The organism is Proteus sp. CD3, assembly GCF_008808075.1.
Taxonomy (GTDB): Bacteria; Pseudomonadota; Gammaproteobacteria; order Enterobacterales; family Enterobacteriaceae; genus Proteus; species Proteus appendicitidis.
The window spans coordinates 2,133,846-2,191,516 of record NZ_CP019686.1; the positions used below are offsets into that span (position 1 = coordinate 2,133,846).

At 40.1% G+C, this 57,671-nt stretch carries 59 protein-coding genes (2 of these 59 cut by a window edge); 22 read left to right on the forward strand and 37 right to left on the reverse strand.

Translation table 11 applies throughout. The features are described from left to right. Positions 1 to 2,902 carry the 3' portion of a trifunctional transcriptional regulator/proline dehydrogenase/L-glutamate gamma-semialdehyde dehydrogenase gene (gene putA / locus BTA34_RS09690; RefSeq protein WP_151435462.1) on the forward strand. Its footprint begins 1,067 nt before the window's first position, so only the last 2,902 of its 3,969 coding nucleotides appear in the window; its start codon lies off the left edge, out of view; the stop codon is at positions 2,900 to 2,902. A 439-nt stretch (positions 2,903 to 3,341) separates the two neighbouring features. Here the strand turns inward: putA and fliZ are convergent, their stop codons facing one another. The 5 genes from fliZ to BTA34_RS09715 form a co-directional block, all read right to left on the reverse strand. Beyond that, complete coding sequence (gene fliZ / locus BTA34_RS09695; RefSeq protein ID WP_099075683.1) at positions 3,342 to 3,872, reverse strand: flagella biosynthesis regulatory protein FliZ; 531 nt, start codon at positions 3,870 to 3,872, stop codon at positions 3,342 to 3,344. Positions 3,873 to 3,930: 58 nt separating this feature from the next. Beyond that, a complete protein-coding gene (locus BTA34_RS09700) occupies positions 3,931 to 4,653 on the reverse strand; it encodes an RNA polymerase sigma factor FliA (RefSeq protein WP_036912728.1) in 723 nt (240 codons plus the stop codon). Positions 4,654 to 5,092: 439 nt separating this feature from the next. Then, positions 5,093 to 6,208: a FliC/FljB family flagellin gene (locus tag BTA34_RS09705; RefSeq protein ID WP_151435463.1), complete on the reverse strand. Its 1,116-nt coding sequence runs from the start codon at positions 6,206 to 6,208 to the stop codon at positions 5,093 to 5,095. A gap of 163 nt (positions 6,209 to 6,371) precedes the next feature. After that, a complete protein-coding gene (locus BTA34_RS09710; protein WP_151435464.1) occupies positions 6,372 to 7,490 on the reverse strand; it encodes a FliC/FljB family flagellin in 1,119 nt (372 codons plus the stop codon). Between the two features lie 447 nt (positions 7,491 to 7,937). Then, entirely contained in the window at positions 7,938 to 9,047 is a 1,110-nt protein-coding gene (locus BTA34_RS09715; protein ID WP_151435465.1) for a FliC/FljB family flagellin, read from the reverse strand. Positions 9,048 to 9,433: 386 nt separating this feature from the next. On the opposite strand from BTA34_RS09715, the gene fliD reads away from it, so the two are divergent. Genes fliD through fliT form a run of 3 tightly spaced genes read left to right on the forward strand, consistent with a single transcriptional unit; the run spans position 9,434 to position 11,643 of the window. After that, complete coding sequence (gene fliD / locus BTA34_RS09720) at positions 9,434 to 10,852, forward strand: flagellar filament capping protein FliD (protein ID WP_151435466.1); 1,419 nt, start codon at positions 9,434 to 9,436, stop codon at positions 10,850 to 10,852. A 20-nt stretch (positions 10,853 to 10,872) separates the two neighbouring features. Continuing rightward, positions 10,873 to 11,271: a flagellar export chaperone FliS gene (fliS, locus tag BTA34_RS09725; protein ID WP_023581844.1), complete on the forward strand. Its 399-nt coding sequence runs from the start codon at positions 10,873 to 10,875 to the stop codon at positions 11,269 to 11,271. An 18-nt stretch (positions 11,272 to 11,289) separates the two neighbouring features. Then, positions 11,290 to 11,643, forward strand: coding sequence for a flagellar protein FliT (fliT, locus tag BTA34_RS09730; protein ID WP_023581843.1), 354 nt, complete (start codon positions 11,290 to 11,292; stop codon positions 11,641 to 11,643). 146 nt (positions 11,644 to 11,789) lie between these two features. Here fliT and BTA34_RS09735 read toward each other — a convergent pair whose 3' ends face one another. The 7 genes from BTA34_RS09735 to fliE form a co-directional block, all read right to left on the reverse strand. Further along, positions 11,790 to 12,254, reverse strand: coding sequence for a GNAT family N-acetyltransferase (locus BTA34_RS09735; RefSeq protein ID WP_151435467.1), 465 nt, complete (start codon positions 12,252 to 12,254; stop codon positions 11,790 to 11,792). Between the two features lie 134 nt (positions 12,255 to 12,388). After that, positions 12,389 to 13,522: a hypothetical protein gene (locus BTA34_RS09740; protein ID WP_151435468.1), complete on the reverse strand. Its 1,134-nt coding sequence runs from the start codon at positions 13,520 to 13,522 to the stop codon at positions 12,389 to 12,391. Between the two features lie 351 nt (positions 13,523 to 13,873). Then, positions 13,874 to 14,089, reverse strand: coding sequence for a hypothetical protein (locus BTA34_RS09745; protein WP_023581839.1), 216 nt, complete (start codon positions 14,087 to 14,089; stop codon positions 13,874 to 13,876). A 104-nt stretch (positions 14,090 to 14,193) separates the two neighbouring features. Next, on the reverse strand, positions 14,194 to 14,424 hold the full coding sequence (locus BTA34_RS09750) for a DUF6500 family protein (protein WP_151435469.1): 231 nt from the start codon (positions 14,422 to 14,424) through the stop codon (positions 14,194 to 14,196). Positions 14,425 to 14,477: 53 nt separating this feature from the next. Further along, entirely contained in the window at positions 14,478 to 14,816 is a 339-nt protein-coding gene (locus BTA34_RS09755) for a GlpM family protein (RefSeq protein WP_151435470.1), read from the reverse strand. 169 nt (positions 14,817 to 14,985) lie between these two features. Beyond that, entirely contained in the window at positions 14,986 to 15,861 is an 876-nt protein-coding gene (locus BTA34_RS09760; protein WP_151435471.1) for a hypothetical protein, read from the reverse strand. 559 nt (positions 15,862 to 16,420) lie between these two features. Beyond that, a complete protein-coding gene (gene fliE / locus BTA34_RS09765) occupies positions 16,421 to 16,732 on the reverse strand; it encodes a flagellar hook-basal body complex protein FliE (RefSeq protein WP_004248328.1) in 312 nt (103 codons plus the stop codon). Between the two features lie 276 nt (positions 16,733 to 17,008). Between fliE and fliF the strand changes: the two genes are divergently transcribed. From fliF to BTA34_RS09840, 15 genes are all read left to right on the forward strand, one after another. After that, entirely contained in the window at positions 17,009 to 18,736 is a 1,728-nt protein-coding gene (gene fliF / locus BTA34_RS09770; RefSeq protein ID WP_151435472.1) for a flagellar basal-body MS-ring/collar protein FliF, read from the forward strand. Further along, entirely contained in the window at positions 18,733 to 19,731 is a 999-nt protein-coding gene (fliG, locus tag BTA34_RS09775; protein WP_109396462.1) for a flagellar motor switch protein FliG, read from the forward strand. Before fliF ends, fliG begins: the two co-directional genes overlap by 4 nt. Then, complete coding sequence (fliH, locus tag BTA34_RS09780; protein WP_023581834.1) at positions 19,724 to 20,443, forward strand: flagellar assembly protein FliH; 720 nt, start codon at positions 19,724 to 19,726, stop codon at positions 20,441 to 20,443. Before fliG ends, fliH begins: the two co-directional genes overlap by 8 nt. Next, positions 20,443 to 21,810: a flagellar protein export ATPase FliI gene (fliI, locus tag BTA34_RS09785; RefSeq protein WP_109396464.1), complete on the forward strand. Its 1,368-nt coding sequence runs from the start codon at positions 20,443 to 20,445 to the stop codon at positions 21,808 to 21,810. Before fliH ends, fliI begins: the two co-directional genes overlap by 1 nt. A 36-nt stretch (positions 21,811 to 21,846) precedes the next feature. After that, positions 21,847 to 22,293, forward strand: a complete 447-nt coding sequence (gene fliJ, locus BTA34_RS09790; RefSeq protein ID WP_006533149.1) for a flagellar export protein FliJ — start codon at positions 21,847 to 21,849, stop codon at positions 22,291 to 22,293. Continuing rightward, positions 22,293 to 23,696 carry a flagellar hook-length control protein FliK gene (locus BTA34_RS09795; RefSeq protein WP_151435473.1) on the forward strand — a complete coding sequence of 468 codons (1,404 nt, stop codon included), beginning with the start codon at positions 22,293 to 22,295 and terminating at the stop codon, positions 23,694 to 23,696. The genes fliJ and BTA34_RS09795 overlap by 1 nt, the downstream gene beginning before the upstream one ends. Before the next feature lie 177 nt (positions 23,697 to 23,873). Beyond that, complete coding sequence (gene fliL, locus BTA34_RS09800; protein ID WP_006533151.1) at positions 23,874 to 24,356, forward strand: flagellar basal body-associated protein FliL; 483 nt, start codon at positions 23,874 to 23,876, stop codon at positions 24,354 to 24,356. Between the two features lie 5 nt (positions 24,357 to 24,361). Further along, positions 24,362 to 25,393, forward strand: a complete 1,032-nt coding sequence (gene fliM, locus BTA34_RS09805; RefSeq protein ID WP_151435474.1) for a flagellar motor switch protein FliM — start codon at positions 24,362 to 24,364, stop codon at positions 25,391 to 25,393. Continuing rightward, entirely contained in the window at positions 25,386 to 25,796 is a 411-nt protein-coding gene (gene fliN, locus BTA34_RS09810; protein ID WP_023581830.1) for a flagellar motor switch protein FliN, read from the forward strand. The genes fliM and fliN overlap by 8 nt, the downstream gene beginning before the upstream one ends. 3 nt (positions 25,797 to 25,799) lie before the next feature. Then, positions 25,800 to 26,246, forward strand: a complete 447-nt coding sequence (gene fliO, locus BTA34_RS09815; protein WP_151435475.1) for a flagellar biosynthetic protein FliO — start codon at positions 25,800 to 25,802, stop codon at positions 26,244 to 26,246. After that, positions 26,246 to 27,016 carry a flagellar type III secretion system pore protein FliP gene (gene fliP / locus BTA34_RS09820; protein ID WP_151435476.1) on the forward strand — a complete coding sequence of 257 codons (771 nt, stop codon included), beginning with the start codon at positions 26,246 to 26,248 and terminating at the stop codon, positions 27,014 to 27,016. Before fliO ends, fliP begins: the two co-directional genes overlap by 1 nt. Before the next feature lie 15 nt (positions 27,017 to 27,031). Then, complete coding sequence (gene fliQ, locus BTA34_RS09825) at positions 27,032 to 27,301, forward strand: flagellar biosynthesis protein FliQ (protein ID WP_151435477.1); 270 nt, start codon at positions 27,032 to 27,034, stop codon at positions 27,299 to 27,301. Positions 27,302 to 27,306: 5 nt separating this feature from the next. Further along, positions 27,307 to 28,089 carry a flagellar biosynthetic protein FliR gene (gene fliR / locus BTA34_RS09830; RefSeq protein WP_151435478.1) on the forward strand — a complete coding sequence of 261 codons (783 nt, stop codon included), beginning with the start codon at positions 27,307 to 27,309 and terminating at the stop codon, positions 28,087 to 28,089. Between the two features lie 133 nt (positions 28,090 to 28,222). After that, complete coding sequence (locus BTA34_RS09835; RefSeq protein WP_151435479.1) at positions 28,223 to 28,489, forward strand: DUF1778 domain-containing protein; 267 nt, start codon at positions 28,223 to 28,225, stop codon at positions 28,487 to 28,489. Beyond that, a complete protein-coding gene (locus BTA34_RS09840) occupies positions 28,477 to 28,962 on the forward strand; it encodes a GNAT family N-acetyltransferase (RefSeq protein WP_151435480.1) in 486 nt (161 codons plus the stop codon). Before BTA34_RS09835 ends, BTA34_RS09840 begins: the two co-directional genes overlap by 13 nt. An 88-nt stretch (positions 28,963 to 29,050) precedes the next feature. Here the strand turns inward: BTA34_RS09840 and flgL are convergent, their stop codons facing one another. From flgL to flgB, 11 genes are all read right to left on the reverse strand, one after another. After that, positions 29,051 to 29,995: a flagellar hook-associated protein FlgL gene (gene flgL / locus BTA34_RS09845; protein WP_151435481.1), complete on the reverse strand. Its 945-nt coding sequence runs from the start codon at positions 29,993 to 29,995 to the stop codon at positions 29,051 to 29,053. A gap of 27 nt (positions 29,996 to 30,022) precedes the next feature. Continuing rightward, entirely contained in the window at positions 30,023 to 31,663 is a 1,641-nt protein-coding gene (flgK, locus tag BTA34_RS09850; RefSeq protein ID WP_151435482.1) for a flagellar hook-associated protein FlgK, read from the reverse strand. A 117-nt stretch (positions 31,664 to 31,780) separates the two neighbouring features. Continuing rightward, on the reverse strand, positions 31,781 to 32,767 hold the full coding sequence (gene flgJ / locus BTA34_RS09855) for a flagellar assembly peptidoglycan hydrolase FlgJ (RefSeq protein ID WP_151435483.1): 987 nt from the start codon (positions 32,765 to 32,767) through the stop codon (positions 31,781 to 31,783). Beyond that, a complete protein-coding gene (locus BTA34_RS09860) occupies positions 32,767 to 33,873 on the reverse strand; it encodes a flagellar basal body P-ring protein FlgI (RefSeq protein WP_151435484.1) in 1,107 nt (368 codons plus the stop codon). The genes flgJ and BTA34_RS09860 overlap by 1 nt, the downstream gene beginning before the upstream one ends. Positions 33,874 to 33,887: 14 nt before the next feature. After that, entirely contained in the window at positions 33,888 to 34,631 is a 744-nt protein-coding gene (locus BTA34_RS09865; RefSeq protein ID WP_023581820.1) for a flagellar basal body L-ring protein FlgH, read from the reverse strand. Between the two features lie 63 nt (positions 34,632 to 34,694). Beyond that, on the reverse strand, positions 34,695 to 35,477 hold the full coding sequence (flgG, locus tag BTA34_RS09870; RefSeq protein ID WP_151435485.1) for a flagellar basal-body rod protein FlgG: 783 nt from the start codon (positions 35,475 to 35,477) through the stop codon (positions 34,695 to 34,697). Positions 35,478 to 35,496: 19 nt separating this feature from the next. Continuing rightward, positions 35,497 to 36,252 (reverse strand): flagellar basal body rod protein FlgF, encoded by a 756-nt coding sequence (locus BTA34_RS09875; protein WP_151435486.1) that lies wholly within the window; start codon positions 36,250 to 36,252, stop codon positions 35,497 to 35,499. A 21-nt stretch (positions 36,253 to 36,273) separates the two neighbouring features. Next, entirely contained in the window at positions 36,274 to 37,524 is a 1,251-nt protein-coding gene (gene flgE, locus BTA34_RS09880; protein WP_151435487.1) for a flagellar hook protein FlgE, read from the reverse strand. A gap of 27 nt (positions 37,525 to 37,551) precedes the next feature. Next, on the reverse strand, positions 37,552 to 38,382 hold the full coding sequence (locus tag BTA34_RS09885; RefSeq protein WP_151435488.1) for a flagellar hook assembly protein FlgD: 831 nt from the start codon (positions 38,380 to 38,382) through the stop codon (positions 37,552 to 37,554). Positions 38,383 to 38,394: 12 nt separating this feature from the next. After that, positions 38,395 to 38,799 (reverse strand): flagellar basal body rod protein FlgC, encoded by a 405-nt coding sequence (flgC, locus tag BTA34_RS09890; protein WP_069367469.1) that lies wholly within the window; start codon positions 38,797 to 38,799, stop codon positions 38,395 to 38,397. Positions 38,800 to 38,809: 10 nt separating this feature from the next. Then, positions 38,810 to 39,220: a flagellar basal body rod protein FlgB gene (gene flgB / locus BTA34_RS09895; RefSeq protein WP_151435489.1), complete on the reverse strand. Its 411-nt coding sequence runs from the start codon at positions 39,218 to 39,220 to the stop codon at positions 38,810 to 38,812. 209 nt (positions 39,221 to 39,429) lie between these two features. Between flgB and flgA the strand changes: the two genes are divergently transcribed. The 3 genes from flgA to BTA34_RS09910 all read left to right on the forward strand — a co-directional run bounded on the left by flgA (position 39,430) and on the right by BTA34_RS09910 (position 41,313). After that, on the forward strand, positions 39,430 to 40,086 hold the full coding sequence (gene flgA, locus BTA34_RS09900) for a flagellar basal body P-ring formation chaperone FlgA (protein ID WP_151435490.1): 657 nt from the start codon (positions 39,430 to 39,432) through the stop codon (positions 40,084 to 40,086). Positions 40,087 to 40,559: 473 nt separating this feature from the next. Next, complete coding sequence (flgM, locus tag BTA34_RS09905) at positions 40,560 to 40,859, forward strand: flagellar biosynthesis anti-sigma factor FlgM (RefSeq protein WP_151435491.1); 300 nt, start codon at positions 40,560 to 40,562, stop codon at positions 40,857 to 40,859. Between the two features lie 13 nt (positions 40,860 to 40,872). Next, positions 40,873 to 41,313, forward strand: coding sequence for a flagella synthesis protein FlgN (locus BTA34_RS09910; protein WP_151435492.1), 441 nt, complete (start codon positions 40,873 to 40,875; stop codon positions 41,311 to 41,313). A gap of 332 nt (positions 41,314 to 41,645) precedes the next feature. Here the strand turns inward: BTA34_RS09910 and flhA are convergent, their stop codons facing one another. From flhA to flhD, 14 genes are all read right to left on the reverse strand, one after another. Beyond that, complete coding sequence (flhA, locus tag BTA34_RS09915; RefSeq protein ID WP_151435493.1) at positions 41,646 to 43,736, reverse strand: flagellar biosynthesis protein FlhA; 2,091 nt, start codon at positions 43,734 to 43,736, stop codon at positions 41,646 to 41,648. Beyond that, positions 43,729 to 44,877, reverse strand: a complete 1,149-nt coding sequence (gene flhB, locus BTA34_RS09920; RefSeq protein WP_151435494.1) for a flagellar biosynthesis protein FlhB — start codon at positions 44,875 to 44,877, stop codon at positions 43,729 to 43,731. The genes flhA and flhB overlap by 8 nt, the downstream gene beginning before the upstream one ends. A gap of 422 nt (positions 44,878 to 45,299) precedes the next feature. After that, positions 45,300 to 45,956 (reverse strand): protein phosphatase CheZ, encoded by a 657-nt coding sequence (gene cheZ / locus BTA34_RS09925; RefSeq protein ID WP_151435495.1) that lies wholly within the window; start codon positions 45,954 to 45,956, stop codon positions 45,300 to 45,302. 9 nt (positions 45,957 to 45,965) lie between these two features. Then, on the reverse strand, positions 45,966 to 46,355 hold the full coding sequence (cheY, locus tag BTA34_RS09930; protein ID WP_023581807.1) for a chemotaxis response regulator CheY: 390 nt from the start codon (positions 46,353 to 46,355) through the stop codon (positions 45,966 to 45,968). Between the two features lie 59 nt (positions 46,356 to 46,414). Beyond that, entirely contained in the window at positions 46,415 to 47,467 is a 1,053-nt protein-coding gene (locus BTA34_RS09935; RefSeq protein ID WP_109373805.1) for a protein-glutamate methylesterase/protein-glutamine glutaminase, read from the reverse strand. Further along, positions 47,460 to 48,350, reverse strand: a complete 891-nt coding sequence (cheR, locus tag BTA34_RS09940) for a protein-glutamate O-methyltransferase CheR (protein ID WP_023581805.1) — start codon at positions 48,348 to 48,350, stop codon at positions 47,460 to 47,462. Before cheR ends, BTA34_RS09935 begins: the two co-directional genes overlap by 8 nt. A gap of 6 nt (positions 48,351 to 48,356) precedes the next feature. Next, complete coding sequence (locus BTA34_RS09945; protein ID WP_151435496.1) at positions 48,357 to 50,003, reverse strand: methyl-accepting chemotaxis protein; 1,647 nt, start codon at positions 50,001 to 50,003, stop codon at positions 48,357 to 48,359. A 59-nt stretch (positions 50,004 to 50,062) separates the two neighbouring features. Next, entirely contained in the window at positions 50,063 to 51,769 is a 1,707-nt protein-coding gene (locus BTA34_RS09950) for a methyl-accepting chemotaxis protein (RefSeq protein WP_151435497.1), read from the reverse strand. Positions 51,770 to 52,153: 384 nt separating this feature from the next. Continuing rightward, positions 52,154 to 52,654 (reverse strand): chemotaxis protein CheW, encoded by a 501-nt coding sequence (cheW, locus tag BTA34_RS09955; protein WP_023581802.1) that lies wholly within the window; start codon positions 52,652 to 52,654, stop codon positions 52,154 to 52,156. Positions 52,655 to 52,675: 21 nt separating this feature from the next. Then, positions 52,676 to 54,841 (reverse strand): chemotaxis protein CheA, encoded by a 2,166-nt coding sequence (cheA, locus tag BTA34_RS09960; protein WP_151435498.1) that lies wholly within the window; start codon positions 54,839 to 54,841, stop codon positions 52,676 to 52,678. Positions 54,842 to 54,876: 35 nt separating this feature from the next. Next, entirely contained in the window at positions 54,877 to 55,923 is a 1,047-nt protein-coding gene (motB, locus tag BTA34_RS09965; protein WP_151435499.1) for a flagellar motor protein MotB, read from the reverse strand. A 2-nt stretch (positions 55,924 to 55,925) separates the two neighbouring features. Further along, positions 55,926 to 56,819: a flagellar motor stator protein MotA gene (gene motA / locus BTA34_RS09970; protein WP_151435500.1), complete on the reverse strand. Its 894-nt coding sequence runs from the start codon at positions 56,817 to 56,819 to the stop codon at positions 55,926 to 55,928. Positions 56,820 to 56,953: 134 nt separating this feature from the next. Then, positions 56,954 to 57,535 carry a flagellar transcriptional regulator FlhC gene (gene flhC / locus BTA34_RS09975; protein ID WP_006533207.1) on the reverse strand — a complete coding sequence of 194 codons (582 nt, stop codon included), beginning with the start codon at positions 57,533 to 57,535 and terminating at the stop codon, positions 56,954 to 56,956. A 2-nt stretch (positions 57,536 to 57,537) separates the two neighbouring features. Continuing rightward, positions 57,538 to 57,671 carry the end of a flagellar transcriptional regulator FlhD gene (gene flhD, locus BTA34_RS09980; RefSeq protein ID WP_151435501.1) on the reverse strand. It continues 217 nt past the right edge of the window, so 134 of the gene's 351 nt are visible here — the last part of the coding sequence; the start codon falls outside the window, past its right edge; the stop codon is at positions 57,538 to 57,540.

A 57,671-nucleotide genomic window follows, 5' to 3' on the forward strand; every position in this document is an offset into this window, starting at 1 on the left:
AGCAAAACAATACGATATTGGTATTAATATTGATGCAGAAGAAGCGGATAGACTTGAGATTTCACTCGATTTACTTGAAAAACTCTGTTTTGAACCTGAATTAGCTGGTTGGAATGGCATTGGCTTTGTTATTCAGGCTTACCAAAAGCGTTGTCCATTAGTTATTGATTATGTGATTGATTTAGCACGCCGTAGCCGTCGTCGCTTAATGATCCGTTTAGTAAAAGGTGCTTATTGGGATAGCGAAGTAAAACGCGCTCAAATTGATGGGTTTGAAGACTACCCTGTCTATACTCGTAAAGTGTATACCGATGTCTCTTATCTTGCCTGTGCAAAAAAACTACTCGCATCACCTAATTTTATTTATCCACAATTCGCTACGCATAATGCTCACACACTGTCAGCAATTTATCATTTAGCCGGCCAAAACTATTACCCTGGGCAATATGAATTCCAGTGTTTACATGGCATGGGTGAACCTCTTTATGCTCAAGTTGTTGGTAAAATAGCAGACGGAAAATTAGGTCGCCCTTGTCGTATTTATGCGCCAGTAGGAACTCATGAAACATTACTTGCTTATCTAGTCCGTCGCTTACTTGAAAATGGGGCTAACACATCATTTGTGAACCGAATTGCAGATACCACCATTTCTCTTGATGAATTAGTGGCAGATCCAGTTAAAGAAGTGAATAAAATGGCTCAAGCCGAAGGCCAAGTGGGGCTTTCTCATCCTAAAATTCCACTGCCGAATAAACTGTATGGTGATGAGCGTAAAAACTCACCGGGCATTGATATGTCAAACGAACATCGCTTGGCTTCACTTTCTAGTGCCTTATTAACATCAGCAACTGAAAATATACATTGCGAACCTTTATTAGGTGATACGTTTAATTCTTCAGAAAAAACACCAGAACCTCAATCTGTATTAAACCCAGCCAATCATGCGGATATTGTAGGTACAGTAAGAGAAGCCACAGAAGCCGAGGCAGATTTTGCCTTAACCATTGCTCAAGAAAATGGTGAGATCTGGTTTGCAACACCACCAGCGCAAAGAGCTTCATTCTTGATCCGTGCTGCGGAATTAATGGAGCAGCAAATGGGACCGCTTATGGGAATATTAGTGCGTGAAGCGGGTAAAACTTATAGCAATGCGATTGCTGAAGTTCGTGAAGCGATTGATTTTCTCTATTATTATGCGGCGCAAGTGGCGCAAGACTTTGATAACAATACGCACCGACCTTTAGGGCCAGTGGTTTGTATCAGCCCTTGGAACTTCCCATTAGCGATATTCAGCGGGCAAATTGCAGCAGCTTTGGCAGCTGGTAATACCGTTCTTGCAAAACCTGCAGAGCAGACACCTTTAATTGCATCAAAAGCGATTGAACTCTTCCATCAAGCGGGTATTCCTTCTTTTGCACTGCAACTGCTACCGGGACAAGGAGAAACCATTGGCGCACGATTAGTGGCTGATGAGCGCGTTCGTGGCGTGATGTTTACAGGTTCAACAGATGTGGCTCATATTTTACAAAAGACCTTAGCGGGTCGATTAGACAGTGAAGGTCACCCTGTACCTTTAATTGCAGAAACTGGCGGCTTAAATGCCATGATTGTTGATTCATCAGCATTAACAGAACAAGTGGTGACTGATGTTATGGCGTCTGCTTATGATAGCGCGGGTCAGCGTTGCTCTGCTTTACGCCTATTATGTATTCAAGAAGAAGTGGCTGATCATACTATCGAGATGCTTAAAGGTGCGATGGCACAAGCCACAATAGGTGATCCAAGTTTGCTCTCCACTGATATTGGCCCTGTTATCGATAAAGAAGCAAAATCAGGCATAGAGAAACATATCCAATCGATGCGCACAACAGGTTTCGATATTTATCAAGCATCACACAATAGCCTGTCAAAACACCTTGAGAATAACAGTACCTTTGTTCAACCGACTTTAATTGAGTTAGATAAAGTCAGTTCATTGAAAAAAGAAATCTTTGGCCCTGTGTTACATGTTGTACGTTATGCAAGCCAAGATTTACCTGCTTTACTCGAAGAGATTAATGCCACAGGATATGGATTAACAATGGGTGTTCATACGCGTATTGATGAAACCATTGCTTATGTTGCCTCAAATGCCAAAGTGGGAAATTTATACGTAAACCGCAATATGGTTGGTGCCGTTGTGGGTGTTCAACCTTTTGGTGGTGAAGGGTTATCTGGTACCGGTCCAAAAGCAGGCGGCCCTGTTTATCTGTATCGCTTGTTATCTAAACGCCCTGAAAATGCTGCAACGCAAACACTCGCACGCCAAGATGAAACACTGCCTCTTGATACTTCTATGCGTAATACATTATTACAGACTTATCATAAGTATATGGAATGGCTATCAAACAAAGCAGATAAATCACACTATGAAGCATTAGAAAACTATGCCCTTGCATCCCAAGCAGGAACATTACGCGTATTGCCGGGTCCTACGGGTGAGCGTAATACTTATCAATTAGTTCCTTGTGGTAACGTGCTATGTATTTCTGATAACGAGCAGGATGCATTCACTCAAATTGCCGCTGTTCTCGCTTCTGGTTGTCATGCTGTTGTCGTTAATAGCCTATTCTCACAAAAAACATATCGTGAATTACCTGATATTGTCAGAAAAGCCATTACACTGACTGAAAATTGGAATGATGAGTCACTGAAAATAAATGCGGTGATTTATCATGGTGATGGTGATCAATTACGTGAAACTTGCCAGAAAATTGCGCAGCGCAAAGGCGCAATAATTTCTGTTCAGGGATTTTCTCGCGGTGAGACAGCTCTATTGTTAGAGCGTTTATTACATGAAAGAGCATTAAGCATTAACACAGCAGCCGCGGGAGGCAATGCAAGCTTGATGACGATTAGTTAATTCTCCCCTCTCTTTCTCTCCTTGTCTTTGAGACCACCTTTAAAGTTTGTTTTCTTAAAGGTGGTTTTTTCTTTTGTTACTCTCTTATTTTTAAAGAGGTAGGCAAACGTATTATTTTTTTCAATGCTGTGACTATTCTCACTCTTTTTATATTAATTATTCGCGACGCGTTAGTTTAGTAAATATACTTAATCTCAAGTCAACCTAGAAGTTGATTTAATTATATCTTTATGATTACCTGAAATTTGCGCCCCACTGTGGGCGCTTTTTTTATCTATCACTATGTTATTAATGTAAATATTCTTATTAAAGGATAAATAAAAAACTTTTTTAAGATAAGAGGAAAAACAGAAAGGTAAATAAATAAGGTGTGATTATTCGCGACAAAAGAAAAAGGAGTAGGCTAGGCTACTCCTTTTAAGGTCTCTCTTGAGCGCAATTAGTGACTGCTACTCATCGATGATGGTTCTTGGCACCAATCGAGATATTGCTCATACTTACGTAGTGCAATGTTGTAGTTACTAAATGCAGAGGGAGTGAGCTTTTTACTCAAGTCTGACTGAATTTTCTCTGTCGTAAACTCTTGACGAGGAAAATTAGTTGAAGTCAGTAATTCATCGAGCCGACGTAAACGAACCACATACTCACGAACAGTACTGTGGCTCATCTCCGTTTGTTCAAACAAATACTGCTTAAAAGACATAATGTCAAAGTAGTCAGTTTCACTATTACAGTAAATCTCACTACAAAAACGGCATAGCGCAGAAAACTTCTCTTGTAACGTTTCCCACGTTTCATCATCAACTAAATCCGTCATTTCAGAAATGGCTTCTTTATTGATAACTTGGCGATTGAATACGAGAGAGATCCGATCAAGCGCCTTGTGGCAATGTAGACAATGAGTCTGGCTGTGTTTATAGTCTTTAATGTAACGGCTTAGCGGCCGTTTCTTTTGTGTTGAAACAGACATAAGAGATAAAGCCCTGTGTTGTAGTCTTAATAAACAAAAACAAAAATAAGCAAAACTTCTATTTCTCTGGGTTTAAGCGCGCTCGCAGCCTTTTTATAGCTTGGCTGTGTAGCTGGCTCACGCGGGATTCCCCGACATTAAGCACTGCGCCTATTTCTTTCAAATTAAGTTCTTCCTGATAATACAGAGTAAGAACCATTTTTTCCCTTTCGGGAAGCAATTCTATCGCGTCTATGACTCTTTGGCGAATATCACTTTCTAATAACATCTGTAATGGATTGTCATCATGATCTTCGTCTTGAGACGGTTCACAGCTTTCACCGTAAATTTCATGCCATTCGTCATAAGAGAACAATTGGCTGTTATTCGTATCCAATAGGATCTGCCGGTATTCTGCTAACTCAATCTGCAAATGATCAGCAACTTCCTGTTCTAATGGGGGTCGTCCTAGATCCTGCTCTAATTGATGAATAGAATGGGTTACTTCTCTTGCATTGCGACGCACACTGCGTGGCGCCCAATCTCGACTGCGTAGCTCATCCAACATGGAGCCACGGATACGTTGAACAGCATAAGTGGTAAAGGCAGCGCCTTGCATTGAGTCATAACGCTCAACGGCGTTTAATAACCCAATTCCACCTGCTTGCAAAAGATCATCCAATTCAACACTCGCAGGTAACTTGACCTGTAATCGTAATGCTTCATGGCGAACCAACGGGACATATCGCTCCCAGAGGCTATTTTTGTCCATCACGCCTTCGGCGGTATACAAATCACTCACAACAAAAGACACCTTTGGATAAAAGACCGGAAACCATTATCTGGCTAAATAAATTTAGCAATCGACTGAACAGTGAAGCAAAAGCGCCTCTTTTTCACCTATGCCAAATTTTCAGTAAAAATTGGGTTTTCATTGATAATAATTTGTCATTGCATTACGAGAACTACTTTACCTTAAATGATCGCCGACTAATCCTTAGAAAAACCGTTAATTAAATTGATAATTTAGCTCATTAAAAGAAATCGACGTATTGAATATGCATTCTGTTCATAAAAAAATAACATATAAATCATAGTATTTTATTTTGTGAGATTTTAGCTTCTTGGGCGTAAGTTAAAATACTCATAAATGATTAATTAAAAAAACGATTGTTTTGATGATAAAACACCCACTGCAAAAATTGCAGTGGGTGTGATTTGAGGATTATTTAAGATTGAAATTAACGAAGTAGTGATAATACGTTTTGAGGAATTTGATTTGCTTGGGCAAGGACAGAAGTACCCGCTTGTTGCAGGATTTGACCTTTACTCATATTAGAGACTTCTGTTGCATAATCAGCGTCTTCAATACGGCTACGTGATGCAGTTAGATTATTAATGGTATTGCCTAAGTTGGTAATAGTAGAATCTAAACGATTTTGTACCGCACCCATTGCACTGCGCAAGCTATCGACTTGAGATAACGCTTTATCTAATGTTTCTAATGGTTTTTCCACAACCGGATCGACGGTCATCGCTGTACCTGTTGTGGCCACTTTGACTGTTGCACCTGCTGTAGCACCAGTGGTTGCAGCGATACTAAAATAGTCATCCTTACCATTTTTATCAACGGAGTGAACAACCAATGTAGATTTATCATCTTTACCATTAGCATCTAGAGCATAAGAAATATCGTAGCTTTTCCAATCTTTACTGGTAATTTTTGCATCCAAATCGGTTGTATCTAGTTTTTGCATCTCTTTTGTTGCGGGAGTACCCGTTAAAGTGACTTCAACTTCAGTAGCTTTAGAACCAATTTTGCTTTTTGCTGATAAATCCAATTTATCAATGCCTAATGTAGTCGCATCAGTTTTTTTCAAATCAACACTGATTTGTTCTTTATCATGCGCACCGACTTGTAAATTTAATGTGCTGTCTTCGCTTAACACTTTTACGCCATTAAATTGAGTCTGTTCTGAAATACGATTAATTTCCGCAGTACGTTGATTCACTTCTTCCTGAATAGATTTAATATCAGACTCTGAATTAGAACCGTTTTTAGCTTGTACAGTTAACTCACGAATACGTTGTAAGTTATTATTAATTTCATTTAATGCCCCTTCTGTAGTTTGGGCAATTGAAATACCGTCGTTCGCATTACGGGAAGCTTGAGTCAAACCATTTACATTTGAAGTAAAACGGTTGGCAATCGCTTGACCCGCTGCGTCATCCTTGGCGCTATTAATACGTAAGCCAGAAGATAAACGTTGGATAGCATTACCTAATGCACTTTGTGAACGGTTTAAATTATTTTGAGTTACGAGTGACAGGTAATTGGTATTAATGACTTGTGCCATGATATTTCCTTTTTGCTATTCTTAGCAAAATAAATTAATTTAAGATTTCCATTTTTCTTTTTATTTCTTCTTAATTAAATTCCTAAATACCAAGTCGAATAATAATGATGACTTTACATTTAAAAATAAATTAATCGAAATATAAAAGCGAATAACGCAATAATTATCTTAAAAGTGATAATACGTTTTGAGGAATTTGATTTGCTTGAGCAAGAACAGAAGTACCCGCTTGTTGCAGTATTTGACCTTTACTCATATTAGAAACTTCTGTTGCATAATCGGCATCTTCAATACGGCTACGTGATGCAGTTAGATTATTAACGGTATTGCCTAAGTTGGTAATAGTTGAATCTAAACGATTTTGTACTGCACCCATTGCACTGCGTAAGCTATCAACTTGAGCAAGTGCATCGTCCAATGCTTGCAGTGGTTTTTCAGCGAGCATATCTAAACCCGCTACCGCTGTTGCAGAAGCATCCACTGTTGCTTTAGCACCTGCGGCACCTGCTGTTACCGTTGCATCGAAGTAACCTTCAACACCTTTTGCATCTACAGTTTGTACGATAAGTTTTGATTTATCGTCTTTACCATCGGCACCTTTTGCATAATAAATATCATAGCTTTTAATTGTGCCATTTTTAACTTTGTCATCTAACGCTTTAGTATCAAACTCTTGCATTTCTTTAGGTAATGCTGGAGTCCCTGTTGGAGTCACTTCCACGTTGGTTGCTTTAGAGCCGATTTTGCTTTTTGCTGATAAATCCAATTTATCAATACCTAATGTAGTCGCATCAGTTTTTTTCAGCTCAACACTGATTTGTTCTTTATCATGCGCACCGACTTGTAAATTTAATGTGCTGTCTTCGCTTAATACTTTTACGCCATTAAATTGAGTCTGTTCTGAAATACGGTTAATTTCCGCAGTACGTTGATTCACTTCTTCCTGAATAGATTTAATATCGGACTCTGAATTAGAACCGTTTTTAGCTTGAACTGTTAACTCACGAATACGTTGTAAGTTATTATTAATTTCATTTAATGCCCCTTCTGTGGTTTGGGCAATTGAAATACCGTCGTTCGCATTACGAGAAGCTTGAGTCAAACCATTAATATTTGAAGTAAAACGGTTAGCAATCGCTTGACCCGCTGCGTCATCCTTGGCGCTATTAATACGTAAGCCAGAAGATAAACGTTGGATAGCATTACCTAATGCACTTTGTGAACGATTTAAATTATTTTGAGTCACGAGTGACAGGTAATTAGTATTAATGACTTGTGCCATAAAATATTCCTTCAACTTGATTTTAAAATACTTTTTAATGAATAGGTTGGTTATTACGTCACTGTAATAACGTTGCCTAAACACTATCGTCATCAATTTTGAGAGTTTTACGATTTTTGACGTCACGAAAATAGCAATAAAAGCCAGTTAGTTAATTTGTAAGGAATAATTGATTGCAAAAAAAAGAGGAAATGATCGAAAGAAAAAATAAAACTAAAAAAGAGTGGGGTTAAATATAAAATACTGAGAGCCTATATTCTAAATAATTCAATATGTAGTTAGGCAATAAATAAGTGAGTTGCTAAGACAATGGAAATATGACGAGTATATATCCCCTGCTTAGTGTTAAAAGAAAAGTATGAATATTTCTTAGCGTAAAAAACAAAAAAAAGACCCTCAGATGAGGGTCTTTGATATAGAAAGGTATCTTTTGTGTCAGAGTACGAATTAACGTAACAGAGACAGAACTGATTGTGGTACTTGGTTTGCTTGAGCAAGTACAGAAGTACCAGCTTGTTGCAGGATTTGACCACGGCTCATGTTAGAAACTTCTGTTGCATAGTCAGCATCTAAGATACGGCTACGTGAAGCAGATAAGTTATTAACAGTGTTGTTCAGGTTGTTGATAGTAGATTCAAAACGGTTTTGAATCGCACCTAATTTAGAACGGCTTTCATCAATTTTGTTGATAGCTTCGTCTAAAGTAGCCAGAGCATCTTCTTTAACGTCTAAAGTTTTAACGTCTTTACCCGCAGCAGGAGTAAATTCGTTAGCAGTTACAGCTGCACTTGCTTTTAAGTTAACTTGTGCAGTATCTGTACCATCAGCTTCAAAGTCAGAAGAAGAAACTAAATAATCTGTACCGCCTTTAGTTGCAACAAATTTATCTGCAACAACTTTACCATCTTCTTCATAAGCTTTAACTGTTAAACCAGTTTCCAGTTTAGTACCAGTAGCAACACCTAATTTAGTAGGGTCTGCAGCAGCACCAGCTTTCTTCTCACCTTTGCTAACTGTAGCTTCTGTAAACAGTTTGTCACTTGAAACGCCTAAAGTACCGTTATCAATTTTATCTAAGTTAAATTTGATAACTTCTTTATCGTTAGTACCAACTTGGATAGTCATTTCTGACTTCTCACCGCTCAGTACTTTAACGCCGTTGAACTGAGTTTGTTCAGAGATACGGTTGATTTCACCAAGACGCTCTTTAACTTCTTCTTGGATTGAAGTGATGTCTGAGTTAGAGTTAGTACCGTTTTTAGCTTGAACTGTTAACTCACGGATACGTTGTAAGTTGTTGTTGATTTCGTTCAGAGCACCTTCAGTAGTTTGAGCGATAGAGATACCATCGTTCGCATTACGTGATGCTTGAGTTAAACCATTTACGTTTGAAGTGAAACGGTTAGCAATCGCTTGACCTGCTGCATCGTCTTTAGCGCTGTTGATACGCAGACCAGAAGACAGACGCTCGATTGCACTTCCTAAAGCTCCCTGAGATTTGTTCAGGTTGTTTTGAGTTACCAGAGATAGATAGTTGGTATTAATGACTTGTGCCATAGCTAGATTCCTTTAAAATCAAGTCGATAAAATAAAAGTTTGCCTATTCATTTACGGTGTCAATCACCGGCAACAAGTTTATCGGCACCCCACATACAACCTTTAACTTTTCCTACAAATATTTCTGCGTTTTTTTATAGAATTAATATCAAGTCAATGATAAACAAGGAAATTAAATTATTATTTTTTTATTAAAATTTTATCAATTTTCGTCTCAACCTATTTTTACCCTTCTAAATTCGACTTTAGTCATCAATGGCAACAAAAGGCTTCTATATGGCAGCCTGTTTACGTCATCAAAAATACCAAATAGACGTAAACTTTTCGCCGATTCTACCGATAACGGTTTTTGAGGATTATTTTACGAACACAGAAAGGAGACCGGTATGGCTGGTATTGCTTCACTAGGCGTGGGCTCAGGGATACCTCTTAGCCAATCATTGGCACAATTAGAGGCGGCAGAAAATAAACGTCTTGAACCCCTAGATAAACAGATGAAAAGCTACGAAGCGCAAATTACCGCTTACGGTAAGATCCGTAGCCAACTTGATAAGCTACAAAAGGCGTCAGAAAATTTAAAGAAATTTGACGAAATTGTTGCAACGAAAATAGACGATGAGTTTGATGCTTTTAAAGTGACTACGGATGGTAAAGCCAGTATTGGTAACTATACCGTATCTATTAAAGAACTTGCTCATGCGCAAACACTGAAATCAAAAGCAGTAAGCGATGTAAAAGTACCTATTGGAAAAACATTAGGTGATGGTAATAAGCGTACCTTAGTGATTACCCAGCCTGGTGAAAAAAAACCATTACGTATTGAGTTAACTGACGATCAAACCTCTATGATTGAATTGCGTGATGCAATCAATAAAAAAGAGGGTAACGTTTCTGCCACTATCGTTAAAGCAAAAGATGGCGTTAACCACTTAGTACTGACTTCTCGTAAAGAAGGTACTGATTCAAAAATGGAAATCACTGTTGAAGGTGATGATGAACTGAATGATTTTATTAGTTATTCATCTAAATCTAACAGTGGTGCAATGCAAGAGATCGTTCCTGCAAATAATGCAAAATTAACGATTAACGGTATTGATATTGAACGTCAAACTAACGAGATTAAAGATGCCCCTGAAGGGATCATCTTAAACCTTAAAAAAACGACCTTTGATAATAAAGATAAAGCAGATAAGCCAGAAATCGTGACTGTTGCTCGTGATATTGAGCCAATGAAAAAAGCGATTCAAGCTTGGACTGACGCTTATAACGAGTTAAATAGCACCTACAAATCTCTCACTAAATATACCCAAGTGGAGAAAGGCGAGGCAGCATCGAAAGATAATGGCGTGCTACTCGGTGATACTACCAGCCGTATGATTATGTCTGAGCTAAAAAGTTTTGTAACTAGCTCACAAGGTACCTCAGATATGGATACCCTTAATAAAATGGGTATTAAATTTAAGGTCGATGGCTCTTTAGATATCGATAGCAAAAAGCTGGATGAAGCGTTAAAAGAAAAACCAGCTAACGTGAAAGAGTTTTTTATGGGTGACGGTAAAGAAACCGGCTTTGGTACACAAACCTATAATTACCTGAAAAAAACCCTGCAATCTAATGATGGTACTTTAGATATTGCCACTGATGGCGTGAAAAAACGTAAGAAAACATTAGATAGCCAAATTAAAAACACGGAACGTAATATTGCGACCACGATGGAACGTTATAAAAAACAATTCCAACAGTTAGATAAAATGGTGAACTCCATGACTAACTCCAGTGCCTCAATTGGCCGTTTATTAATGTAATTTTTTAAAAGTAGGACATTATGTATCAACAATCAGCCAGTAAAATGTATGCTCAAATCGACGTTGAAAGCGAGATTTTAAATGCCACGCCTTACCAGCTGATCCAGATCCTATTTAATGGGGCGCTTAGCGCCCTTCGCCGTGCATTAATATTAATGGAGCAAGGAAATATCGCAGGTAAAGGCGAAAATATTTCTAAAGCCATTAATATTATTGGTAACGGGTTAAAGCAAGGTTTGGATAAAGAAAAAGGCGGCGAGCTTGCAGAAAATCTGGAGCTCCTTTATGACTATATGGTTAATCAGCTACTCGATGCTAACTTAAAAAATAACCCAGAAAAAATTCATGAAGTCATCAAGCTCTTAACTGAAATTTCTGATGCTTGGCAACAAATCGGCACACAGATTAATTCTTATTAAATTAGAGTGGATAACAATATGGATATTATGGCAGCTTACGAGCATGTTTTAAAATCAAGTGAGCAAATGTTAACGCTTGCCAAAGATCAGCAATGGGATAAGCTGATAGAAATGGAAATGGATTATTTAAAAAGCGTAGAAAGTATCACTAAGATGATAAAACCGGCTGACGGTGAGCTGAGACTACAACAACGCCTCACAGATATGCTAAAGAAAATCTTAGAAAACGAAAATGAGACGCGAAATTTATTACGGGCTCGTCTAGATGAGCTTGGCATATTAATAAGACAGACTGAACAAGAGCAGAGGGTACAAAATAGCTATGGTCAGTTTACAGAACATAGTTATTATCCTGATCTCAATCTTAAATAACTCTCCTCTGCGCCAAAAGCGGTTTTATTAGCTAATGGCGTCTTTACTTAGAAAAAGTCACTCTTATTATTCAGCTTAACTTGTTATCGGTAACGTAAAAACAACGTTTACCATTTTATTTTTTTGTTTTTTACTTTTTTTGATTACTACATAGATTGTTCAGATTGCACTAACACCATATCAATATGTGGAATGTTATCTTCAAGATAAGTTTCTGAATCGATAACAAAACCATGTGATTGATAAAATGAGACTAAATAAGCCTGTGCCATTATTTTTATTGTATGGGTATTAAATTGACGACACGTAGTTGCAATCGCCTCTTTTATTAACTGATGCGCAATACCACTTCCTCGCTGATGTTGAGCAACAATCACTCGCCCTATTGAGGCTTCTTTAAATGCGATACCTTGCGGTAATAAGCGCGCATAAGCAATCAGTTGCTGACTCTCTTCCTCTTTGGCAAATAAGTGTAATGTATTTTGATCTACCCCATCTAGATCTTGATAAGCACATTGCTGTTCACAAATAAAAACCTGATTCCTTAATGCCAAAATAGCGTAAAGCTCCTCTGTGGTGAGTTGTGAAAATGATTTTAAAATCCAATTCATATACTTATCTCGTGATTGTTGTGTATTAGCATGATTTCTATAATTTCTTATTATTTATCTGCAAAAGCAAATAAAAAATCGCCCACTTCACTGTGGGCGACGTATTAGCTCATAATAATCTGATAAATACTAATCTATTTAATCACATCATAGAGTTGCTGATTAGATAAGTAATCTGCGGTTAAACCTGCTGATGGATTATATTGTCCACCGTGGATCTCAGAGAATGCTTTACCCTCTTTACCTAATGAGACTTTGCGTTCATCTTTACCCGTACTTTCATGGATAGAATAGGTTTTACGGCGCATTGCAATATATTTATCTGCATCATTAGCAATATCGGTGTGATAGCCTGTAATTTGTGTATCTGTTAAGGCTAATTTATTTGCTAAATCACAGCCCCAGCGAGTTAAACAGACTTCTGCAAAGTGGCGAACCACTAAACCCGGCGCATATAATGCATTTTCACCTTCACTGCCATCAAGGGAAGCATTACCCACTAATGTGGCATGACGTCCAGAAATAGGGAAAATATGCATTTTAGTATCAGTAGCAACGGTTGGGATCACGCAAGTAAATCCTTTAGAGCGTTCATCTCTTGCATAAAATCCGACATATTCTTTGACGTTTTTACCAAGCGTGACTTTTTCAGGTTGGAAATTCAGTGGACCAGGAACAGGGTCAATAGCAAAAATATTCACTGGAATATCTTTTAATTGAGGATCAGCCAACATCGCATTCGCTAACATATGGCAAGTAATACCACCACGACTCCAACCCACTAAGTTAACTTGAGTTGGAATAATGCCATCTTTACGGAAAATTCGAATAATTTGCTGTTGAAGTTGTTGCTGAGTGACTTGGCGATCGCCATAGTCATATTTACGCCATAAAAAAGAGCCAGTTACTTTGACATCTTCAATAGGAATGCCCGCTTTCTTCAGTTGGTTATACTGCTCTTCTGTCAACTTTTCACGTTGCCAATCAAAGTTACCTTTCATTAAGCAAAGTGCATGAGCCACGTTTTCTTCCCAGCCACTACCAAATAGCGAACCCTTGATATCAGAGTAATTAGGGCTTTCAACCCATAAATCATCTTCTTGCAGATTACCACTACCCGGTCCATCAACAATAAACCACTGTGCAAACTCTCTTCCTTGGTTGTTTTGCGCTAAAGTGGAGACTAATTCACCTTGCCAGAAGGTAGGATTATTATTATCAAATGAGCTAGACCCAGTACCACATAAATAAACGGTTAATACTGTCATAATTAAATATCCTTTTATTAATAACTAAAAAACCAAAATAATGATTTTTATTTCCTTGTATTGAGCTATTCCTTAGCCCACCAGCACATTAACCATAAGCCTTTTTTTGTTCAATGAGTAAAAGTAAATTAGTAGAGCTGAGATCACATAATTGAATTTAACTTAAGTAAAAAAATAAAAAAGTGCTATCAGATCAATGTAATTAAATTATATTAATAAAAACCTTATTTTTTATTATTTCTATTAGTAAATTGTTCTGTAAATAAAGTATATTAAATAACCAATTCTTAAATTTAGATAAAAAAAATCCCACATTTAATAAATGTAGGATTTTCTATTAGGTATAATGTCTTATAAACGATTAAAAGCAACTACTCTCACCGCAGGAATATCAGCTTGTGCTCCTTCAGCAACTTCCTGACATGCTTTTTCTAACGCAATATGGGGTGTGATCCCACTTTCTGTTTCTACAATTTTATGTCCGGCGTAGGTATCACCATTTCTGGAACGCACTTTATACGCAATAAACCAATATTCCATATCATCACCGTTTACGTTATTAATCATGTAATTACCATAGCCGTTTATGACCTGCTTTAATGTGATAATAATCAATAATTTTTAGTTTAATAAAATCGTTTTATAAAAAGATGAACTTCATCGTAAGAAAATTAAGCGTGACCTGCCATTTCTGATTGCACTAATTTTTTTATTTTTACTGCTTTTTCAAAGTGATCAAATTTATGTGTCATTATCCACCACGTTGCAGCTTCCATAAGTAATTCAGGATTGTCATTTTTATTAGCAAAAAAAGCATAAAATGATAATCCCACGCCCTCTCCTTTGGCTGAAATTTTGTCATTACATATTTGAATTATTTTTTGTTGTAGTGATTTTCTCATATTCTCTCTATCTTTATTTTTGGCGTGATAATAAATAGCTAAGACTAAAGACTCTATCCATGAAATTTATTCCATAACAAAATAAGCAACCACGCCGCGATAATCCAGCAAATAACCGCCGTAGCCAATGCTGTAAATAATTTTACATAGTTGATCATCACATAAAGTGAAATTAGGTAAATCATATAAGGAATAACTGCCCATAAACTAAAAATAATGGTAGTGCGTAGCGCTTCAATAGAACGTTCAGAGCCAACAATATAGTGTGCAATAAGCGCAAAAGTTGGGAATAATGGAACCAATCCCGCAATATAATAATGGCGAGATTTCGATAAAACGGCGATTAATACCACTACAAACGCACCTATCAGTGCTTTAATCAGTAATCCCATTCTTTTTCCATCAATTTATAAAAACCTTACTACTATCATACCTATTCATATTGATATGTGAGCTGGTTTTATTTTTAGTTATTTAAAATGCGATTAAATACTTATCATGAGAAAAAGCCCAATAAAATTATTGAGCTTTAATGCATATTAAATTTTTTTTAAGCAAACATTAGTCTTCTTGCCAAGAAATATCTTGTTCACTTTCATCTGTTCTCAGTAAAACCAACTCGCCTAACTCGGTTGTTTTATAGGTATTCGTTCTATAATGCTTCGTTTTTTTCCCTGTTTGAGGATCTTTTGTGATCCAATAAATACTACCTTCAAAATCAATTCCTTGGTAATAAGTCGAAAAACGTTTACGTTCACCGTCATGCCAACCGACGACAATAACTGATTGAGTACCCGCAGTCAGTTCTTCTAAAGGAAATTCAGAGAGTAGCAATCCATTATCACCAATATTAGCAGAACAGTTTTGCCCCCCAACAAAAGCGGAACAACTTGCATCCGTCCCACTAATTTCAGAATGATTACCAAAAATAGCCGCCGTTTTAAAGTTATCCTCCGAGACAACATTAGCGTTATTTCCTGTCGCAATACCTATACTTCCTTCAGTAAGATCTTGCACCCAAGTATTATCCCCTGTTGAGATACCAACTGAATTTTCTGCATAACTATAAATAACGGCTTCATTACCTGTCGTAATAGCAATGGTGTTTTTTACTAAAGGGCTTCCATTTTCATCTGAATCATAACCATGGGAGATAGTCGATTTTTGCCCTGACGAGAAAGTAACTGATTGACTTGATGCTTCGACAAAACTTTCTTCACCTGAGGTGATAAAAAGTGAATTTTTGCCATGCTTAGTAATACCGTTATCTTCATCATATTCTGTACCTTTATTATCATAAATTTTGACATTTTTACCGGTATGAATAATTTGTGCATCTTCACCAATGCAATTAACCATTTGCTCATCTAACACTAAGATTGCATTTTTACTTTCACCACTTAAAACAAGCGCTTTATTTGTTGTTACAGTTGACATAATAATATCCTTATTTATATTTCCATTATTTAACACACCTTAAACACTGATTAAATATACAGTAGTTATATTAAATAACAATCTCTCTATTAAATTTCAGAAAATAAAATAACGATAATATAATCAAATAGATAAGAACAACCAACACATAATATATCTATAATTAATCAAATAAAGAAAAAATAAAATAGAAAAAATCGAGAAGAAAGATGATGACCGAGCTTTATATAAAACTAATCCAACATAGGTTAAGTAACTTATTTAACAATGACTTTTGATCTTTTGGAAATATAAGAAGAGATAAAAAAGTGGGTTGCTTTGATATAGATGTGCAAAATCGCACATCAATAAAATGATGTGTCTATCCCGTCTGCAAAAATCGGGGCGCTCATTATCATAAATAACAAACAATAGTATAAGTATTCGAAGGTTTAATCACATTCGAAAGCTTATATCATCTATTCAATGACATTGAGCAAGATGCCCCATCTCTATTTTGATTAGGGGTTTCTTATCTCGTTATATAAAAGAAAAGTCACCTTTATCAAATAATAAGGTACTACACCTGCATGCTCATAATTTCTTGATAAGCCGCGACGAGCTTATTACGCACTTGTACGCCCATTTGTAATGAAATACTGGATTTTTGCATATCCACCATCACATCGTTTAATTCAACACCTGGAGTACCTAAGGTAAACGCTTGAACTTTGTTGGTTGCATTCACTCGAGTTTCATTAATTTTACCCACGGCTTGAACAAGCTGAGTTGCAAACCCTGCTTGTACTGGCTGGGGTTTCGCAATATTGGATGCTTGCAAAGTCTGGATTTGCATTTTATCCAGAACACTTTCAATAGCTGGAATTGACATATAAACCTCTGCGTTAATCATCTAATTCAATTACTGAATCAATGTCATAGTAAGGAAGTGAACCAACACGCTTACCGAGTTATACCCTAACACAGGGGCTTCATTCCAAAGCGAGTAATTAACGCAAAAGTTAAGGGCTAATTACGCCATTAAATGAAACGCAAAAGGCCAATAATGAGACACCTGAGAGTAGGTTTATTTATTTGCGTAAGGGGAGTCTGTTTTGTTACGCCACGCTTTTAGTATTCATCCCGAACTACAAGGCAAGGATTGTCTATGAATGCCGAAAAAACCGACGTTGTGAACCAGAATAAAGGTTTTAACGCCATTATTAACCGGATAAAAGCCGATCCGAAAATTCCGCTCATTATTGCGGGCTCGGCGGCTATTGCCATTTTTGTTGCTGCTTTTTTATGGTTACAAAGCCCTGATTATAAAGTGCTTTATAGTAATCTTAGCGATAAAGACGGTGGCGAAATTGTCACACAGTTAACACAGATGAATGTACCTTATCGCTTGTCACAAAATGGCGCAGCGATTATGGTGCCTGACAATCAGGTTCATGAATTACGCCTGAAACTCGCGCAAGCGGGGCTTCCAAAAGGCGGTGCTGCCGGTTTTGAACTGTTAGATAAAGAAAAGTTCGGGATCAGCCAATTTAGTGAACAGATTAACTATCAACGTGCACTTGAAGGGGAGCTTGCTCGTACTATCGAGACTTTAGGTCCTGTACAGAATGCTCGAGTTCATTTAGCACTGCCAAAACCATCTCTTTTTGTTCGTGAACAGAAATCCCCTTCTGCATCCGTTACGGTGGGTCTTTTACAGGGTAGAGCGCTGGATGAAGGTCAAATTAATGCCATCGTGCATATCGTTGCAAGCAGTGTTGCAGGTATGCCTGATAGCAGCGTGACCATCGTCGATCAAAGCGGCAAATTATTGACACAGCCTGATGCATTAGGTCGTGATCTTAACTCTATCCAACTGAAATATGTTCAAGAGCTAGAAAACCGTTATCAGCAACGTATTGAAACGTTATTAGGTCCAATTGTGGGTCGTGGAAACGTTCATGCACAGGTGACTGCTCAAGTTGATTTCTCTCATACAGAAGAGACGGCTGAAGAGTACAAACCAAACCAACCACCAAATCAAGCCGCTGTGCGTTCAAAACAATTGAGCCAAAGTGAGCAAAATGGTGGCATGTTGGCTGGCGGTGTTCCTGGTGCATTATCTAATCAACCTGTTGCTCCACCACAAGCGCCTATTGAAGCACCAAAAGCGCAAGAAGGTGAGAAAACAGATGACACCAATGCAACGGGCACGAATCGCACATTAACGCGTAATCCAAACAGTAATAGCCGTTTAGATGAAACAACCAACTATGAAGTTGATCGCCGAATTCGCCATATCAAGCGTCCAGTAGGTAATGTTGAGCGTCTTTCTGTCGCTGTTATCGTGAACTACAAAACAGTTGAAGATAAGAAAGAAGCTGCTGAAGGCGAAGAGCCTGTTGTTGAAACTAAACTTGTTCCGCTAACTGATGAGCAAATTCAGCAAATTGAAGGGCTTGTTCGTGAAGCAATGGGCTATTCCCAAGAACGTGGTGACTCTTTAAGTGTCGTGAACTCGCAGTTCAACGATATTGAAGAGAAAGTGATCACCGTTCCTGTATGGGAAAACCCAGACATTCTTGCGAAAGCATTAGATTTAGGTCGCTGGTTATTACTTGTCATCATCGCATGGATCTTATGGCGCAAACTGGTGAAACCACAGCTTGAAAAACGCCGTGAAGCTGAAGTTGCTGCACAGAAAGCCGTGCTGAAAACCAAGCTTAAAGTTAAAGATGATGTTGATGAAACAGAATTAGATGACGAAGCAAGACGTAAACAAGCACGTCAACGTGTGAGTGCCGAATTGCAGAGCCAACGTATCCGTGAAATGGCAGAGAAAGATCCTCGTGTCGTTGCAATGGTCATTCGTCAATGGATGAGTAAAGAACAATGAGTAATAACTTAACTGGAACCGAAAAAAGCGCCGTTATGTTACTAACACTCGGTGAAGACCGAGCGGCGGAAGTATTTAAACATCTAAGTACTCGCGAAGTTCAACAGCTCAGTATTGCAATGTCTTCAATGCGTCAGATCTCAAATCAGCAATTGATTGATGTTATGGCAAGTTTTGAAGAAGACGCCGTCCAATACGCAGCATTGAACGTCAATGCGAACGATTATTTACGCTCTGTTCTTGTTAAAGCCTTGGGTGAAGAACGTGCGAATAATCTGTTAGATGAGATCTCTGAAACTCGTGAAACAACAACGGGTATCGAGACACTTAACTTTATGGAACCGCAAATGGCTGCCGATATTATCCGCGACGAACATCCGCAGATTATCGCAACTATCTTGGTTCACCTCAAACGGGGTCAAGCGGCAGATATTCTTGCCCTGTTTGATGAGAAATTACGTAATGACGTGATGTTACGTATCGCAACATTTGGTGGTGTTCAACCGTCAGCATTAGCAGAGTTAACTGAAGTACTGAATAACCTGCTTGATGGTCAAAACCTCAAACGCAGTAAAATGGGTGGTGTTCGTACTGCTGCTGAAATCATCAACTTGATGAAGAGCCAGCAAGAAGAGAATGTCATTACTGCGGTTCGCGATTACGACGGCGAATTGGCACAAAAAATTATCGACGAAATGTTCCTGTTCGAAAACCTTATCGATATCGACAACCGTTCTATCCAGCGCATTCTACAGGAAGTGGAATCCGACTCCTTGGTTGTGGCATTGAAAGGATGCGATCAAGAGCTGCGCGATCACTTCCTCAACAATATGTCGCAACGTGCTGCTGAAATCATGCGTGATGACTTGAGTTCTCGCGGCCCTGTCCGTATGTCTCAAGTGGAAGCAGAGCAGAAAGCAATTCTGCTTGTGGTACGCAAATTAGCAGAGACTGGAGAGGTTGTTCTTCATGGAGGAGACGATACCTATGTCTGATAAACATACTGATACTAACTGGAAGCCTTGGGTTCCCAAAGAACTCACTGATTGGGCATTAACTGTCGAGGAAACGACAGAAGACGAAAAGGAAGTCGAAAAACAGGAAAAAGAAGTTGTTCAGCAACAGAAAGTTCTTGAGCAAATTAATATGCTTGATGACATGAAAGACAAGGCTCAGAAATTGGGCCACGCTGAAGGCTTTGAGGCAGGGAAAAACCAGGGTTATCAGGAAGGCTATCAGGCTGGATTACAATCAGGTATTGAAGAAGGTATTCGCCAAGGCATTGCTCAACAATCACCATTAATTAATGAATGGCAAGGATTGTTAGCGGAGTTTAGGCACTCTTTAAATGGGTTAGACAGTGTTATTGCATCACGTTTAATGCAAATCGCCCTCACAGCAGCAAAAGAAGTTTTAGGTCAACCTGCTGTTTGTGACGGGTCTGCATTACTGGCGCAAATAACCTTAATGTTGCAACAAGAACAAATGTTCTCAAACAATCCACAGTTAAGAGTTAACCCAAAACATATTCCACAAATTGAAAAAGAGCTGGGTGATTCACTTTCTGCTCATGGTTGGAAAGTGGTTGCCGATAACAGTATTCATGTTGGTGGATGCCGTGTTGTGACAAATGATGGCGATCTTGATGCCACGATTGCAACTCGTTGGCATGAGCTTTGTCGTCTTGCTGCTCCGGAGGCGTTGTAATGACAGCAAGATTGGGGCGTTGGTTAGAAAAACTCAGTGATGCAGAAGCGCGTTTAAATAAAATTCCGCGTGTACGTCAATATGGTCGTTTAACCAGAGCAACAGGTTTAGTCATGGAAGCTAAGGGGCTTGTTATGCCCCTTGGCTCTACGTGTTTAATAGAACGTACCATTGGTAAAACTGTTGAAGAAGTTGAGAGTGAAGTCGTTGGGTTCAACGGTAGCCAAATGTTGTTAATGCCTTTACAGGAAGTCGAGGGATTAACACCGGGCGCGCGTGTTTATGCACAAGCCACACCGGGTGGTGAAAATGAAGGTCGCCAATTACCTCTTGGAGATGCGCTGTTAGGGCGTGTTTTAGATGGTTCTGGTTATCCTTTAGATGGTTTACCACCACCAGATACCGGTTATCGTGCGCCTCTGATCACGCCACCTATCAACCCACTACAACGTACTCCGATTACGGATGTACTGGATGTAGGCGTACGTGCAATCAACTCACTGTTAACCGTGGGTCGTGGTCAACGTATGGGGCTTTTTGCCGGCTCTGGTGTCGGTAAAAGTGTGTTATTAGGCATGATGGCGCGTTTTACCCAAGCTGATGTCATTGTTGTTGGATTAATTGGTGAACGTGGGCGCGAAGTTAAAGACTTTATCGAAAATATTCTCGGTACTGATGGTTTAGCACGCTCTGTGGTTGTAGCCGCACCGGCTGACGTATCACCACTGCTTCGTATGCAAGGTGCTTCTTATGCAACGCGTATTGCAGAAGATTTTCGTGATCGCGGAAAACATGTCTTACTGATTATGGATTCGCTCACTCGTTACAGTATGGCGCAACGTGAAATCGCCCTTGCTGTAGGTGAACCGCCTGCAACCAAAGGCTATCCACCTTCTGTCTTCGCTAAATTGCCTGCACTTGTCGAACGTGCGGGAAATGGCGTTGATGGCGGCGGTTCTATTACGGCTTTCTATACTGTGTTAACAGAAGGTGATGATCAGCAAGATCCAATTGCAGACTCTGCGCGTGCAATTTTAGATGGTCACATTGTGCTTTCACGTTCTCTGGCAGAATCTGGGCACTACCCTGCTATCGATATTGAAGCCTCTATTAGCCGTGCAATGACATCACTGATTGATAAAACACATTATCGTCGCGTACAAGTGTTTAAACAGCTTTTGTCTAGTTATCAACGTAACCGCGATTTAATTAACGTAGGTGCTTATGCTGCGGGTAGTGATCCTATGCTCGATAAAGCCATTGCGCTTTATCCATCCCTCGCGAAGTTCTTACAACAAGATATCCAAGAGCAATGCAGTTATCAAAGTGCATGTGAGCAACTTAATCAACTGATCACAATAAACTAATTCTGAACATAATCAGAGAAAGTAAAGAGGGTTCCAATGCGGGAGCAGTCACCTTTAGTGACACTGAGAGAACTGGCACAGACAGCGGCTGAACAAGCCGCTATTCAACTGGCTCAGGTCCGGCAGAGTCATCAACAAATGGAACAGCAACTCAATATGTTGATTGGGTATCAGGATGAATACCGTGTACGTCTAAATGAAACGTTGAATTTAGGTGGGATGTCATCAGCATCGTGGCAAAACTACCAACAATTTCTCAAAACGCTCGAATTGACTATCGAACAACATAAACAACAACTTCAACATTGGCAGGCGCAGCTTGATCTTGCAACTGAACAATGGAGAGAAAAACAGCAACGACTCAATGCATTTGAGACTTTGGAGCAACGGGCTGAAGATAGCCGTAAGCGACATCTTGATCGTATTGAACAGAAACAAATGGACGAGTACGCACAGCGTAGTACTTTACGGAGAACAACTTGATGGAGATAACGCTTCTGACCATGGATGTCGCTGCAGCCTCTCCGGGAACGACATCCGCTTCAAATAGTCAGCCCGGTGATAATGCCCCGACATTTGCTCAGCTTTTGGGCTCTCAACCCCAAAATGCACAGAGTGATAAAAAGACAGCCAATATCACAAACCATTCAACGAAAGAAAACAAAGCACATTCACACTCTGATGAAGACAAAACAAAAGAAGACGGTAGTCATCTTGTGTCTGTCACCACAGAACCCAATGTGATAGAAGAGCCATCTCTTGAGAAATCTCAACTGACTCTTACTTTGCCGGATAATGAACAATTTGCGGCTATCGTTGAAAATAAGAACCCGTCTTTATTAATGTCAGCGGAAGAACTCGCGGCTGAACTTCCTGTTCAGTTAGCAGGGCTACCTGGATTAAAACGACTTACCCTTCCCTCAGAACAACTGACTCAAGCATTACAACAGCCTCAATCAGTTAAACTTGGTGAAGATTTAACCTCGTTAGCACGTACTATTTCAAAAGATAGCGATATGTCGGACTTCAACCTTACCGACAAGCTTAACCTATCAAAATCAGATGAAAAGTCCTTGTTAACCCAGCTACGTCCAGAGACAGCGACATTAGCAACAGAAAGTATACTTGTTAGTGCTAATCAAACAGAAAAACCTTCTGCGAAAAAAGTCGATAGCATCGCCACGCTTTTAACGCCAACGGCAGAAAAAGTGAATGCATTGCTAAACGGCGATAAGCAAGTTACGAATGCAAAATTAGTGGACAATGTTGCTCAGCAAATGGTGGCAAGTAATCGCGCTGTAGAAAGCGATCTTCACAACACCCTTTCGACCTCTTCTTCTTTGGCTTCGCAAAGCATTACAGGTCATGCTCACTCTTCAACACAACCACAAATGCAATTTTCACCGATGGCAACACAGGTATTAAATGCACAAGTGGGAACACAAGAGTGGCAACAGCAACTGAACCAACAAATTGTGATGTTTAGCCGTAATGGCTTACAAAAGGCAGAACTACGTTTACACCCTGAAGAGCTAGGTTCATTGCATATCCGCATGAAAATAGAAGATGGGCAAGCACAGTTACACCTTGCTTCACAAAACGGACAAGTTCGTTCTGTATTAGAAAATGCCATGCATCAATTGCGTCAAGCCCTCTCTGAAAATGGGATCCAGCTCACGCAAAGTCAGGTGTCTAGCGACACTCATGACAGTTGGCAACAACAAAATATGTCAGATTCCTCTCAATTTAGTGGAGATGGTGCCGATAATCATCAAGGAAGCGAGGGTAATTCTCTGCAATTAGCCTCTGAAACGGCACTACAAAAGATAACCCTTACGCCTCAAGAATTAGCATCCGCTCGTGGTGGTGTTGATATTTTCGCCTAATACAAATGTATTGGGAGGAGACACTATGTCAATAAACGTAAGAGTTAATGGTTTTTTCCCTATCTGTTTCTGCAATTAAAAAACAGAAATAGCGGGATAATTAAGGTTGATTTAGATGGATATGGAAGTCCACAACAGTGAACACGTATCCACTACAAAACAGGAATTTAACTGTCCATGTCTAATTACAGCAATGAACGTAAAAGCTATAGCTTAATTCTGATCATCGTATTATTGGTGATCGCCATTATTGCAGCGGCATTCGGTGGATATAGTTGGTGGGCATTGAAGCATGCTAAATCAGGTTCAGCGGGCACAAGTCAGCAAAAAGTTATACCAGCACCCGTTTTTATGTCATTAGAACCCTTTACGGTAAATCTAATTGATGACGAAGAACACTTAGACAGAGTGCTCTATATAGGGATCACATTAAGATTGCATAATGAAGACACTCGTAAGCGTCTACATGATTATTTACCTGAGGTTCGTAGCCGCTTGTTATTACTGCTTTCTCGTCAACAGGCTAATAAGCTCGCGACAGACAATGGAAAACTCCAGCTAATGACGGATGTAAAAGAAACGCTGAGACCGACTCTCGTACCGGGAGAATCTGAACAGATCCTCTCCGATGTACTGTTTACCACGTTTATTCTGCGATAATCATTATGAGCGATAATATCCTTTCACAGGCAGAGATTGATGCTCTGCTGAATGATGACACATCAGGTGACGACGCCAAAAAAAGCGCGAACAGGGAACCTGCGATAGCGAAGGATCCGAATGAACCGGATATTCAGCCTTATGACCCCAACACGCAACGTCGTGTGGTTCGAGAACGTTTACAGTCGTTAGAAATTATTAACGAGCGCTTTGCACGTCAATTCCGTATGGGGCTGTTTAACATGCTCCGTCGTAGCCCTGACATTACTGTTGGTGGCGTTAAAATTCACCCTTATCACGACTTTGCTCGTAATTTACCTGTGCCAACAAACCTTAACTTGGTGCATTTAAAACCTTTACGAGGAACAGCATTATTTACCTTTGAACCGAATCTGGTTTATATCGCGGTAGATAACCTGTTTGGTGGTGATGGCCGTTTTCCAATCCCTGTGGAAGGGCGTGAATTTACCAACACAGAGCAGCGGATCATCAACAAAATGTTGAAACTGGCACTTGATGCCTACCGTGATGCTTGGGATTCCATATTCAAAATTCAGGTGGAATATGTTCGTTCTGAAATGCAGGTGAAATTTACCAATATCACCTCATCACCGAATGACATTGTTGTTACGACACCTTTTCAGGTAGAAATTGGTTCAATGGTTGGGGAATTTAGTATTTGTATTCCATTTGCCATGATTGAGCCATTACGTGAACGACTGATCAATCCACCAATTGAAAATGTTCGTCAAGAAGATGGGGTTTGGTTAGATAGTTTAGTCAACCAAGTTCAGCATTCAGAGCTTGAACTGGTCGCAAACTTTACTGACATCCCACTGCGTTTATCAAAAGTGTTAACACTTAAAAAAGGGGATGTTATCCCGATTGATAAACCAGAAAGATTGATTGCACATGTTGATGGTGTGCCCGTATTAACAAGCCAATACGGTACAGTAAATGGGCAATATGCCCTTCGTGTTGAACACCTAATTAACCCTGTTTTAAACGCTCTGGATGAGGAACAAACCAATGAGTGATGCAAATCGCCCAACTGATAATTCACAATCGGCTGAGGATATGTGGGCTGATGCAATGGAACAGCAAACTGGGAAAAGCCAGGATAATAGTTCCGATCTATTTGAACATCTTTTGCCTGAAGACGATGCACTAAACCATCTATCTGACATCAATTTGATTATGGATATTCCAGTCAAATTAACAGTAGAGTTAGGTCGCACCAAAATGACTATTAAAAAATTACTTAGCCTGTCACAAGGTTCTGTGGTTTCACTCGATGGTTTAGCTGGAGAGCCTCTTGATATTCTGATCAATGGCTATTTAATTGCTCAAGGTGAAGTTGTGGTTGTTTCTGATAAATACGGTATTCGTATTACCGATATCATTACGCCATCAGAACGTATGCGTCGTCTGAGCCGTTAATCTATGGAACAGCTTCCTTCCTTTTCCAGCCAAGGTGCGGTAAATACTACCGCACCAGCTACAACACAAACTGTTCAAACACCTACACAACCGTTGCCTGTAGGTCAAAGCCTTGCTCAAGTTAGCACGGCACTTGCGGGCATTATCGTTCTGATTATTGTTGCTATGTGGTTATTTCGCCGTTTTGGTTTTACCCGTGGTTCATTTAAAGGAACGACAGCACAACTTAACGTCAAAGCAAGTTGTTCATTAGGTGCGAAAGAGCGTGTGGTGGTGGTTGAAATAGAACAGGAATGGCTCGTATTAGGGGTAACTGCGTCGCAGGTAAATCTGCTGCATAAATTACCCATCCCTGATAAAGCCTCGCAGGAAGCGACCTCATCACCAACATCGCCATTGTTTACTCAAATATTACAAAAAACGCTAAAGCGAGATAAAGGCAACTCATAATGCATCAGTGTGTCACTTTTTTTAACGCATTAAAGCGTTGGCGTCTCTTCGCTAGTGTGCTGGTTTTAATCTTATTACCTAGCAGTGCGTTTGCCCAATTTCCGGGTGTTATTACACAGTCTTTACCGGGTGGTGGTCAAAGTTGGTCATTACCAGTACAAACATTAATCTTCATTACAGCTTTAGGGTTTATTCCTGCTGTTTTGCTGATGATGACCAGTTTTACCCGCATTATTATTGTCCTTGGATTATTACGTAATGCTTTAGGTACACCTTCTGCTCCCCCAAACCAAGTTGTTCTTGGTTTGGCATTATTTATGACCTTTTTCATTATGGCACCAGTTTTTGATAAAATTTATCAAGATGCCTATATGCCATTTACTGAAGATCAAATTACCTTCGAGCAAGCCTTAGAAAATGGTTCTAAACCTTTACGCCAGTTTATGATGCAACAAACTCGTGAAACTGATTTAGCGCTGTTTGCTCGTCTTGCCGATGCGCCTGCGTTTGAAACTCGCGAAAGTGTACCAATGCGTATTTTGGTGCCGGCTTATATTACGAGTGAGCTAAAAACCGCCTTCCAAATCGGTTTTATGATTTTTATTCCTTTTCTTATTATCGACTTAGTGGTTGCCAGTGTGTTAATGGCGTTAGGTATGATGATGGTGCCACCAGCCACAGTGTCATTGCCATTTAAACTGATGCTTTTTGTTTTAGTTGATGGTTGGCAATTAATACTAGGCTCGCTTGCACAAAGCTTTTTTAATTAGCGCTGAGGTAATCCCATGACACCAGAATCCGTCTTAGCACTAGGTACTGAAGCGATGAAAATCGCTTTATCACTAGCAGGCCCTCTTTTATTGTCCGCTCTGGTGACCGGTCTTGTGATCAGTATGCTTCAAGCTGCAACACAGATAAACGAAATGACATTATCGTTTATTCCCAAAATCCTGGCTGTATTAGCCGCTATTTTAGTTGCGGGTCCTTGGATGTTAAGTTTACTTATTGATTATATGCATAACTTATTTACAAGCATTCCTGGGATGATTGGTTAATAGCAATGATAACCCTGACCAGTGAAATGCTTAACGGCTACATTAGTGATTTTTTCTGGCCATTTGTGCGTATACTCGCCCTTTTTAGCACTGCGCCAATCTTTAGTGAAAAGCAGACGCCTAAAAAGTTTCGCATTGCGCTCGCCTTTCTAATTACCGCATTAGTTGCACCAGGCTTACCGCAAAGTAATGTGCCTTTATTCTCGATTATTGCCTTTTGGGTACTGTTGCAACAAATTTTGATTGGCACAATTCTAGGGTTATCAATGCAGTTGGCGTTTGCTTCTGTTCGTCATGCTGGTGAAGTGATTGGTTTACAGATGGGGCTTTCATTTGCCACCTTCGTCGATCCATCAGGTGGCCCTAATATGCCTATTCTGGCACGTATTTTTAATATGTTAACAATATTGCTATTTTTAGTATTTGATGGGCATTTATGGTTAATATCAATATTAGTTGATACGTTCTATGTTGTTCCTATTGGAAATCAAACCTTTAACTCTTTAGCTATTCTCACTTTAGTTCAAAGTGGTGGCACAATCTTTATTAACGGTATGATGTTAGCCATGCCATTAATCACCCTACTTTTAGTACTCAACCTTTCATTAGGTATTCTAAACCGTATGACACCACAACTTTCTGTCTTTGTGGTGGGTTTCCCTCTTACGCTGACTATCGGTATGTTAGCATTATCCATGATCATGCCTGCATTACCTGTGTTTACAGAGCGTGTCTTTAGCGATACGTTTAATCGCATCACATTGATATTACAGCAGTTGGTTTCTTGAAATTTCAGCTTATTAACTTTTAATTATTTATTTTTCAGCTCACTCATTAAAATTAATCTGTTTTCACCCTAGCCATTAATGCTTATTTATTCTACAATTCTTGTATATCATTTGCTATACAAGGAGACGTGATATGAAATCAGATGTACAACTTAATATTCGCGCTAAAGAATCACAACGCGCTCTTATTGATACTGCTGCTGAAATTCTCCATAAATCTCGTACTGACTTTATTCTTGAAACAGCATGTCAAGCTGCTGAGGATGTCATTTTAGACCGTCGAACCTTTAATTTAAATGATGCTCAATATGCCGAATTTATAGAAATTATTGATGCACCGGTTGATATTGACCCTGCTCTTGAAAAGTTATTAATGAGAAAACCATTATGGGAAAAGTAACAGCGCCTGAGCCGTTATCAAGTTCGCATGAAGTCGCTGATTTTTATAGTAGTGAAATTGTATTAGATAACTGGATAAAGCAAAGAGGTTTCAAAAACCAATTATTGGGTGCATCTCGTACTTTTGTGGTCTGTAAAGAAAATAGCCACTATGTTGTTGGCTATTATTCTTTAGCAACAGGAAGTGTTAATCATACTGAAGCCATCAACTCGATTCGTCGTAATATGTCAGATCCAATACCTGTTATCATTTTAGCTAGACTTGCCGTCGATATCTCTTTCCATGGAAAAGGTCTTGGCGCTGATTTATTAAGAGATGCTGTTTTACGTTGTTATCATGTTGCTGAAAATATTGGCGTTAAAGCGATTATGGTTCATTCTCTCACAGAAAATGCAAAACAGTTTTATCTTCATAATGGTTTTAAAGCCTCTTCAACACAAGAAAACACTTTATTTCTAGCATTAAAGAAATGAACTTGCCTCTCGCATTCAATAAAAAAAATCCCCTGATAAATAAATACCAGGGGTGATATCAAAATGTCTTAAGACAAAACTAAAATAATTAGCGGTACATCTTAAACATCGACATATCTTTCATGTCGTTAAAGACTTTATAAGAAGCCTGTAATACAGACTCTTCTTGGTAATAATCTGAAATCGCTTGTGTCCAATCTAATTCACGCAGTTCGCTTAAACGTTTTGCATTTCTTAAAGAAGTATCGGCACCTAAATCATCTAAGTTATCAAGTTCTTGAAGTTGTAGACCTAACTTCGCCTCAACACTAGAAATATTATTTAGCGTCGCACGGTTAACACGGTTTGCAGCATCAATTTTCTCTAATGCAGCATCACGATCAGCTTGTGGTTTACCCGCTAAAGGTTCACGCAATGCAGTAATAGCGCCATCTAATGCTTCAAAAATATCTGGAGCCGTTCCTTTACTACCTGAAGATTGTAATGTTTCGATCCCTGTAAAGTTAGTGACCATTTCAATATTACTATCTACTTTTTGGGTAATTTGCTTATCACCACCTTGATAGGTGATTTTGCCTGTTGCATCAGCAACAAAAGGTGGTTTATCTGATTGGAAGCCAGCAAAAATATAACGACCCACACCATCTTTTGTATTACCAATACCCACTAGCTGGTCTTTTAAACCCTCTAATTGATCAGCTAAAGATGCACGGTCTTCGTCGCTTAATGTGGCATCATTACCCGCTGCAACCAGTGTTTCTTGAATTTTAGTGGTAATATTCACCATTTGGCTTGCTAAGCTCATTTGCAAAGACATGCTGTTTTTGGCAAATCCACGAGCTGTCGCATACTGCTGATTGCGCGATTCAGATTGTTTCACCATCACCGCTTGAGAAGCCGCCATGGGATCATCTGATGGTTTTTCAACACGACGACCGCTAGAAATTTTATTCCCTTCAGTCATCCATTTACTTTGCGAACCAGTGATATTGTCCACTCGCTGGCTAAAAATTTGATTTGAACTTAAACGCACCGTGATATTCCTTATTCTGATGAGGGCTTAGAGAACTTGCATAATTGCATCAAACATACTGTTTGCTGTTTGAATAACTTTTGCATTTGCCATGTAATATTCTTGAATGCGATACATCTCGCCATACTCTTCATCCAAGTTCACGCCAGAAACAGACTGTTGTTGTTCTACAATACTTTTAGTAATAGAAACCTGAGCATCAAAGTCAACTTGAGCGGTATTCACTTTATTACCGACCATACTGATCAATGAGCCATAACCACCAGCAATTGTTGTTTTACCATCAATAATTTTTTCATCAGGTAACTCAAACAGTTTTTTCATGTTTTCGTTATCGCTTGGGCCAGTATCTTTAGAGCCTGCTGCCGCAATTTTGCTAGGATCATTCAAGGCAACTTTCATACCAGCAATCACGTTACCCACAGATTGAACGACAATAGAATCGTCTTTTTGTGGTGTACCATTAACTTTGATACTCATCCCCTCGAATTCTAATTCGCCCGTTGCACCGACTTTAGCTGCAACTTTACGACCACCCGGCTCTACCGTCACATTCCAATTGCTGCCGTCGTATTTAACCGTATAGTCAGCGGCTTTCACTTCTTTAGTGTCAGTGTATTTCACATCAAAGGTGGCATTACCTTTGTTTTTGCCGTTTGGCATAACATGAGCGCCACCAAGGTCAAAGAATTTTTCACCTTTGTCGCCATTTAAATCAAAACCTTGCTCATGCTGTTTATTAAATTGATCACCCAGCACTAACGCTAATTGGTTTAATTGGTTACGGCTTGGATCTAACACCTCTTCACGGCTACGATAAGCACCACCAAGTTCGCCACCCTTAATGCGTTTTGCATCCACTTCACGCATTTCATCAATGCCGTTGCTATAACCAATAACAAGGCGTTCGCTGTTTTGATTAGATGGAATAGCTGAAACTTCATAAGCGCGAGTACCAGAGACTAATGGCAAACCATTAGCAAATGTGACGTTAACAAAACCACCGTCTTGTTGAGTCACTTGTACATCAACCAGTGTGTTTAATTCTTGAACTAAACGGTCGCGTTGGTCTAATAAATCGTTAGGATCAGCGCCATTAAAGCCTTTAGAGCGGCTAATTTCGTTATTTAATTTTGCGATTTGTTTTGTATATTCATTGATATTTTTAGAGGTGTTTGTCACCTGACTATTAATATCTTTTTCTAAATCACGCAATGATTGGTCTGCTTTAGCAAACATATTGACCATAGCTTCCGCTTTACCAATAACCGTTGTACGCGCTGGGTTATCTTCTGCATTATTAGTTACATTCGGTAAGCTGGTAAAAAATTCGTCAATCGCACTCGAAACGTCATTCCCTTTATCTGCTAACAAATCATTAATTTGTGAGATATTTTGGGTATAGCTATTCAGTGCGCTTTGTTTTGACATTGCACGGTTCATTTGACCGGCAAGGAATTCGTTATATTCACGATGAATACGACTAACATTAACGCCATTACCGATATAACCATTACCGGTCATCGTACCGCTGTTTTCATTAAACACAGTCATTTGACGGTTGTACCATTTTACATTTTGGTTAGCGATGTTATTACTCACAGTGCTCATCGCAGCTTGTGCCGCATTAAGTCCGCTCATCGCTGTATTAATTAAACTGTTGGACATTTGTCTATCCTTTTACGTTTAGTCATCACCCGTATGCACGGAGCATAGCTGGCAAGTTAAATGGATGCTCTGGTCTTTATTATCGGTTCTTCCCCTCTAAACTTGAGGGGAAAATAATTAAAATAGGTCGCTTAAATCGTGAGTATAAGTTTTAGCAACTTGCTCACCACTTCCTTTTAATTGGCCAATAATTGAAACCAGTTTTTTGGCATAACCCGGATCGGTAGCATAACCTGCTTCTTGGATGCGGTAAGCCGCTTGTTCAGGGGTATGGGCTTGAGGTACTTTAGCGTAACGAGGGCTTTCAGTGATCAATCTGAGGTAATCTTGAATAGCTTCAACATAAGAGCCATAAACACGGAAATTGTCACGCATTTTAACCGAGTTACCATCGATCACTTCAGTTGTCATGATATTCGTAACAGGTCCTTTCCAGCTATTTCCTGCTTTAATACCAAACAGGTTATAACTCGGTTTACCGTCACCAGTTAGGATCTCACGTTTACCCCAACCTGATTCAAGTGCGGCTTGAGCAACAACTAAAAGATGGTGTACACCAGTACCTTCTGTGGCTTGTTTTGCTGGCCCTAACAGTTTTGATGCAAAAGAAGCACTGCTTTCAGATAAGCCCTTAAGCTTGCCAATCGTACTTTCAACTGCATTTTGATAAGGCTGCATCGCACGATAAATTTGTCCCAATGCTTGCGTTGGCATGGATTGAAATATATCGCTACCATCTAATGGCATTGGCGTTTTACCCGCCATTTCACTAGGGTCCATCGTAACTTTGGCAGAAAGTTGTTTTTCTATCATGTCAGCAAAGCCCAAGCCTTTTTGTGATAAGTCTTGAGCGATTTGTTGATCATAAAGAGAGGTGTACATCTTGGTACTTTCTGAGTTGAACATGCTTTCTTGAGGAATAGCATCACGCATGCTCTTTAACATCATTTGAACGAAAACACCTTCAAGTTGCTGCGCCACTTGGCGCAGCCCTTGTTGATCAGTATTTTGTCCAACCTGATATTTAAGTTTATTCAATGCATTACTGTCATATGCTGGCGTTGACATCGTCGGCATTGAAGAAAGCAGAGATAAATCTTTCATCAGATAATCTCCAATCTCGCACGTAAGCAACCCGCGCTTTCCATTGCTTGCAAAATTGACATTAAATCTGTTGGTGTTGCACCCAGTGCATTTAATGTGCGGATAACTTCGTTTAAGCTTGCACTTGCATTCACTTGTTGTAATGAGCCACCTTGTTCACTCATATTTACGCTGGTATTACGAGTTACAACCGTACTACCACCCGCAAACGGAGTATTAGGTTGGCTGACATTAACTTGGCTATCAACCGTAACGGAAAGGTTCCCTTGAGCGATAGCACAGCTTCCTAATGTCACATCACGATTCATCACAACAGAACCAGTTCTTGCATTAATGATCACTTTCGCATCTGCAACTACACGTTTAATTTCAAGGTTTTGAACTTCAGCCAAGAAGCGGACTTGTTCACTTTTACCAATAGGAACACGTAGTTGAACTGTACGGGCATCTAAAGGGATCGCCGTGCCCACACCGCGCAATTTATTAACAGCATCAGAGATGTGTTGTGCCAAAGTGAAGTTTTCTTCATTCAGTTGTAGATTCAGCAGACCTGTTTGACCAAATTGCGAAGGTAGTTCACGTTCAATGATAGCGCCGCTGCTAATGCGTCCACCTGCTAACTGGTTAACTTTAACGCTATTCCCCCCCGCAGATGCACCCGCTCCCCCGACAATAATATTGCCTTGTGCTAAAGCATAAATCTGATTATCAACACCTTTTAATGGTGTCATCAGCAACGTACCACCACGTAAGCTTTTTGCATTACCTAAGGATGAAACAACAACATCGATTGATTGCCCTGTACGACCAAAAGGCGGTAATTTTGCAGTTACCATTACCGCTGCAACGTTTTTCAATTGCATATTGGTGCCAGGTGGTACGGTGATCCCCAATTGAGAGAGCATGTTATTCAGACTTTGCGTGGTAAACGGGGTTTGCATTGTTTGGTCACCCGTTCCATCTAATCCCACGACCAAACCATAACCAATCAGCGCATTTTCTCTTACCCCTTCAACAGAGGTGAGATCTCTGATCCGTTCGGCATGAGCGGAAAAACCGACACATGTCATCACGATAAAGAAAAGGCTCATCGCTATTTTTTTCATCTGGACCCTACTCATTAAAAAGGTGATACATTTAAGAAGAAGCGTTGTAGCCATCCCATAGACTGTGCTTCATTGATATAACCGTCTCCGATATATTCAATACGAGCATCAGCAACTTGGGTTGAATTTACGGTATTAGCACCACTGATTGTTCTTGGGTTCACAACACCTGAAAAACGGATAAATTCAGTACCTTGATTGATAGCAATTTGCTTTTCACCGATAACGTGCAGGTTTCCATTGGCAAGAAGCTGATCGACGGTAACAGTGATGGTGCCTTTAAAGGTATTGTTTGCGTTTGCGCCACCTTTACCGCCAAAGTCACTGTTTCCTTCCATTCCCATATCAGCACGGCTATTACCAAACAATCCTTCCAAAAATCTTGGTGTGATCGAAGCAAGGAATCCTGCTTTGCCATTACGGCTCGCATTTGCGGATGAGTTTTTGCTTGCACTCACGTTTTCTTGCAATGTAATTGTTAGCGTGTCACCAATATTTCGAGGACGTCTGTCTTCAAATAGCGGTTGATAACCAAAATAAACAGGCTGAGCTGACTGAAAAATAGAGCCATTAGGCGCAGGCGCTGTTGGTGCCGTTGGAACCGCCGTTGTGTTACCTTCTACCAACGGTTTTTTGGGTATATGTGCGCATCCCGCCAGTGTCAGTACCAACAGGGCGGTACCTAAACGTTGATGACGACGCCATCTGACACTAAGCTTTCTTGCCCCAGAATTGTCAGTAATGACCTTTGTATCCATCTTCGATACTCTTTTAGTAATACGCCTGACAGGAAATCCTGTCAGGCTAATAAACAAACGAAATTAGAGTTGCGTTAGTTTCTGTAACATCTGATCAGATGTTGAAATCGCTTTACTGTTAATTTCATAAGCACGTTGAGTCTGGATCATATTGACCAGCTCTTCAGCTACGTTAACGTTAGAGGTTTCAACATATCCCTGATACAACAAGCCTGCGCCGTTGATACCTGGGGCATTCTCAGTAGGTGCGCCAGAACTTGCCGTTTCTAAGTACAAGTTTTCACCGACACTTTCTAATCCGCTGTCATTAATAAAGGTAGTAAGTGTTAATTGCCCAACTTGTTGTGGAGCCGGATCACCGTCTATCTCAACACTGACAGTACCATCACGACCAATCATCACTTTTTTGGCGGTATCAGGCAAAATGATGGCTGGAACAACTTGGAAGCCACTCGTTGTCACTAATTGCCCATTTTGATCCATTTGGAATGCACCATCACGGGTATAAGCGTCTGTACCATCTGGTAACTGAACATGGAAGAAACCTTGTCCTTTAATCGCCACATCACGAGTCCCGTTTGTTGGCGCTAAGTTACCTTGGCTGTGTAAACGTTCAGTCGCAACAGGGCGAACACCGGTACCAATTTGTAAACCTGATGGTGCATTCGTCTGCTCTGATGTCATGGCACCTGGTTGACGAATTGTTTGGTACAGTAAATCTTCGAAAACCGCACGTTGGCGTTTAAAACCATTAGTGCTGACGTTTGCGAGGTTGTTGGAAATCACATCCATGTTTGTCTGTTGTGCATCCAACCCAGTTTTAGCAATCCATAAAGAACGGATCATGGTTTTCCCCTTACACTATTTAACTCATTGATAGCAATTGGTTAGCTCGTTGCGCATTATCATCGGCGCTATGAATAACCTTCATTTGCATTTCAAAACGTCTTGCGTTTGCTATCATATCGACCATGGCTTCTGCTGGATTAACATTACTGCCTTCTAACACACCAGCTAACACCTTCACGCTATCATCCGCAGGTAATTCCTCACCAGCACGCGCAGTTCCTTTTGGTGATAAATGGAATAAACCATCATCGCCACGAACTAAATCGTTTTGCTCTGGTTTTACCATTTTCAAGCGACCAATTTGACCCAACATTTTTGGTGGATCAGTCGGTACATGCGCCGTCACAATACCGTTATTGGCAATACTGACATTTGCTTGAGCAGGTACTTCAATCGCACCGTTATCGCCCATTAACAAACGACCTTGTACCATCAACATGCCATCAGCGTTACGCTGAATATTACCGTTTCGGGTATAGGCTTCAGTACCATCTTCAAGTTGAACCGCTAAATAGCCGTTATCACTTAACGCAACATCCATTGATCTGCCGGTATAGTTCATCGTTCCTTGACTTTGATCGCTACCAGGCGTGGAGGCTACCGTTAATGTACGAGTTGGTAAGGTATCGCCATTGACAGGTACGGCTCGCATTGCACTAAGCTGCGCTTTAAATCCCGGCGTTGATGCGTTTGCTAAGTTGTTCGCCACGACAGCTTGATTTTCCATCGAGTGTCTGGCGCCGCCCATCGCGGTATAAATCACATGATCCATAACAGATTATTTCCAGCGTTATTAGCGCAAGCTAACCAGAGTCTGCAGGATCTGATCCTGAGTCTTAATGGTTTGTGCGTTTGATTGATAGTTACGTTGAGCAACGATCATATTGACTAACTCTTGGCTCATATCCACGTTAGACGCTTCTAATGCGTTATTGGTTAATTTGCCGAATACACCAGAGCCAGCAACACCCACGATTGGTGAACCTGAACCGTTAGTTTCAGACCACATGTTGTCGCCTTGTGAGCTTAAACCACCAGCATTTGCAAAGCTAGCGAGTGCGATTTGGCCAACAACTTGGCTTTGTTGGTTTGAGTAAGTCGCCATGATGGAGCCATCTTGCTCAATACGGAAATTGGTAAATTCACCTGCTTGGTAACCATTTTGCGCTAATTTAGAAACACTTGATTCTGATACTTTTTGCTGAGTACTGCCGGCGAAATTCAGTTCAATAGTACTTGGAGCTGAACCATTTAAAGAAGCAATAGCAAAGCCTGGTGTTGCTGGAGGTGTCACTGCCGCTGGTGTGAATTTATTTAGAACACCACCCGTTGTATAGTCTAATGTACCTAACTCTTGGTGAGGTGTTGGCGCACCACCCGCTGTTTTAGTTGACGTATCTTGACCGTAAACTTTCCATTCATTGTCTTTTGTTTTTACAAAGAATAAGTTCAGGTTATGTTCATTACCTAAGCTATCGTAAGTGGTAACGTTAGTACTAAAGTTGTATGTATCGCCATCTTTAGCATCAAATGGAGCTTTAGCGGGTTTATCTTCACCAGAGTTCAGGTTAACCGCCATATCAATTTTGTTGGTTGCGCTGGCATTCATCATATCGGTAGGAATAACGATAGGTGTTGGTGTTGCCCCTTTTTGAACAACGTTTTTACCATCAACAACTTGTACTGGATAACCTGTAATACGCATACCTTGCATATTAGTCAGGAAACCATTTTTGTCTTTACCGAATTCACCATTACGTGAATAGAAAACGCCACCGTTTTGGTCTTCAATGCGGAAAAAACCACCGCCAGAAATCGCTACGTCTGTTGGGCGGTTAGTAGTTGTGATACTACCGTCTTTAAAGTTTTGGCTAATGCCTGCCACTTTAACACCCAGACCTGCACCAGAGCCGGCGAAAACGTCAGCAAAAGAAACAGTTGCACCTTTAAAGCCATAGGTTGCGGAGTTAGAAATGTTATTACCGATAGAATCTAAGTTAGCGGCTGCTGCGTTTAAACCACTTACTGCTTGTGAAAAGGACATGCGCCCTCCAAGTTGAATATGTGTTAGTTAAAGAACCTGACGAATTTCATCCAATGAAACGGTATTACCTAAGCCAACATCAAGGCGGGCGCCACCATCCACCATGGACACACTATTCACCAGCGCATAATTCAGTGTCTTAACAGGGACCTGAGCATCATTAAGCGTGGCGTTAACGGTAAATTTATAACTTCCTGTAGGAACAGGATTGTCATCTTCATCTGTACAATCCCAAGAGAAGTTATAAACATCCGGTAGCATTTTTTTGTCCATTTTGATTGTACGAACGGTTACACCACTAGCATTAGTGATGTTTATCGTAAGAGAATCGGTTGGACTGAGTAATTCAAAACCAAAAGGTGTTGAAAAAAGGTGTTCACTGTCAGGTGTATTTGGGTCAGTATCATCTGCTTTATACGTTCCCATTTGCTGACGTGTTTTCTCATTTTGAGTATCAGGTGTTGGAATTGTGTCATCCCCATCGCCGGGTTTTTCAGTCTCGCCTGTACCATCGGTTGGCTGAAAGACAACAATTTTATTACCAGCAACCATGACACCACGGCCAACGAGAGAAGAAGCTCGCAACGCCTGACTTTGATCAATCTGTCCAACAATGTTATTCACTGTTTTATTCAGTGTCTCAATGCCTTCAACCGTTGAAATTTGAGCTAACTGGGAAGTTAACTCATTATTTTGCATTGGGTTTGTTGGGTCTTGATTTTTCATCTGAGTGATGAGAAGCGTGAGGAAATTCCCTTTAATATCATCACTACCCTTTTTTTTCGTATGATATGAAGAAGGTGCATCCCCGATAATGGTATTATCATAAGGTTCATTCATTGAGGAGGAAATGCCCACAATTTATTCTCCCTATTGACCTATCATCAGTGTTTTTTGCATCAGCGATTTTGCCGTGTTCATCACTTCGACGTTAGCTTGGTAACTTCTTGATGCAGAGATGGTGTTAATCATTTCACCCACAACATCAACATTCGGCATACGTACATACCCTTTTTCATCGGCAAAAGGATGTCCCGGCTGATATTCCATACGAAATGGTGCAGGATCATCCACCACTTCAGTGACACGAACACCGCCAACTTCTTGGCCAGCGGGTGCGTTTACCTGAAAAACAACCTGTTTTGCACGATAAGGATCGCCATCTGGACCCGCAACACTGTCAGCGTTTGCCATATTGCTGGCACTCACGTTTAAACGCTGTGATTGCGCTGAAAGTGCTGAACTTGAAATATCGAAAATACTAAATAAAGACATGCTCTTTACCCTACTGTTGCAATACAGCCATCATGCTTTTAACTTGCGAGTTAATAAATGTCACATCAGCCTGATACTTAAGGCTATTGTCAGCAAAATTACTACGTTCCATATCCATATCCACGGTATTACCATCCATCGCAGTTTGATGAGGCACGCGATAGAGTAAGTCCGCTTCTAAGCGATAACCGGGTTTGATCGGGATATGACGATCTGATGTCATTGCCAATTGCATGCCATGACTACCAGTACGTCCATTTTCAATGGTTTTCTTCAATTCAGAAGCAAAATCAATATCACGAGCCTGAAAGCCTGGGGTATCTGCATTAGCGATATTCGCAGCGAGAATTTCTTGGCGTTTATTGCGTATTGAGAGCGCTTCTTGTTGAAAATGAAACGTATTTTCTAATTTATCGAGCATCTTCTATCCTTGGTGGCTAAGCCACGTACCTCAGCTGATAAAACAATTTCAGTTGACAGAATAAACGCTCAAAAAAAAGATGATTGGAGGAATAGGCGTAAATTGGATTGCTATTTATGCGTTTAAGGCGTGCAAAGTCGATGTACACTGTTGTTGCTAAATAATGGCAAACGCACAATTAGCATCAACTCTGTAAGGTGATACAAATTATGTTAGTTAGAACTCTTATCGGTCTATTTTCTTTTTTCTTTATGATGAATGTGAGTATTGCGAAATCACTCCCTGAAGAACTACAAGATTTCTTTGTCGCACTTCATCAACAAGGCGATAAAGTGACTGTGACAGTTTTAACACCAGAAGATAAATGGCCAGTCTGCCAAACACAAGAGATCCAAGGTCATGCTGGCTCCCGTAATTGGGGACGTCTTTCAATTCCAATTCAGTGTGATAAACAGCGTCGTTTTATTCAAATTGATGTTAGCGTTAATGGTAAATACTTAATCGCGAAAAAAGACATTAATCGTGATGACATCATTGAAACTTCTGCCGTTAGCATGGCAACGGGTGAGTTAGAAAAATTACCTTATGATGTATTACGTGATCCTGCATTAATTAAAAATGCGATCGCAATGCGACAAATATCCGCAGGAAAGCCTTTAACCTCGACAATGGTTCGTCGCCCTTGGGCTATTTTGGCGGGACAAACCGTGACTGTATTTGCACAAGGTCCCCACTTTCAGATCCGCTATGAAGGTAAAGCCGTAAACAATGCTGTCGCCAATGAAACCATTCGCGTAAGAGTTAAATCAGGTCAAATCGTCACTGGCGAAGCACTTGAAGATGGCTCTGTTCGTATCCCTCTTTAATAGATTAAAAAGCTGATAAGCAGAATAAGCCTATATTAAATTGCTTGTTACCCGTTTCAGTTATGGCAAGCCAAGGTAAACTCTCTTACGTTACATTTTTACTCTAAATAATTTCGACAATTTAAAGCATCAATATCGATAAATGTTTATAGATAAATGTAGATACTCTAAATAATTTAAGTTGTAGCTAGGCGGCAAATGAATGAGTCGCTAGGAGCATACATAAGTATGTGACTAGTGCGAGTGAATGTAGCTAACAACGCTACAGCTTAAAGTATGACGAGTAGTGTGACTAGCGCGAGTGAATGTAGCCAACAACGCTACAGCTTAAAGTATGACGAGTATCACGACTAAGATTAAAGTTTTTGATTCTACAGCCGATATAAAGAACCAAGATGATAGGCGAAAACACATAGGTTGTTTTACAATGGCTTCATCTGACTATTAATTGATGCCTAACAAAGGATTTTCCTATGAGTATTGAACGCACAAATCCACTGCTTCCGATTAACGCAATTGCACAACGAAACCCGAGTGAAATCACTCAAGGCTCTCGTAAATCGGGAACAACTGAACAAAAAACGGCAACAGGCGACACCTCTGTAAAACTGAGTGAAGCACAGAAAAAACTTGTTCAACCGGGAAATAAAGATATTAACGTTGAGAAAGTTGCTCGCTTAAAAGAAGCAATTGCCAACGGAACATTAACCATGGACAGCGGTAAAATTGCGGACGCTCTTTTCCGTGAAGCTGCTGAAAGCATAACTCAATAATATTTTAATGATTATGATGGAAGAACTCCGCCAGACTTTAGATCTTCAATTATCACAGCTTAATACCATTGCGGGTATTTTACGTACTGAACAGCAGTTATTATGCGCAGGTAATATTGATATCAATGCATTGCATGAAGTCACTGAACAGAAGAATTTTGTCTTGTCGGCTTTAGGTCATACAGACCAACAGCGTCATACGCTAAGCCTACAAGCCGGTGTAGAAAAACCTTATACAGGGTTACCGTTCTTATCTGATTTATGGGCGCAAATAATCGACATCACGGCGGAGTTAAGATATCTGAATCAACATAACGGATTACTACTTGATCAACACATCGCTCGTAATAGTGATGCTATCCGTTTTTTGCAGAAGAACCACAGCCCCACCCTTTATGGTTCTGATGGGCAAGCACAACGTTCAACACTGGCTGGACGCAAAATTCAAGTTTAGGTTCTTTCGATAATTATCAGAATTCACACAAAACGCCATCAATATTGATGGCGTTTTGCTTTGCTGATAAAACTTTGCTGACAAAGCACTACTCACTTTAAGCCACCAACAACTCACACTGCTCTATTATTTATCGTCTTTTTTGTGACACATCATTTCGCTTATCTGAACCTTGGTTTTATTGGCGTCTTTATTAATGCACCTTTTCATACACGGCTAAAAATAAACAGCACGCGCTAACACATCGCCCCTTCAGTTTTATCAACATATAAAAAAAGACCACTTAATAAAGTGGTCTTAGATTTAGATAATGGCATTATTAGCGAGAACGATTAATGAGGTTGCCCACCAATCATTGACGTCATACGAATGCGACGACCTTCACTGATTTCCATATTCGACAACACAGCTAACTGTGGCAAGCTACGACGTAAGAAACGTGACAATAATGAACGTAACGCATGATTGACTAATAAGACAGGCGCGCCACCCGACATCTCTTGATGACGTACCGCATCCGCGGCTTGTTGTTCAATATTTTCAGCCAGCCCCGGCTCTAAACCGCCACCACTTTGCATTGCTTGAACAAGAATACGCTCTAAGCTTGCATCCAATCCAATGACTTGGATTTCATCTTGATCACCAAACCAGTGTTGTGTAATCGCACGACGAAGTGCAACACGCACAACTGCTGTTAATTCAGCCGGATCTTTCTGCTCTGGTGCGTGCTCTGCTAAGGCTTCTAAGATGGTTCTCATATCACGAATAGGCACTTGTTCAGACAGCAAGTTTTGCAATACTTTGTGCAATACTGTGAGTGAAAGCATATCTGGGATCATATTTTCTGTCATTTTAGGAAGTTCTTTACTCACCCTATCAAACAACATTTGTGCTTCTTGACGACCAAATAATTCCGATGCGTATTTCGCTAATGCATGGTTAAAGTGCGTTGCAATAACGGTACTGGCAGCAACAACGGTATAACCCTGAACCTGAGCTTGTTCTCTTAAGCTGTCATCAATCCAAACAGCAGGTAAACCAAATGCAGGCTCTTGAGTAATATCGCCCTCTAAAGAGCCAACGGCATTACCCGGATTGATGGCTAACCAACGACCTGGATGCGCTTCACCGTGACCAATCTCAACCCCTTTCATTAGAATGCGATAAGAAGAAGGTCTTAATTCCATATTGTCTCGGATATGAACAACAGGAGGAAGATACCCTGTTTCCTGAGCAAACTTTTTACGGATACCACTAATTCGACCTAGCAATTCACCATTTTGGCGGCTATCTACCATTGGAATTAAGCGATACCCTACTTCCATCGCTAATGGATCTTCAAGTTGTACATCTTCCCATGAAGCTTCAACAACACGGTTTTGTTTTTCAACTTCTTCCATCTCTTTTTGTTGATGCACTTCAGGGTTCGCGTTGCGACGTAAGATATACCAACCTAATCCACCTAATGCTGCGGTGAAGAAAAGGAAAACAAAGTTAGGCATTCCTGGCACTAAGCCTAACAGACCTAGCACACCCGCGGTTAACATTAGAACGCGAGGATTATCAAACAGTTGGGTAACCATCTGTTGCCCAACATCTTCATCTGTGGCAACACGAGTAACGATAACACCCGCTGCTGTTGAGATAATCAATGCAGGGATTTGAGCAACCAGACCATCACCGATGGTTAAAAGGGTATAAGTCGTTGCCGCATCGTTTAATGCCATTCCGTGTTGAGCGACACCAACAATAAGCCCGCCCACCACGTTAATCACAAGGATCATTAAGCCTGCGATGGCGTCACCACGAACGAACTTACTCGCACCATCCATTGAACCGTAAAAGTCGGATTCCAATGAAACTTCTTTACGACGTTTTTTTGCTTCGTCTTCGTTGATAATGCCGGCATTCAGGTCAGCATCGATTGCCATCTGTTTACCCGGCATTCCATCTAACACAAAACGCGCACCAACTTCAGCAATACGTCCCGCACCCTTGGTGATAACCATAAAGTTAATCAAAATAAGGATGATAAAGACCACAATACCGATAGCAAAGTTACCGCCAACAAGGAAATGGCCAAAGGCCTCAACAACACGCCCTGCGGCTGCTGGCCCTGTATGCCCTTCCATTAAGATGATACGAGTTGAAGCCACGTTTAATGATAAACGTAACAACGTGGTAAACAGCAAAATGGTAGGGAAAGCAGCAAAGTCCAGCGTACGTCGAGTGAACATTGCGACCAACAGCACCATGATGGAGAGTGCGATGTTAAAGGTAAATAATAAATCCAATAGAAAAGGTGGCAATGGCAATACCATCATTGACAGTATCAACAAGATAAGCACTGGCCCTGCCAGTATCTGCCACTGAGAACTTTTCCAATTTCCCGGCAAGCGGAGTAATGAGGCCAAATTAGCCATGACGATTATCTTCTCCAGCAAAGTCCAGTGCGGGAGGCACTGGCAAGTTCATAGGTTGTTTAGGTTTTAAACCACCTTCGGTTTTCCATCGTTTCAGTTGATAAACCCATGCAAGCACCTCGGCAACCGCAGCATAAAGGGTTGAAGGAATTGCATGACCTATTTCACTGTGACGATATAACGCCCTAGCAAGCGGTGGCGCTTCTAGAAGCGGAATTCGATTTTCTGCACCAATCTCTTTAATTTTTAACGCAATCGCCCCTGCACCTTTCGCTAACACTTTAGGCGCGGTCATTTTGTCGTTATATTGCAGTGCAACAGCATAGTGTGTTGGGTTCGTAACAATAACGTCTGCTTTTGGTACATCCGCCATCATTCGGCGGCGAGACATTGCATGTTGTTGCTGACGGATACGCGCTTTAAGTTGCGGATCACCCTCTTGCTGTTTAAATTCATCTTTAATTTCTTGGCGCGTCATACGTAGCTTTTTTAAATAGCTACGAATTTGGAAAATAATGTCGAATGCCACCATTGGTATCAGCATAAAAACGGTAATGTAGACGGCAAAAATCAGCAGTTGCATCGCATTGGCTAGCGCACTAAGCGGTGCAAGCGTGATCAGATGGAGAATATCGTTCCAGTTGTGCCATAAAAAAATAGTTGCGGCGATCCCCACAAACGTTGATTTCAGTATCGCTTTAAATAACTCTGCTAACGCATTCATAGAAAAAATACGTTTTAATCCAGAAATAGGATTCCATTTTTTGGGATCGAACTTAATGGATTTACTACTAAAGTTAATCCCACCTAATAAGGCAGAGGCACCTATTGCCACGATCACTAACCCCAAAAACACGGGGGATAGCGCAAAAACAGCTTGTTTAATCAAGCTACCAAATCGAGGGATCAACAAATTCTCATTACCAATAAGGTGATGATTAAACGTAAACCCTTCTGTTAACATGGCATGTAGCCCACGAGTGATAAATCCACCACTCATCCACAGCAAACTTACACCACCCAAGATCATTAATACGGACGATAGCTCTTTAGAACGGACAATTTGTCCATCCTTTTTGGCTTTTTCCCGTTTATGGGGTGTGGGTTCCTCTGTTTTTTCGAGATCGCTATCTTCAGCCACAGTCTGTCCGATTTAGATATTGAGATTAAAAGCATGAATGAAATGACTCTAAGCATGACAAATTCAGAGGAAATTGATGGGCTGAACAATCGCAAATTTACGGGGCTTTTTGGGCTATGACGGTATGCAGTGAAAAAACAACCCAATGATAAAAGTGAAGATATAAGCAATATTGGCGCTAATTATAAGGAAATCAGCAAAATTTACAGTAAAATTGAGTAATTTTACTTTTGATGTTTATTTCAACAACTTCAAAAGCCGCTTAAAAAAAGCGGCTTACATTTTCTTCAATAGCGTGGGCTATTAAAGCATTATTACGTGATTTTTTATCCATAAAATACACCATCCTAAAAGAGCTGAGCATAGAGCGAATGCGTCCTGCATATCTCAACGTCCTTATCGCCCTAAAACTCATTAGAAGGTTAGAAACCTAAACTTTCCAGTAAATCATCAACTTGATCTTGATTTTTGATCACGCCAGCGTTGTTTTTATTAACCTGTGGACCATTTAATAAAGAATCAGTCTCTTTCTTCACATTAGACTTTTCAAGTTGCTCTGGTGGCAGGTTTTCCATTAATACCATCACGAGTTGTTTTTCAATTTCTTGAACAACACTCATCATGCGTTTAATAACCTGGCCGGTCAGATCTTGGAAATCCTGTGCCATCATAATTTCCAATAACTGACTGTTAGTAAAAGCCGCACTCTCAGGGATATCCCGCAAATAATTGCGGGTATCGGTTACAAGAGAGCGTACATCTTTCAGCTCTTCTGGCTGTTCAAACCATTGGTCCCAACGTTCAGTAAGCTTAGTCGCATCGGCACTTAACGCATCCTGTTTAGGCTGCGCAGCTTCGACACAGTTCAATGTACGCTCAGCTGCCTGAGCGGTCATTTGAGCAACATAGTCCAGACGTTCCCTAGCGTCAGGGATGGCTTCTGCTGCTTCGGCTATTGCTTTATCCAATCCTAATTCTCGCAAACTGTCGCGTAACATCCGCGTCAATTGTCCGATCCGGCTGATAATATCAGATGTCATTTCAATATTATCTTTCGGCATAATTGGATTCCCACTCATTGCGACTCCTTAGATGCCCAGTTTTTCAAAAATTTTATTTAGTTTTTCTTCAAGAATTGCTGCTGTAAAAGGTTTAACTACATATCCACTTGCACCGGCTTGCGCTGCTGCAATGATATTTTCTTTTTTAGCTTCAGCGGTTACCATGAGTACTGGTGTTGCTGCAAGTCCCGCGTCACTACGAATATTTTTAAGAAGCTCTAGACCATCCATGTTTGGCATGTTCCAGTCTGTGATCACAAAATCGATTGCCGAATTGCGTAATTTAGCTAACGCGTCAGCACCATCTTCTGCTTCTTCTACATTCGTAAATCCTAATTCCTTTAGCAAATTACGAACTATGCGGCGCATTGTTGAAAAATCATCAACCACTAAAAATTTCAGATCCTTACTTGCCATTGAAAACTCCTTCAAAATATATCGGCAAATTACTGTGTTGCTTTTTAAACTGAACTTAATCAGATACGCAATGATTGTGTGCTACTGATTTTCATCAGCACAGCTTTACTCATTGCGCTTATGCTTTTCACCTCGTCTACTGCGCCTAATTCAACCGCAGCACGAGGCATGCCAAAGACGACACAACTCGCTTCATCTTGTGCAAAGGTATAACTACCTGCACGACGCATTTCTAATAAGCCAGCAGCACCATCACTGCCCATTCCGGTTAAAATCACACCGATGGCATTACGTCCCGCATATTTTGCGACAGACCTAAATAGCACATCGACAGAAGGACGATGACGGTTGACCGCAGGCTCTTTATTAATGTGGATCTGGTAGTTAGCACCATTACGACGAAGCTCCATGTGATAATCACCTGGCGCAATATAAGCATGCCCAGGTAATACACGTTCGCCATCTTCTGCTTCTTTTACACTTATTTGGCATAAACGGTTTAATCGTTCTGCAAATGAGTGTGTAAACCCTGCGGGCATATGTTGCGTAATTAATATCGCAGGGCTGGTAATAGGTAATGGTTCTAGAAAATTACGAATAGCCTCTGTGCCACCAGTTGATGCGCCTACCGCAATCAACTTTTCACTCGAAATCATCGGTGTAAATGACAATGATTTAGAAGGCGGTGCTTGTACTTCTCGGCGATTAATCCGTGCCTGTGCAGCAGCACGAATTTTTTCGGCAATCAGTTCACTATAAGCCATCATACCTTCACGCAAACCAAGCTGTGGTTTAGTCACAAAATCAACTGCTCCCAGTTCTAACGCTTTTAACGTCACTTCTGAGCCTTTTGCTGTTAATGATGAGACCATAACGACAGGCATTGGTCTTAATCGCATCAGTTTTTCCAAGAAATCAATACCATCCATACGTGGCATTTCAACGTCTAACGTTAATACCTGTGGGTTGTACTTTTTTATTAAGTCACGAGCCACTATAGGATCTGGGGCACAATCAACAACTTCCATATCGCTATGACTGTTGATGATTTCTCGCATGATTTGACGCATTAGCGCCGAATCATCAACACAGAGTACCGTTATTTTATTCATAACCTCTCCTTGCTGGTGTCAGCCCGTAAACGGTATGCCCATGCAAGTAGAAATCCTTGCTAAGCTGGCTTACATTTTCAGAATGTCCAACAAACAGCATTCCGTCTGGCTTAAGTAATGAGGTAAAGCGGTTAAGTAAGGTTTGTTGTGTCGCTTTGTCAAAATAGATCATGACATTACGACAAAAAATCGCATCAAAACTGCCTTCTAAATCCCATTGCTTGTCGAGTAAATTCAAATACTGAAAAGAGACCATCTCGCTAATTTGCTGTCTAATTTTCACGTATCCTTCAAAATCGCCGACACCTTTGAGAAAATATTTTTTCAAATATTCATCATTTAATGTTTTAAGCTCTTCCTGTCGGTAAACACCTTTTCGTGCTTTATCCAACACATTAGTATCGATATCGCTGGCAATAATTTTGGTTTTATAAGGGTTATTCCCAAAAACATCGCGTAAAGTCATCGCAATTGAATAAGGTTCTTCTCCAGTAGATGCAGCTGCACACCATACTCGGTAGACGCCTCCTGCTCTTTTTCTGGCATGTTTTGCCAAAATAGGAAAATGATGCGCTTCCCTGAAAAATGCGGTGAGATTGGTTGTTAATGCATTTACAAACTCTTGCCATTCAGGGTTGCGAACATCACTTTTAAGAAACGCAAGATAGTCACCAAAGTTATTCATCCGTAATTCACGTAACCTCCTAGTGAGACGGTTATAAACCATCTCCCTTTTGTTGTTAGTCAGCACAATACCTGCCTTTTGATAAATCAATTGGCATATAGATTGGAACTGATCATCGGACAACATAAACCGTTGGGTAAAAATATCCAACGGTTGAGCAGCGATATCTGATAAGACTTCAGTAACATTACGTTTCATTGTTTTTTAATGGGTCTTTTTAAAAAATGATTTTTTATCTGCTTTTTTCAACCCATTACCTTCAAGGGATGAAGAATGATTACTCTCATCCGTGTCAGGCAACTCGAATGCCGATACAGCATTAACAAGGTTATTAGCCTGATCTTCTAATGCTGCGGCAGCAGATGCTGATTGCTCCACCAAAGCAGCGTTTTGCTGTGTCACCTGATCCATCTGACTGACTGCATCAGCGACTTGGTGAATACCTCGGCTTTGTTCATCAGAAGCTGAGGCGATTTCTGCCATTAATTCAGTGACTTTATTTACTGATGTGACGAGTTCCTCCATTGTTTGCCCTGCATTATTAACGAGTTGAGAACCTTGAGAGACACGTAAAACAGATTCATCAATCAACAATTTAATTTCTTTTGCAGCATCAGCACTACGTTGAGCAAGGTTACGAACTTCTCCAGCGACGACAGAGAATCCACGTCCTTGTTCACCGGCGCGAGCAGCTTCAACCGCCGCGTTAAGTGCTAATATATTGGTTTGGAACGCAATACCATCAATCACACTGATAATAGCCCCTATCTTTTGAGAACTTTGTGTAATCGCATCCATGGTTTCAACAACACTATTCGTGATTTGACCACCACGAATGGCTGTTTCAGAAGCAGACTCTGCGAGCTTGCTCGCTTGTAGGGCGTTATCAGCATTTTGTTTTACCGTTGCTGTTAACTCTTCCATGCTTGCCGCAGTTTCTTCTAACGAAGCAGCTTGTTGTTCAGTTCTTGAGGATAAATCCGTATTTCCTTTGGAAATTTCTTGAATACCGGAGTACATAGCATTGCTGTTGTCTCGAACGATACGAATAGAACGCGCTAGCTCTCCACGCATATCTCGTAGTCGTCTAAACACATCCCCTATTTCATCATCGGTGAAGACAAGAATTTCACGATTTAATTTACCGGTAGCCACATCATTAAAATAACGGCTTAAACTTGCGAAAGGTTTAATGATATTAAAACTTAGCCAGCGATGAGCGGCGAGTGATACCACAATAACCATCGCTATTGCACCGATAAACATCAAGATAGCAATAGTATAAGAGCGATGTCCTTGCTCTATAGATTCAGTAATTTCTGTCTGAACATAATTCATATAGGTATTAAATGAATTTTCCATCGCGGTTTGATAACGTTCCGTTGGTTGATCTAAAAAGCCTTGGAAGTTACCGTTTTTTAACATGCTATGTAATTCAGTTAATGCACCATATAAAACGTGGTAATCGTTTTTTACTGCTTCAACGATTTCTTTTTCTTCTGTTGGGATTGCCTCTTTATTTATATCAGCAAGGAAATTTTGAAAATGAGTATTCGCCGTTTCCAAACGTGAAAGTGCAATTGATTCAATAGATTGAATATAGTCTGTTGACTGTTCAGTTTTCACTGCAATAGCTACACGATTAATCGCATTACGTGTTTGTATTAAAGATGCCCAACTTAATCCTAATTCATCTCGCTTAGATGTATCTATATCTACTCTGGTGATCTGTTCGTTATTCAAATGAACGATCCCTAGCGAAATACCACTAGAAACCACCTGCATAACGCAAAACATCATCAGTAATAAATAGAGACTGGTGGATATCTTTAATTTGCGAAACCTAAACATGCCTTCACCTCGTTTAAAGCGGTGGTAAAAAGCCACCGCTTGTCAGCCACTTGTTGTTGTTAGAAAGTTTCCCAGTTAGCGGGATCTTCAACACTGCTGCTCTTTTTCTTTTCTGAGGTTCCTGGTTTTATAAGTGGAGCAGCGGCTTTAACTACAGGGGTTGCATCCGATTCCTTTCTTTCTAGCGTTTTTTCTTCCTGACCCGGTAATTTGAAGATTGAAACTAAGCGGGTTAATGCAACTGCTTGATCTTCAAGACCAGCAGCAGCGGCTGCAGATTGTTCTACTAAAGAGGCGTTTTGCTGAGTGACACGATCCATTTCAGAAACCGCAAGACCAACTTGTGAAATACCTCGGCTTTGCTCATCTGATGCAGAAGCGATTTCGCCCATGATGTCAGTAACACGCGTTACAGAATCCACAATACGCGTCATCGTTTCCCCCGCACTTTCAACGAGTACAGAACCCGTTTCAGTACGACTTACAGAATCTTCAATCAGTGTTTTTATTTCTTTAGCAGCTTCTGCACTTCTCTGTGCAAGGTTACGAACTTCACCGGCAACTACCGCAAATCCGCGACCATGCTCACCGGCTCTTGCCGCTTCAACAGCCGCATTCAGCGCCAAAATATTGGTCTGGAATGCAATGCCATCGATAACAGCAGTGATATCAGTGATTTTCTGAGAACTTCCGGCTATGTCGTGCATTGTTTGCACCACATTAGCAACAACTTTTCCGCCTTGGCGGGCAATATCTGAGGCGTCATTAGCAAGGTTACTTGCTTGGCGAGCATTGTCAGCGTTCTGTTTCACGGTCGCCGTTAACTGTTCCATACTTGCGGCAGTTTCTTCTAACGAAGCCACTTGCTCTTCTGTACGGGCAGATAAATCATTATTTCCAGCAGCAATTTCACTTGTACTGTTATAAATGTTTTCCGTGCTTTGATAGACACCACGAACAGTTTGAATAAGCTCTTGTTGCATATGTTTTAAGCCATTTGCTAACAAGCTCATTTCATTGCGGCCATTCACTTCTATATTTGGACGTAAATCACCTTCAGAGAAGGTTTTAATACTTAATAGAAGTGAATTTAATGGTCTAATTAAGGCATTACGTAATGCAAACCAGCATAGAATTAATGCCGAGATAACGATAATGGCTAACACAACCATAGTAATGACAGTACGTTGGTGAGAGGCTTCTAGTGCCACATTTAACTCTTCGTTAAATTTCTCATTGCGCATGACATATGCAAGATATTCTTTATAAAAAGCGTCTTGATAACCCGTAGTTGGTTGCTCAAAAAAGTCTTTTAAATTTCTATCTTGAAGTAAAATTTCTAGTTGGTTTAATGCAGAGAAATATTCGATAAAACGCCCTTTTAGGCTACGAACATCATCTTCTGAGTGAACTTGATAAGCGGTAATATTCTTTTCAAATTCTTTAAATTTCTCGTCTGCACGAGACATATTTTTACGAGCAAGACCCGTTAAATAATCAACAGACAGAGAATCATCCACATTCATATTTTTGTCTTGTAATAAAAAACTAATCGCTGCACGATTAATATTATTACGAGCTTGCAGTAAGTTAGCCCAGCTTTCATCTAGGCGCTCACGTTGATCCTGTATTATCAGTGTTTTATTAAGGTCATTTCTTGTCTCAACGATATTTGAGTAAAAAACCCCCCCTGAGACAAATTGCAAAACACCAAACAACAGAAGAATGGATAATAATCCAGTCACTATTTTCATTCGGCTAAACATAGTTTCCCTTTTTATAATAAATGGTAATGAGCAAGTTATCGGCAGACTTAAGAGAAACTTTATAGGATTCATTTCGCCTTAGTCGCATTTTTGCTCCATTAGAAAGCGGTGGTAATACTGTTTTTAATTAAAATTATAAGTATAAAAAACTTTAAAGTTATTTCCGTCAGTAGAAAAATATTACAGCTAGGTGATAGCTACTTATAAGTTAATAAATAATAAAATAGAACTTAACCAAAATTATTAGTTCTTTTTTATCTTTTAATTTTACTTAAAGTTAATTTAATGCTTTAGCACTCGCTAATAAAATAAAAAAAGGTAGAAATAGCTATTCCGGCAAAATTACCGGAACAGTATTTAGATTATTTTTTAAAAAAACAAAACTTATTTAGCTTGAATTGTTGCGCTATCGACTAATTCCATTTCTTCACTGTTGAGTAATTTTTCAATATCAACAAGAATAAGCATTCTTTCATCTAAAGTACCTAAACCAGTTAAATACTCAGTAGACATTGTGACTGCAAACTCTGGCGCAGGGCAGATCTGCTCTGGTTTTAGCGTAAGAACATCAGAAACACCGTCAACAACAATTCCCACAATTCGATTTAATAAGTTAACCACAATAACAACAGTATTGTCATTATAAGTTACACTTTCTTGTGAAAATTTAATACGCAGATCAACTATCGGAACAATAACGCCCCGTAAATTAGTTACACCTTTAATAAAGCTAGGTGAATTAGCAATACGTGTAACTTGATCATATCCACGAATTTCTTGAACCTTTAAAATATCAATTCCATATTCTTCATCACCCAGCGTAAAAATTAGAAATCCTTGTCCAACAGTTTCACCGGATAATTTCTCGAAATGTTCCGAAGCCATAATCTTATTTTATCCTCACTATTAAATGACTGCGCTCGCAGTTGTATTCTTTTTCTTATTCGTCATTTGTGTATGACTTAAACGTTGCAATTCTGGTACATCAAGAATTAAAGCCACACTACCGTCGCCCATAATTGTTGCAGCAGATATACCAGGAACTTTTCGGTAATTGCTTTCTATATTTTTAACAACAACTTGATGCTGACCAACTAATTGATCGACCAATAAAGCATAACGACGTCCGGCACTTTGAACAATAACCGCAATTGCTTGGGTAATATCAGTTTGAGCGCCTTCAATATTAAAAGTACGATGTAGTTCAATCAGTGGTAAATATTCCCCTCTGACCTGTAATAATTTCTCATCACCAGCCAATGGATAAATATCATCTTCTTCCGGTTGTAAAGAACTGACTACCGTTCCTAATGGCAAAATAAAGACTTCATCATGAACTTTCACAGACATACCATCTAAAATTGCTAATGTCAGTGGAAGTAAAATTCGAATACGCGTCCCTTTACCCACTTCAAAACTAATTTGAATTTGGCCACCCATCTCTTGGATATTTCGTTTTACAACATCCATACCCACACCACGACCAGAAACATCTGTGACGACTTCTGCGGTAGAAAAACCAGGTGCAAAAATCAGCATCGCAATTTCTTCATTGCTCATATTTTCAGAAACTGCAAGCCCTGATGAAATCGCTTTTTTCAAAATACGTTCGCGGTTTAATCCAGCACCATCATCAGTCACTTCAATACAAATATTACCGCCTTGATGTTCCGCAGACAGGGTTAGTTGCCCCGCTTCCGGTTTACCTGCTGCAACACGATCAGCCGGCATTTCAATACCATGATCAAGACTGTTACGAACTAAGTGAGTTAAAGGATCGATAATTTTTTCAATTAAGCTTTTATCAAGTTCTGTTGAGCTACCAATCATGTTTAGCTCAACTTTCTTATTCATTTTACCTGCAACATCACGCACAACACGAGGGAAGCGACTGAAAACATATTCCATCGGCATCATACGAATTGACATAACAGATTCTTGTAAATCACGAGAATTGCGCTGTAACTGAGCAATACAACTTAGTAAATCACTATATATTGCTGGATCAAGACTATCACTGTGCTGTGCCAACATTGACTGAGTAATAACCAGCTCACCCACTAAGTTAATTAGTTGGTCAACCTTTTCAACTGCAACACGAATACTGCTTGATTCTGTTTTTGGTGTCGCGGCTGCAACAGGTCTTTTCGCTGGTGTTGCCGATGCCGCAGGTGCTTTAGCCGACTCTGAGGATGGCGTCACTTTTTCAGGCGCGGGTTGCTCAACGTGGTTTTCAACATGAGCATCATCAACAGATGTTGTACTTTCTTCTGTAACTGTGTTTTTTTCTGGTGCTTTTTCTGCAACAGCCACTTTTTTAAACGAGATTTGTTCAGGTTCAATCACAAAACAAAGTACAGCGCTGATATCTTCTTCTGTTGCAGTGGTTTTTAATATTGCTTCAAGACCATGATGCTGTTTTTCAACTTGGCTAACTTCACCAAGATGTTTTAATTCATCAAGCATTAAATCAATATCTGTCTCTTTAAGATCAGACAAAATAATGTGATGGTAATAATGTCCATCAGCCGCCATTGTCGATGCGACTTCAACCATGGTTTCTACGGCTTCACTTTGCACATTTTCAGCGTCAGATGACAAAACAGGCGTTTCAATCATTGTGGTCTGTAAGTCTGAAGTTTCAGATCCAGCAACAGCCTCAACGTGAGGAGCGGATTGTTCTTCTTTTACATCGAGAGCCAGCTGACGCAACTTCTCACAAATATAGTTAAATGTTTCCTCATCAGGTTCTTGTGAGTTTTTATGTGCATCCAATTGCTGTTGCATAATATCTTTCGCTTCCAGAAACAGGTTAATAATGTCGTCGGTGAGCGCCATCTCATGACGTCTTGCACTATCGAGCAAGTTTTCAAGCACATGAGTGGTCTGTTGAAGTTTAACGAAGCCAAATGTTGCAGCTCCTCCTTTTATGGAGTGTGCACTACGGAAAATCGCATTCATCTGTTCTTGATCTGGATTTGCAGGATCAAGTAACAGTAAATGCTGTTCCATATCAGCTAACAACTCATCTGCTTCATCAAAAAATGTTTGATAAAACTCAGTAATATCCATCGTTACTCATTCACCTTTACGCGATTACTAACAAATTAGGGGGCAATTCCCTGCTTTGTCGTAATATTTGTCGATTGTGATGGCAAACTTTCCCCAGAAACTCCTGTTTCAACATTTTCCTTTTTTGATTCGGGAAGCTCAGATGCAGAAGACACAGACGAACCCGTCTGTGTGTTTCCTGCTTTTTCTTGTGGGGTTTCTTGCCCTGAAAGTAGAGGTTCAATTTCTGAAGCCCCTGTTACTGTCGGTGCAACCCGCTCATTTTCTTGTACAATTTTTTGTTCTGCTTGCTTCGTTAAGACCAAAATACTGATCCGTCGGTTAGCAGGTGCAAAACCATCCTCTTTAACTAAATGAACTGTTGATGCCATACCTACAACACGCAACACTTTCCATTCACTCAATCCTGCACCAATTAATTCTCGACGAGAGGCATTCGCACGATCCGTTGATAGTTCCCAGTTACTATATTTAAAAGCGCCACTTGCATAAGGAATATCATCGGTATGACCCGATAAACTGATTTTGTATGGCGTGTCATTTAAAATAGGTGCTATTGCCGTCAAAATATCCTTCATATAAGGTTCAACGGTGGCACTACCGACCCTAAACATAGGTCTGCTTTCTTTATCTATAATCTGAATTCGTAACCCTTCATCCATCATGTCTATTAATAAATGAGGTTTCAGATCTTTTAACCGAGGATCGTTTAAAATAACTTGCTCTAAATTTTCTTTTAATCGGCGAAATTGTTGCTTTTCATTGAGCTGTTTATCTTCCTGGCCTTTTGGCAAAATATCACCTTCGTTATAGACAGGATCACGCCCTCCTCCAGGAATAGGATTGGTTGCATCCCCACTAAATCGCCCTTTTTCAATCGCGACTTTTAATGGCGTACGAAAATATTCGGCTACACGAGTTAATTCTTGTGGACTAGAGATTGAAAGTAACCACATGACAAGAAAGAAAGCCATCATTGCAGTCATAAAGTCAGCATAAGCTATCTTCCATGCACCACCGTGAGCGTTATGTTGCTTTCTCCCTCGCTTTTTAACTCGAATGATCTGTGAATTACTCTTCATAATTACTCTTCTTTCATTGCATCAGGATTTGCCTGCATTGGTGTCCGTACCTGACGTACATGTTCTTCCAATTCAATAAAAGAAGGTCTGTCTGCCAGAAAGAGGGTTTTACGTCCAAATTCAACCGCTATCTGTGGTGCATATCCGTTCATGCTAGATAACAATGTTGTTTTAATGCACTCCATCATTTTCATTTGCTGACTAGAGCGCTGTCTGAGTCTAGAAGCTAATGGTGAAATAAAGCCATAAGCTAATAAAATACCTAAGAAAGTACCAACCATTGCATGTCCAATTAATACGCCCATTTCACCGGCTGGTCTATCCGCAGCACCTAGCGCATTAACAACACCCATAACAGCGGCAACGATACCAAATGCAGGGAGTGAATCCCCCATTGCTGATAAACCTGTTGCAGGGACTTCGCTCTCTTCCTCAAAAGTTGCAATCTCTTCATCCATCAGAGATTCAATTTCATAAGGGTTCATATTCCCTGTCACCATCAAACGCATATAGTCAGTAATAAAACTGAGCATATAAGCATCTTTCATAATGCGAGGATATTGAGAAAAAATGTCACTTTGTTGTGGGTTTTCGATATCTCTCTCTAATGCCAACATCCCGTTCTGACGTGCTTTTGACAATAAACGAAACATCAGTGCCATTAAATCCATGTACATCGCTTTATTGTAATTTGTACTACGAAGCAACTTCGGTAGGATCTTCATTGTTGATACAATTGCTCTACCATTATTACCTACAATAAAAGCACCGACACCGGCACCAAAGATGATTATAAATTCGGCTGGCTGGTACAAGGCGCCTAAACTACCACCGACGAGAAGATATCCCCCGATGACGGCGCTCATAACCACGATATATCCTAAGAGTACTAACACGCGATATCCCTTTAGCTAATTTCGTTATAGAGAGAATGGCGAACATAGCAGCAAGAGATAGGAGGGGGAGAGGAAACGGCTCAGGTTATAGATAACTAAACTCTATAACCTGATATTTAACTTTCAATCTCGAATCACATTGCAAACTGTTCAAGACCATCCAACAGTTGTAAGTTAATATCGGCAGGATTGGCGGAAAGTTTACGTTTTTTTATTGCGCGAGAAGGTGGCTGGCAAAGACTACAAACATAATTACTAGCTGGCTGGTGTGCGTGTGTAATAAATGAACCATTACATTTGGTACAAACGGAAAGTTGCAACATGCCACTTTCAACAAAGCGTACTAATGTCCATGCTCTTGTTAGTGCTAAAATAGGTTCTTGATCTTTAACAGGTGGACATTGTTCTAAATATAAACGATAAGCTTTAACAACAGCCTCAACACCAACACAACCGCCATTTTTTAATAAAAAGCGATAAGCGTTATAAAACATTGAAGAATGGATATTTTGTTCCCATGTCATAAACCAATCCGTTGAAAATGGCAGCATTCCTTTTGGAGGGGGGCTACCTCTTAATTCTTTGTATAATTTAATTAAACGCCCCCGACTTAATTGAGTTTCACTTTCAAGCATTTGTAAGCGGGCACCCAAGGTGATTAATTCCATTGCTAAGCGAATATCTTTCGCTTCTCGGACGATACTTTTCTCACTCATTGTTATGCCCGTTTCTTTGTCGCATTAGTGTCTTGTTCCGATAACTGACGAAACAAGTTAGAAGAAAGAAGAATGCCAGTATGAATTTGTTGTAAATCATCCACTCTAGATTCTTTAGTGAGTTGTTCTATTGTTT

What these genes read in the sequence shown, in the direction of transcription:
- BTA34_RS09840 (WP_151435480.1), top strand. Translation starts at nt 28,477, where the DNA reads ATGGGAAAAGTAACAGCGCCTGAGCCGTTATCAAGTTCGCATGAAGTC.
- BTA34_RS09750 (WP_151435469.1), bottom strand. Translation starts at nt 14,424, where the DNA reads ATGAGAAAATCACTACAACAAAAAATAATTCAAATATGTAATGACAAA.
- BTA34_RS09875 (WP_151435486.1), bottom strand. Translation starts at nt 36,252, where the DNA reads ATGGATCATGTGATTTATACCGCGATGGGCGGCGCCAGACACTCGATG.
- BTA34_RS09835 (WP_151435479.1), top strand. Translation starts at nt 28,223, where the DNA reads ATGAAATCAGATGTACAACTTAATATTCGCGCTAAAGAATCACAACGC.
- fliH (WP_023581834.1), top strand. Translation starts at nt 19,724, where the DNA reads ATGTCTGATAAACATACTGATACTAACTGGAAGCCTTGGGTTCCCAAA.
- flgE (WP_151435487.1), bottom strand. Translation starts at nt 37,524, where the DNA reads ATGTCCTTTTCACAAGCAGTAAGTGGTTTAAACGCAGCAGCCGCTAAC.
- fliD (WP_151435466.1), top strand. Translation starts at nt 9,434, where the DNA reads ATGGCTGGTATTGCTTCACTAGGCGTGGGCTCAGGGATACCTCTTAGC.
- flgB (WP_151435489.1), bottom strand. Translation starts at nt 39,220, where the DNA reads ATGCTCGATAAATTAGAAAATACGTTTCATTTTCAACAAGAAGCGCTC.
- fliO (WP_151435475.1), top strand. Translation starts at nt 25,800, where the DNA reads ATGGAACAGCTTCCTTCCTTTTCCAGCCAAGGTGCGGTAAATACTACC.
- fliF (WP_151435472.1), top strand. Translation starts at nt 17,009, where the DNA reads ATGAATGCCGAAAAAACCGACGTTGTGAACCAGAATAAAGGTTTTAAC.
- fliR (WP_151435478.1), top strand. Translation starts at nt 27,307, where the DNA reads ATGATAACCCTGACCAGTGAAATGCTTAACGGCTACATTAGTGATTTT.
- BTA34_RS09945 (WP_151435496.1), bottom strand. Translation starts at nt 50,003, where the DNA reads ATGTTTAGGTTTCGCAAATTAAAGATATCCACCAGTCTCTATTTATTA.
- fliN (WP_023581830.1), top strand. Translation starts at nt 25,386, where the DNA reads ATGAGTGATGCAAATCGCCCAACTGATAATTCACAATCGGCTGAGGAT.
- cheR (WP_023581805.1), bottom strand. Translation starts at nt 48,350, where the DNA reads ATGAAACGTAATGTTACTGAAGTCTTATCAGATATCGCTGCTCAACCG.
- fliI (WP_109396464.1), top strand. Translation starts at nt 20,443, where the DNA reads ATGACAGCAAGATTGGGGCGTTGGTTAGAAAAACTCAGTGATGCAGAA.
- BTA34_RS09715 (WP_151435465.1), bottom strand. Translation starts at nt 9,047, where the DNA reads ATGGCACAAGTCATTAATACCAACTATCTATCTCTGGTAACTCAAAAC.
- BTA34_RS09910 (WP_151435492.1), top strand. Translation starts at nt 40,873, where the DNA reads ATGATGGAAGAACTCCGCCAGACTTTAGATCTTCAATTATCACAGCTT.
- cheY (WP_023581807.1), bottom strand. Translation starts at nt 46,355, where the DNA reads ATGGCAAGTAAGGATCTGAAATTTTTAGTGGTTGATGATTTTTCAACA.
- BTA34_RS09740 (WP_151435468.1), bottom strand. Translation starts at nt 13,522, where the DNA reads ATGACAGTATTAACCGTTTATTTATGTGGTACTGGGTCTAGCTCATTT.
- cheA (WP_151435498.1), bottom strand. Translation starts at nt 54,841, where the DNA reads ATGGATATTACTGAGTTTTATCAAACATTTTTTGATGAAGCAGATGAG.
- BTA34_RS09710 (WP_151435464.1), bottom strand. Translation starts at nt 7,490, where the DNA reads ATGGCACAAGTCATTAATACTAATTACCTGTCACTCGTGACTCAAAAT.
- BTA34_RS09760 (WP_151435471.1), bottom strand. Translation starts at nt 15,861, where the DNA reads ATGTCAACTGTAACAACAAATAAAGCGCTTGTTTTAAGTGGTGAAAGT.
- flgM (WP_151435491.1), top strand. Translation starts at nt 40,560, where the DNA reads ATGAGTATTGAACGCACAAATCCACTGCTTCCGATTAACGCAATTGCA.
- fliE (WP_004248328.1), bottom strand. Translation starts at nt 16,732, where the DNA reads ATGTCAATTCCAGCTATTGAAAGTGTTCTGGATAAAATGCAAATCCAG.
- BTA34_RS09705 (WP_151435463.1), bottom strand. Translation starts at nt 6,208, where the DNA reads ATGGCACAAGTCATTAATACCAATTACCTGTCACTCGTAACTCAAAAT.
- flhC (WP_006533207.1), bottom strand. Translation starts at nt 57,535, where the DNA reads ATGAGTGAGAAAAGTATCGTCCGAGAAGCGAAAGATATTCGCTTAGCA.
- BTA34_RS09755 (WP_151435470.1), bottom strand. Translation starts at nt 14,816, where the DNA reads ATGGGATTACTGATTAAAGCACTGATAGGTGCGTTTGTAGTGGTATTA.
- flgA (WP_151435490.1), top strand. Translation starts at nt 39,430, where the DNA reads ATGTTAGTTAGAACTCTTATCGGTCTATTTTCTTTTTTCTTTATGATG.
- flgK (WP_151435482.1), bottom strand. Translation starts at nt 31,663, where the DNA reads ATGTCCAACAGTTTAATTAATACAGCGATGAGCGGACTTAATGCGGCA.
- BTA34_RS09865 (WP_023581820.1), bottom strand. Translation starts at nt 34,631, where the DNA reads ATGGATACAAAGGTCATTACTGACAATTCTGGGGCAAGAAAGCTTAGT.
- flgG (WP_151435485.1), bottom strand. Translation starts at nt 35,477, where the DNA reads ATGATCCGTTCTTTATGGATTGCTAAAACTGGGTTGGATGCACAACAG.
- cheW (WP_023581802.1), bottom strand. Translation starts at nt 52,654, where the DNA reads ATGGCTTCGGAACATTTCGAGAAATTATCCGGTGAAACTGTTGGACAA.
- fliT (WP_023581843.1), top strand. Translation starts at nt 11,290, where the DNA reads ATGGATATTATGGCAGCTTACGAGCATGTTTTAAAATCAAGTGAGCAA.
- flgC (WP_069367469.1), bottom strand. Translation starts at nt 38,799, where the DNA reads ATGTCTTTATTTAGTATTTTCGATATTTCAAGTTCAGCACTTTCAGCG.
- BTA34_RS09745 (WP_023581839.1), bottom strand. Translation starts at nt 14,089, where the DNA reads ATGATTAATAACGTAAACGGTGATGATATGGAATATTGGTTTATTGCG.
- BTA34_RS09935 (WP_109373805.1), bottom strand. Translation starts at nt 47,467, where the DNA reads ATGAATAAAATAACGGTACTCTGTGTTGATGATTCGGCGCTAATGCGT.
- BTA34_RS09735 (WP_151435467.1), bottom strand. Translation starts at nt 12,254, where the DNA reads ATGAATTGGATTTTAAAATCATTTTCACAACTCACCACAGAGGAGCTT.
- fliG (WP_109396462.1), top strand. Translation starts at nt 18,733, where the DNA reads ATGAGTAATAACTTAACTGGAACCGAAAAAAGCGCCGTTATGTTACTA.
- fliZ (WP_099075683.1), bottom strand. Translation starts at nt 3,872, where the DNA reads ATGTCTGTTTCAACACAAAAGAAACGGCCGCTAAGCCGTTACATTAAA.
- BTA34_RS09795 (WP_151435473.1), top strand. Translation starts at nt 22,293, where the DNA reads ATGGAGATAACGCTTCTGACCATGGATGTCGCTGCAGCCTCTCCGGGA.
- motB (WP_151435499.1), bottom strand. Translation starts at nt 55,923, where the DNA reads ATGAAGAGTAATTCACAGATCATTCGAGTTAAAAAGCGAGGGAGAAAG.
- fliM (WP_151435474.1), top strand. Translation starts at nt 24,362, where the DNA reads ATGAGCGATAATATCCTTTCACAGGCAGAGATTGATGCTCTGCTGAAT.
- BTA34_RS09860 (WP_151435484.1), bottom strand. Translation starts at nt 33,873, where the DNA reads ATGAAAAAAATAGCGATGAGCCTTTTCTTTATCGTGATGACATGTGTC.
- fliS (WP_023581844.1), top strand. Translation starts at nt 10,873, where the DNA reads ATGTATCAACAATCAGCCAGTAAAATGTATGCTCAAATCGACGTTGAA.
- cheZ (WP_151435495.1), bottom strand. Translation starts at nt 45,956, where the DNA reads ATGAGTGGGAATCCAATTATGCCGAAAGATAATATTGAAATGACATCT.
- flhA (WP_151435493.1), bottom strand. Translation starts at nt 43,736, where the DNA reads ATGGCTAATTTGGCCTCATTACTCCGCTTGCCGGGAAATTGGAAAAGT.
- BTA34_RS09950 (WP_151435497.1), bottom strand. Translation starts at nt 51,769, where the DNA reads ATGTTTAGCCGAATGAAAATAGTGACTGGATTATTATCCATTCTTCTG.
- fliL (WP_006533151.1), top strand. Translation starts at nt 23,874, where the DNA reads ATGTCTAATTACAGCAATGAACGTAAAAGCTATAGCTTAATTCTGATC.
- fliQ (WP_151435477.1), top strand. Translation starts at nt 27,032, where the DNA reads ATGACACCAGAATCCGTCTTAGCACTAGGTACTGAAGCGATGAAAATC.
- fliP (WP_151435476.1), top strand. Translation starts at nt 26,246, where the DNA reads ATGCATCAGTGTGTCACTTTTTTTAACGCATTAAAGCGTTGGCGTCTC.
- flgJ (WP_151435483.1), bottom strand. Translation starts at nt 32,767, where the DNA reads ATGAAAGATTTATCTCTGCTTTCTTCAATGCCGACGATGTCAACGCCA.
- fliJ (WP_006533149.1), top strand. Translation starts at nt 21,847, where the DNA reads ATGCGGGAGCAGTCACCTTTAGTGACACTGAGAGAACTGGCACAGACA.